The following is a 56469-nucleotide window of genomic DNA, read 5'->3' as shown; positions in this document are numbered from 1 at the left end:
TCGACGCCCCAACTAGCGGCGACGTGCCACCCACACCGCTCACGCGGAGCGGGCTGCAGCGACTGCGCTCCGGTCTCCATGTCCCCCGCGACGCCGCCGGCACCAGCTGCCTCGGGACCTCCCTCCAGGCCGCTGCGGAAATGGCGGACCACTACGCGAACTACGAAGCCATGCTGATCGTGCTCAGCGACTTCGAGTTGTTCGACGACAACGTCTCCCAGGTGCTCGACGATCTGGCCAACTTCCCCGGCGACGTCCACGCCGTGATCCTCGGCGGCACGCCGGTAGACGGCGTTCTCCACGATCGAATCCGGGTCACCCCGGCGAACTACGACGACCCGCCGGGAACCGTCGCACGGGCCGTTTTCGGCGGTCTGACGGCACGCCGTCCCGGTAGTTGGGTGGCCGACCAATGACCGACGATCCCGGTCCCAGCCGCGACCCGTTCCGCTGGATCTGGCGCGCCAGCTTGTTCATCTTCGGCTCCGTCGTGCTGCTCAACCTCGCGATCGCCTACCTCCAGCCGATCTTGCCGTGGCTCGTCGGCGCGGCGGGCATCGCGCTGGTGCTGTGGGTCGTGATCACGGTCATCCGGTGGCGACGGAATCGTTGGTAAATAGACAACTAAATATTGCCCATAAACAAGAGGGCAAGCGCCAGGGAACGCTCTGTTCTTATCGGTGTTGTGGAATCTTGAAAAACTATTGGCCGTTGCGTGCGTGCACCATATAACTAATACAGAACGTTGCACGCACGCAACGGAAAGGAGGGTATATATGAGCAAGAAAAGAAAGGGTAAGAACCCGAGAGATACACGCGAGTACAGGCTGTCAGTACGTGCCGTGCGACGCGAAACCCCAGATATCAACAAGTTGGCTCGCGCCATCATCGACTTGGCGATGGCGCAGGCCGAACGCGAAGCACAAGCCGAGCAGGAAGCTCAAACAGCGAGCGAAGTCGCCGACGACGACAAATCGAGGAACGCTAGTGAATAGACACCTCGATGAACTGGTCTGGCTGCAACTGCACTTTCAACGGCCAGTTGCGCCGCTCCGTGTGCTGGAACTTCTCCAGCTCTGGAGCGGTGACCCGCGCAACCCGCGGCTCGTGCTGGAGGCGCGATCCGGACGGACGTTGCAACTCCTTCTCGGCGTCCCCCGTCGGGCCGAGAGCAACATCAAGGCCAGTATTCAGGCCCTGATCTCCGGCACGCGCTTCACGACCGACGACGTGCACCGGCCGTCCGTGTCGCATGCGGCGTCGGTTCGGCTGACCAGCCATAGCCGAGCACTGCGCACGGACGATCCCGAACCGTCGACGCGCGCCGTCCTGGCCGCACTCGGACGCGTGGCCGGGACGGAAGAAGTGGTGCTGCAGCTCGTCCTCGGCCCTCGCAAAGCGGCCCGAGCTGTCCCAGCGCGACCGACACCGCTATCGGTGCTCGGTCCGCGGCCGGCGGATCGGACCGACAGCGAAGCCCGCAGCGCTCTGCGCGCCAAGCAGAAGCTGTCCGGGTTCGACTGCACCATCCGACTAGGCGTCACCGCCCCTAGTCCACAGCGCCGACAGACCCTGATCGCCGGCATCTTGAGCGCGCTGCGCACCACGGAGATGCCGGGCGTCCGCATCCGCCTCGTCCGCGAAGCGTCTCGCAAGATCAATGGCGCGCTCAGCCCGTGGTGGTGGCCGCTCGCCCTCAATAGCGCCGAAGTCCTCGGCCTCATCGGTTGGCCGATCGGTGACTCAGACTTTCCCGGCGTTCACGGACTTCACCCCCGCCTACTTCCACCGTCCGATCAGCTGTCCGCGACACCGGATCGAGTCGTGGCCACCGCGACCGCCCCCGGTCACAGCGCGGCCATCGGTCTCGACGTGGGCGGCTCCCTCCGCCACACCTGGGTCCTCGGCCCGAACGGCACCGGCAAGTCCACATTGCTCGCCAACCTAGCCGTGCAGGACATCGCCAGCGGGCGCGGCGTCGTGATCATCGAGCCGAAAGGCGATCTGGTCACCGACATCCTCGAGCGAATGCCAGCACACCGCCTGGACGATGTCGTCATCCTCGATCCGACCGACAACTCCCCTGTCGGACTCAATCCGCTCAGTGGAAGCGGCCGCGAAGAAACCCGGGTCGAAGGGCTACTCAGCGTCTTCCGCTCGCTCTACGCCGACTCCTGGGGGCCACGCACCCAAGACGTCGTGCACTCGTCACTTCTGACGCTGGCCCGGCGCGGTGACGCCTCGATCGCTATGGTGCCGCTGCTACTGACCAACACCGGCTTTCGCCGCTCCGTCGTGCGTCGAGTTGCCGCTGCCGATCCCGTCGCCCTTGGGCCATTCTGGGCCTGGTACGACGCGCTATCGGACGGCGAGCGGGCCACCGTCATCGCCCCGATTATGAACAAGCTCCGCCCGTTCCTGCTAAACCCTGGCCTGCGCGCCATGGTCGGGCAACGCGCACCGCGGATCACCATGAACCAGATCCTGCGCGAAGGGAAGATCCTGCTCATCCCGCTCCGCAAGCAGATCGTCGGGGCCGAGGCGTCCCGCCTCGTTGGGTCGCTCGCCGTCGCGGAGCTGTGGCAGGCCATTCAGGGCCGGCTTGCGCTTCCTGCGGGAGCACGGCGACCCGTCATGGTCTACATCGACGAGGTACAGGACTACCTGCACTTGCCGACCGACCTGGCCGACGCCCTCGCCCAAGCTCGCGGACTGGGCGCCGGGTTCACGCTCGCTCACCAGTACGCCTCGCAGCTGTCCCCTGCGATGCGCGCCGGCTTCGTCGGCAACATCCGCTCCCGCATCGCCTTCCAGCTCGCCCACGACGACGCCACGCTCCTCGCCAAGGGGCACCCAGAGATCACGGCCGACGACTTCACCGCGCTCCCCGCGTTCAACGTCTACGCCAGCCTCGCCACCAGCAACGGCCAGGTGACCCCGTACGCGTCCGGCCGCACCTCGGCACTTCCGCCACCGTCCAGCGATCCCGACGCCCTGCGCCGTCTCAGTCAGACCCAGTATGGCCAGGCTCTCGATCAGGTCGAGCGCGAGCTTGCCGAACTGGTCGAAGTGGAAGCCACTAGCACCGACACGACAGGCGGCAGCGGCCGGAAACGGAGGACGTCATGACCGACTTCCCCCACAACCCGGAGCTTCGCATCGCTCGTCCTGTCGCGTCGAGCAACGATCCGCATACCCGCAGGTCAGACGCTAGAGCCCCCCGATTAAGTGTCCGGAATAGTTCTCCCATCTCCGATGCTCAACTACGCGCCACCCACCCCAGCAAGCAGCGAACCGGCCACCTCGACCTCGCCAGTCTCCGCCACAACCTCAGTCCCCGAGATCTCGCGATTTTGCGCTCGATTTCGGCTCACCGGTTCCTGACTACCCGACACGTCCGGGTCTTGCACTTCAGCGACCACGCCTCCGAGCTGAGCGCCACCCGCAGCAGCAACCGCGTCCTTCGCCGACTCAGTCGAGACAAGCTGATCGCCGCTCTCGATCGACGCGTCGGCGGTGTCCGCGCCGGATCGGCTGGGTATGTCTGGCGCGTCACCGCTGCCGCGTACCGACTGCTCCAGACCGAAGACGGCGAAGGCATCTCGCGCCGCTACCGGGAACCATCCCAACGACTCCTCGCCCACACACTGGCTATCGCCGACACCCACGTTGCGCTCAATCGAGCCGCAAGCAGCGACAGCCTCGAACTCGTCACTGTCCAGGTTGAACCGGGAAGCTGGCGACGCTTCCTCGGCATCGGCGGCGAATCCCGACTCCTGCGCCCAGACCTGGCCGTCGTCACCGCGCAGGCCGAGTACGAAGACCACTGGTTCATCGAGGTCGACCTCGGCACTGAGCACCCACCAACCGTCATCCGCAAGTGCCACCTGTACGAGGACTACCGGCGAAGCGGCAACGAGCAAGACGCCCACGGGCTGTTCCCCCGCGTGCTCTGGGTCGTCCCGAACCAGCAGCGGGCCGACAAGCTCACAACCGCGATCACCGAGGCCAAGCTCGACCCCGCCCTGTTCCGCGTCGTCACCACCGATCAGCTCATACCGGCCGTGATCGGAGGGGCGGCATGACCCAAGCACTCCGAAACACCATCCTTGTCGGTGACGCCCTCGACCAGCTCCGCCGTCTTCCCAGCGAGTCGGTCGACATGGTGCTGACCAGCCCGCCGTACTACAACCTGCGCAACTACCAGATCGGTGGGCAGCTCGGCCAGGAATCGAACATCCACGAGTGGGTCAGCAATCTGACCGCGGTGGCCGGCGAAGTCCGGCGAGTCCTGACGCCAACCGGCACCTTCTGGCTGAACGTGGCGGATCGGTACTCGATCCACGACCGCGAGGGCTCACCACGCAAGAGCCTGCTGCTGGGGCCGGCGCGACTGTCAGCAGCGCTCGCGGCAGACGGCTGGTTGGTCAGAAACCAGATCATCTGGAGCAAGACCAACCCCATGCCGTCGAGCGTCCCCGATCGGCTGACCACCACCTACGAAGTCGTCTACCTGCTCACCAAGCAGCGGAGCTACTTCTTCGACCTCGACGCCATCCGCGTCCCGCACACCAGCAAGGCCACCACGCCGCAGGCTTCGGCCAAGGACGCCATCCCTAGGCAGTGGCGCGCTCGCTCGACGGACAACATTCGCGGCTTGGTCTCCCTCAAACAGCGCGGCATCGTCGGGCACCCACTCGGCAAGAACCCCGGCGACGTCTGGCGACTGCCGACCTCGACCTACCGAGGAGCGCACTTCGCCACCTTCCCGGAGCGCCTAGCCGAACGAGCGATTCTTGCCGGCAGTCCGGAAGCTCGTTGCTCGAACTGCTTCAAGCCACACCAGCGAGTGACACGACGCCTTGGGGCTACGGCGATCCGCGGCACGCTCCTAGCGACCTGCGCCTGTGAGGCACCAAGTGAACCCGCCATCGTGCTTGATCCCTTCATGGGCGCGGGCACCACCGCCGTCGCCGCAGAGAAGCACGGCCGGGACTGGCTCGGCATCGAGCTCAATCCAGACTTCGCCGCCCTGGCAAGCGACCGGATCACCACCGCCAGGGCATCCCCGGAGAGCACTGCCGCATGACGGCCGACTCTCTCCCGAACCAACCAACACGAAAGGAGGTGACATGAGTGAACATCTACCCCGACCACAACCAAACCCCGAAGCCGTCAACAGCTACGGCACCGACGACCCCGAGAAGCAAGCCGAGATCGAAGCTGCCCGGACCGCGGCAGCCGAGGAGCGCCGAGCCAACCGAGAGAAGCTGGAACGGTACGTCAGCTACGGCCTCAACGAAGAGGACGCCCAAGGTCTCATCGAGCACGAAGAAATGCTGGCCGCTCGCCGGGAAGCTCTCGCGACCAGCAATCCCGAAGAGGGCGAAGCGGACAAGCGCATCCGACCGCGGATCTACGTCCGTTCCCTGGTCGATTACACCGAAGGCCACGACATCGGGGACTGGATCGACGCCAGCCAAGACCTCGAGGACATCCAGCGCGACGTGCACTCGATCCTGTCCCGCTCGCTGCACGCCCACTGGACCGGCGAGCCAGCCGAGGAGTGGGCCATCCACGACCAAGACGGCTTCGGCTCGCTCACGTTGCACGAGTACGAATCACTCGACGTGGTCTGTGCCTTGGGCAAGGGCATACATGAGCACGGCTTGCCCTTCGCCGCGTGGGCGGAGATCAACGACGTGCGCGACACCTACACGCTCAACCGGTTCGAGGCTGCCTACTTCGGCGCCTACGACAGCCGGGAAGCCTACGCGGAGCACGTCTTCGAGGAGATGGAGGGCGAGAAGGAGCTTGAGGCCCTGCCGGACTGGGTGCGCGACGTCGTCCGCGTCGACTACGAACGCATGACCCACGAGATGGAGACCAGCGGCGAAGTCCGCTTCGTCGACCACCCCGGCGGTGTCTGGGCCTTCAACGGCCGGGTCTGATCCGACCACCTGCACTTTGACAACTCAAACGGAAACCGACCACTCGTCGGTGCCGTGCAGCCGCCACCGTCATCCCGCCCAGGGATGGCCGGCTGCACCAACACCGAGGAGGTCTCGCTCATGAGCGAGGAAGAGAACCCGACCAGGCCGCAGAGCTACAAGACAATCGGGGTGAAGCTCCAACACCCGATCCACGCTCAGCTGAGCGCCGTCACCGAGATCGACGACATCCCACTTCAGGTGGCGTTGGTCCGGGGCGCAAAGCTTCTGATCGAGTCCAGGCGGACCGATCCGAAGTTCCAGGCCAAGGTCGCCGCGAGGTCCGAGAGGATCAAGCGCGAGGCCGAAGAGCAGGTACTCGCCATCACGGCACTGCTCGACGCCGGTACACCGGACGCTGTCCCCACTCCCGAAGAGGGGGCCAGCCTCGAGCAGCTTGAGGCGGCGATCAGCCTGGGCGAACAGGCGGCCGAGCTGGCGGCAGAGGTTTCCACTCCGGAAGCCAATACCGACCACAGCGACACCGCTGCGAGCGAGGACGCTCCGTCTGACGACGGGGCAACCGAGCCGCCGGCCGAATCGGAAGCCAAGAAGACGACCCGGCGACGGGCGTCCACTCCGAAGAGCTGAGGCTCCTCGGTAACCAACGTCCCACTCCCCTGACGGGTTGAGCGGGACACCACCCGCGGGTGGGAGGCGAGGGCGCTAACACGCCCGCCTCCCACCCAATAATCCCAGAATGCAAACACAAGGACAGGCTTTCCTATTATCGTCAATGTTCGTTGTAGAATCTGTCATTTTCGTTGCGTGGGCGCAACGGTAGGCGGATAATTGAATGGAAAGGAAATCACGAATAGGAGCAATAAAATGGGCACGGAGTCACTTCAACAATTAGCTGAGATCATCAAGGATGCGCGCACATCTAAGGGCTACTCCGCAAGCGCACTGGCTCGGCACGCAGGCGTGCAGACAAGCACCATCACACGACTCGAAGCAGCCCAGTTCCAGCATCCATCCCCGGAAACCTTAGTGTCGGTGGCGCGAGTCCTCGAAATCTCAGCCTCAGACTTGTTCGCCTGCCTCAACTGGATGCCAAGGGAGCAGTTACCTAGCTTTACTCCATACCTACGGGCCAAGTACGGCGCGCTCCCTCCGCAGGTCCAAGAGAAGCTAGAAAACCACTTCACCAAAGTAGTTCGACGCTACGGATACGAATGCAACGGCCCAGAGCCGGGACAGGATGAATTCTGAGCATTTCGCATCAAGCAATAACCCCGAGAGGAGGGACAACCATGAACGACAAACCAACCACGAGCATCCTTGCCGACCTCCGCTCGGCCATACCGCCCCATAAGGTCACTTTTGCTCAAGCCAAGCGCATCGCTGAGCGACAGGCCAACCGGCTCCTTGCCCTCAGCGGCATCACGACAGGACCAATTCCAAGCGGCACTATCATCCGCAAGCTTCCTCGGATTCGTATTGTGACTGACGAACTGCCAGCGAGCGTCAGCGGGACCACCCACTGGAGCGGCACTCATTGGATCATCGTGCTCAACCAAACCGAGCCCGCCGTACGCCAGCGCTTCACCCTGATGCACGAGTTCAAGCACATCATCGACCACGGTCAAATCGAGCAGCTGTACACGGGCAACTCCCGATACACAGCGATCGAACAGGCCGAACGAGCGGCCGACTACTTCGCCGCGTGCTACCTCATGCCGAAGAGACTTCTCAAAGCCGCATGGTCTCGCGGCCTCCAGACATCAGCGCGGCTCGCCCGTGAGTTCGACGTCTCGACACTGGCAATGGAAGTTCGTCTCAGTCAGACCCGGATCAACGCAGTTCGAGACACCGGTCTGAGGCTGCCTTCCTACGCGATGACTCATGCTCGGCACGCCATGACGGTTCGTCCACTCACCGCAGAAGGAGTGTAGACACCATGTCACTCGCTCAAGAAGCCGTCAGTAGCGCTCCGCTCGAAAGGCGCAAACGATTCGTTCTCTACCTTCGAGTGTCAACACCTTCGCAGGTGAACACCGACTACGACCCAGAGGGTATCTCGATTCCTGCTCAACGAGAGGCCGGCTTGCGGAAGGGAGCAGCGCTAGAGGCCGACCTCGTCCGCGAGTTCATCGAGCCTGGGCGAAGTGGAACATCTGTCGACAAGCGTCCCGTCTTCCAAGAGATGCTGGCGTGGCTCAAGGAACAGGGAGACATCGACTACGTCATCGTCTACACCTTTTCTCGGGCGTTCCGAAACGCCGTTGACGCTGGGATCACCAAGCGCACGCTCCGCAAGTACGGCACTCGCGTCGTCTCGACAACGCTCGACCTCGGCGAGAGCCCCGAGAGCTCCATGATCGAGACCATCATGCACGCCGTCGACCAGTATCAGTCAGAGCAGAGCGGGGCTGACATTCGGTACAAGATGAGTCAGAAGGCGATCAAAGGGGGAACCCTCGGGCGTGCCCGCATCGGTTACCTGAACAGAACCGAAGAGTTCGACGGGCGAACCGTCCGAACAGTTGTTCTTGACCCGCAGCGCGCCCCGCTCGTCCGCCGCGTGTTCAAGCTGTTCGCCAGCGATGAGTACAGCATCCCCGATCTCCACGCCGAGGCTGAGCGCCTAGGTCTCACGACTCGTCCGACCAAGCGGTGGCCCGAACGAACCCCGTCCGAGAATCAGCTCCGCGCGATCCTTGCCGATCCGTACTACATAGGGCTCGTCACGTACGAGGGCCAGCAGTACCCGGGACGTCATGAAGCCATCATCGACGCTGCGACCTTTCAGAAGGTCCAAGACATACTTGCCGTCCGTGCACGTCGCGGCAGTCGCAACCGTGTAACGACGCACTACCTCCGCGGCCAGTTGTTCTGCGAGCGCTGCTACCAGAGTGGCCGACCTGAGACTCGCCTCATCTTCACTGAGTCGAAGGGAAACGGTGGCTACTACAGCTACTACGTCTGTCGGATGAAACAAGAAGGTATCTGCGACCTTCCTGTCCTGCCGGTCGAAAGCGTCGAGCAGGTCATCATCAACCACTACGCCACCGAACGGATGCCGCCCGGCTTCTCGGCCACGGTCAGCGACCAGGCACGGGAAGCGATACTGGAGGATCGCAAGGACTTCGACGTACGCCGGCGGAACGCCACGAAGCGCCTTCGCGAACTCGACACCCAAGAGGAGCGTCTGATCGATCTTGCGGCCGACGGCACCCTTCAGTCGGGGAAGCTCCGCGAGCGTCTCAAGAAGCTCGCCGTGGAACGAGTACGACTGACCGATGATCAGCAGGCGTCGACCGAGGTGCTTACTCAGGGGCTTGAGGTCCTCAACGCCGTGCTTCACCTTCTCGAAGATCCCCAAGCCATGTACAAGGCGGCCGCCGATGCGACCCGCCGACGGATCAACAGTGCCTTCTACGATGCTCTCTACATCTCAAGAGATGCGGTCGGGCACGTCGAACGGACCACGGTCTTCGCGGAGGTCATCAGCTCGTACCAGGAGCACCGAGCCGACGGATCGCGTACTCCCCACCCCGGACACGAACAAACGCCCTGATCCGAAGATCAAGGCGTCTGGTCAATCTACCCTGAGAGACGCACTGGCCACCTCTGGTGGTCTTTCCGTGGATCACGGTTTGAGTACGTCCATCATGGTGGAGCTTAGGGGATTCGAACCCCTGACCTCTTCCATGCCATGGAAGCGCGCTACCAACTGCGCCAAAGCCCCGCGGTGTCTTGCGGACTCCGGAAGTTTAGCGGATGGAGGGCTGCAAAGAAAAATCGGGTGGGGTGGGGGTGAAGGTGAGGAAGAGCACGTCTGAGATTGGTGGGTTGGAGGCTGGTGGGGGTGGCCTCGGGTGGTAGTTCCGGGGCGGCGTGAAGGCCGCCCGGAGAGGTGATCCGGGCGGCCTTTGGGCGCTCAGTTGAGTGGACGGCCTGGCCGGTGGACGACGGTAAAACAGCCCGACCAACCAGTCGGCAGGAGGCAAGCTGCACCCGGGCACCCAGCGCGACGGAGGAGCGCCCAAACGGGTGGGTGGGAGCGGTCGGAGCTGCGAGCGACGTAGGAGCGAGGGGCGGAGATCGCGTGGGGGTACGCCGGTGGTCAGCGTTGGGGGTCGTCGCTCATTACTGGTTCTGGGAGGGAGCCGGCGTTCCATTCTTCGATGCGCCAACCCTGGCGGCCGGGGAGCAACGAGACCCAGTTGCAGTTGGAGATGCCGCCGAAGGCGGGCCAGTTGGGCTTGGGGATGCCTAGGAAGAGGCAGATGCCTACTCGGGCTGCCAGGCCGTGAGTTGCCACTACGACGGTGTCTTCGGGTTCGCCGTGTTCTACCGCTCTTGCCAGGGCGGGCGCGAAGCGTTCGGCTACCTCTTCGACCGTTTCGCCGGCGGTGCCTCGGCGTTGGGGTTCGCCGGCTCGGATGCGGGCGGCCGCCTCCGGGTGGATGGCGGCCAGTTCGTCCATCGTCATGCCGGCCCAGTCGTCCACGTTGATCTCGCGCAGTGCTTCGTCGTACTCGATCTTGAGGCCGGTGACCGCGGCGAGTTCACCCGCTGTCGCCGCGGCGCGCTGGAGGTCGCTGGAGAACAGGCGGGTGGGGGCCAGCGACGCCAGCCTGAGGGCGGCGGCGCGGGCCTGGGCGACGCCGACGGAGTCGAGCGGGATGTCGGCCTGGCCCTGGATCTTGTCCTGCAGGTTCCACTCGGTCCGGCCGTGACGCCAGACGATCAGCCGGCCCGCGGTCATTCGGCCGAGGAGGAGGGCTTGGCAGCGGCTTCGGCGGCTTCGGGTGCCGACGCAGCTTCGGGTGCCGACGCAGCCTCAGGAGCCGGCGCGGCCTCGGAAGCCGCCGCAGCTTCGGGAGCCGACGCGGCAGGCGTCGGGTCGATGTCGGCGGAGCGGTCGGCGACCGGAGTCTGTACTGCGATGGTGCCGTCCGCGCCCGGGAGCGGGATCATCGGGCAGTCGCGCCAGAGCCGCTCGAGGGAGTAGAAGTTGCGCTCCTCGTCGTGCTGCACGTGGACCACGATCTCCAGGTAGTCGAGCAGCACCCAGCGGCCCTCGCGCGCGCCTTCGCGGCGTACCGGCTTGGCGTCGAAGTCGACCCGGAGCTTCTCCTCGATCGCGTCCACGATCGCGCGGACCTGGCGGTCGTTGGAGGCGGAGGCGACCAGGAACGCGTCGGTGATGGCCAGCTGCTCGGAGACGTCGAACGCGAGAACGTTCTCGGCCTTCTTGTCGTGGGCCGCCTCGGCGGCCGCGGTGAGCAGCTCGATGGCGCGTTCGGTGGCAGGCATTGCGGTCCTTTGCTCGTGGTGCAGGTTCTAGTGGTTGGTGTAGAGGTCGCGCTTGGCGATGTACTGGACGATCCCGTCGGGTACCAGGTACCAGGTCGGGTTGCCTTTGGCGACGCGTTGGCGGCACTCGGTCGACGAGATCGCCAGCGCCGGTACTTCGAGCAACGTGATCCGTTCCATCGGGAGCCGGTCTACGGGCAGTTCCTGGGAGGAGTACCCCGGCCTGGTACAGCCGACGAACTGGGCCAGTTTGAACATCTCGTCGACGTCGCGCCAGGTCAGGATCTGGGCCAGCGCGTCCGCACCGGTGATGAAGAACAGCTCCGCGTCCGGGTAGAGGCCGGCCAGGTCGCGCAGGGTGTCGATCGTGTACGTCGGCCCGGGCCGGTCGATGTCGACCCGGCTGACCGAGAACCGTGGGTTCGAGGCGGTCGCGATGACCGTCATCAGGTAGCGGTCCTCGGGCGGCGACACCGCCCGTTCGATCTTCTGCCAGGGCTGCCCGGTGGGCACGAAGATCACCTCGTCGAGGTCGAAGTACGACTGTACTTCGCTGGCCGCGACGAGGTGGCCGTGGTGGATCGGGTCGAAGGTACCGCCCATCACACCGAGGCGGCGGCCAGGTCGCACCCTCTCCGGGGAATCCACGTCAGCTCGATCCGCCGCTCAGCTGTGCGGCCGGCCCTTGCCGAAGACCATCGTGATGACCAGCAGCCCGACCAGGACGAACAGGGAGAACCCGCCGTACCACCAGGGCGAGATGTGCGCGGCCTCACCGGCGGCGTCGGCGACCGCGAAGTGCGGCAGAAGGAGGGAAACCATGCCTGAAGCCTATCTCTTGCCGGCCCACGCGAGCGCGACCGGTGGGCCCGGAGCCCTGCCGGTCGCGCGGGAGGTGGGTCAGCTGTGCCGGATGTAGCGGGTCAGCAGCCGGCGCCAGGCGGACGGGCCACTGTGGTCGCGCTGGTGGATCGCGGCGACACGGCGCAGTTCGTCGATGTGGGCACGGGCGACGTCGGGGGTGATCATGATTCCTTTACGAGGGTTGTAGCGGCTGGTGGAGCGGGTGGCTCCGACAGTTGAAATTGTAGCGGGAAATCTGCTACGACTCAAACGAATTGAAGGCAGATCAGCTGATCTCCCTATGAATCTGCGGTAGATGGAGGATTGCATGGACGCGATCGATCGGCAGCTGGTCGAGGCGCTGCGCGCCAACGGGCGGTCGAGCTGGGCCGAGCTCGGGCGAGTGGTGGGGCTGTCGGGTCCGAGCGTCCAGGAGCGGGTGAAGCGGCTGGAGGAGCGTGGCGTGCTGCTCGGCTACCGGGCGGTGGTCGCCCCGGACCAGGTCGGGCTGGGGACGAGCGCACTGGTGGGGCTGTTCCAGCGCGACGACGTGGAGACGGACGACGTCGTCGCCGGGGTGCGGGAGATCCCGGCGGTGGAGGACTGCTGGTTCGTGGCGGGCGACCAGGAGCTGGTGGTGAAGGTGCGGGTGGCCGACGTGACCCAGCTGGAGGCAGTGGTGGGCAGCCTGCGACGGGTCAACGGCGTGGTGCGCACCCGGACCACGGTCGTCCTGTCGACCCGCTGGGAGGCCCGGCCTGCGCCTCTACCGGAGTAGTTGCCCGTACTACGAGCCGACGGGTGCGGCTGTGCGGGCGGGCTGGGTTACATAGATGACGGCGGCTGCGGTGAGAGCTAGGGCGGCTGCGGCTGGGTAGAGGAGGTTGGGGTGGTGTTGGTAGGTGACTCCTCCCAGCGCGGGCGCCAGGAACATGCCGGAGATGGAGGCGGCGGCGTACAGGCTGGAGAAGCGGCCGGTCATGCCTTCTGGAGCCGCGTCGGCCACATGCGCAGTAGCAGTCGGCTTGTAGAGCATTTCGCCGGCAGTGATGACCGCTACCGCGACAGCGGCTCCCGCTAGCGCCGGCCACACGCCCAAGACCGCTAGACCGATGCCGACCAAGGCGAAGCCGGTGGCGATCACGCGGGACGACAGGTGATTGCGGAGGCGGATGGCCAGTGGGGCTTCGAGTAGGACGATGACTACCGAGCTGGCGCCTATCAGTAGGCCGTACGCGACCGCAGGTGAGCCGGCATCGCGCAGCAGCAGCGGCAGGGTCGCGAAGAGTTGGCGGTAGACGGTGTCGACCACCACGATCGCCAGCAGCAGGACCAGGATCGACTTGTCTCGCCGCATCGCCCGCCACACTCCAGTGGCCTGCGCGGCGACCACTCGCGTCGCAGGCGGGACCCAGCGCCAGACAACCACTGCCAGCACCACGCTGCTCACCGCGTCGACGATGAAGACCAGGGAGAAGTTGTAGGCGGCGAGCAGGCCGCCCAGCGGCGGGCCGATGGTGAAGCCGGCGTTGCTCGCTGAGCGGGACAGCGCGATGCCTTCGCGGCGACGGTCGGCGGGGAGGGCGGTGGCAACCAGTGCACTCAGGTTTGGGCGGGTGGCGCCGCCGCAAAGGCCGGCGACCGCGGCAAGGACTGCGAGACCGGCTACGGGCACTGCTGGCATCGCCAGGCAGGCGGCTGCCCAGGTGAGCTGACTGGCGACCGCAGCCCGTCGCAGGCCGAAGCGGTCGCCGAACCAGCCCCCGCTGAGGTTCCCGAGCAACAGGCCCACCCCGTACGCCGCGGCCGCGAACCCGGCCTCCTGCGGGGACATCCCGCGATCCTCGACCAGGTAGAGCGTGAGGTAGATCCAGGCGAGGGAACCGGCCGCGCTGACCAGTTGGCCGAGCATCACGGCTTTGAGCCAGCCGGGCAGTTCCGCCACGCGACGCCAGTACATTCGTCCACCCCGTCATCCTGGTAAGTTCCCAAGAGGAACTTACAGAGCCGGATAGCGTAGCTGCAAGTGGAGGGAGGCAGTCGTGCGGCGTAGCAGCTTCTCCCCCGAGCCCGACTGTGCGATCGCCCAGTCGCTCGGGGTGGTCGGTGACGGGTGGGAGTTCCTGATCATCCGTGACCTCGCGCGCGGGCTGGACCGGTTCGAGCTGCTGGCCGAGTCCCTGCACATCTCCCGCAAGGTGCTGACCGAGCGGCTGAACGGGCTGCTCGACAACGGGATCGCCGAGCGTACGGCGTACCAGAACCGCCCGGCCCGCTACTCCTACCAGCTCACCCCTCGCGGCCGCGCGCTCCTCCCCGTGCTGGTCGCCTTGCAGGACTGGGGCGACCGCTGGCTGCTCGGCGACGGAGACCTGACCGGCACCAACGCTCCCGAGGAGCCCACTGCCCACCGCATCCATCAGCTCGTCGGCCGCCGCATCCCGGACGGGCTGACCCTGCCCGCAGGCGCAGTACTGCGGGACGTGGTCGATGTCGGCGCGCACGCGACCGTGCTGTTCGGATACCCAGCCACCGGGCGGCCGACCAGGCTCCCGGACGGGTGGGCCGACATCGCCGGCGCATCGGGCTGCACCCTGGAGAACAAGCTCTTCGCCGAGAAGGCCGCGGAGTTCACGGCGGCCGGCATCGCCGTCCACGGCGTGAGCACGCAGCGGCCCGACGAGCAGAGCGCGTTCGCCGAACTCGAGGGCATCCAGCACGTGCTGCTCTCAGATACCGACCTGACCTTGACCGCCGCGCTCCGACTACCCACGTTCCGGGCCGGCGGGTACGAGCGCCTCAAGCGGCTGATCCTGATCGTGGCGCCGACCCGCGAGATCAAGGCGGTCCTCTACCCGATCATCGACATCCCGGCAGCCATCGACTGGGCCTACCAGACGGCTCGCGAACTGTGACAGCGGTCGAAGTCTGGTGGGCCCGTACTACGGACGCGCGGCCGGGCCTGGTCGGTGAACTGAACGCGGTCGAGCGCGAGCGACTGGCCGCCTACGCGCGCGACGAGGACAAGAACCGCTTCCTGGTCGGGTGCGCGATCGTCAGGCGAGTGATCGCGACGAAGCTGGAGTTGTCACCGGCAGACGTCGTCCTCGACCGGACCTGCCCCGACTGCGGTCGCCACCATGGGAAGGTCAGCGCCGAAGGAGTGCAGCTCTCGGTGTCGCATTCGGGTGATCGCATCGTGGTTGCCTTCCACCCGTCGGCGGCCGTCGGCGTCGATGTCGAGCTGATCAACCCCGCGATCGACGCCGACTCGCTCGCCTCGGTGAGCCTGTCCGACCTGGAGGCCGCCGAACTCGCCGGCTTCGCACCGACGGCTCGCGCGCGGGCGTTCACGCAGTACTGGACTCGTAAGGAAGCTGTGGTGAAGGCGACCGGCGACGGGATCCGCGCGGACCTGCGCAAGGTGATCGTCAGCGCACCCGACCGGCCGCCGGCGCTGCGGGAATGGGCCGGGCACGATGGGCCGGTTCAGCTCATGGATCTGCCGGCCGGAGTCGAGTACGCCGCCGCGCTCGCGATCCTCTCGGATCAGGTGCCGGAAGTTCGCTCTTTCGATGCCGGGCCGCTGCTCAGGTCCTGAGCTGGCCTTCCCCGATGACGACGTACTTCGTCGAGGTCATCTCCGGCAGCCCCATCGGGCCGCGCGCGTGCAGCTTCTGCGTCGAGATCCCGATCTCCGCGCCGAACCCGTACTCACCACCGTCGGTGAACCGCGTGCTCGCGTTCACCACCACCGCTGCGGAGTCGACCGCCTGCACGAACCGCCGGGCCGCGGCCTGCGAGCGGGTGATGATCGCGTCGGTATGCGCCGAGCTGTACTTGCGAATGTGCTCGACCGCGCCCTCCAGATCGGGCACCACAGCGGCCGACAGATCCAGCGAGCTGTACTCCGTGCCGTAGTCCTCGTCGGTTGCCGCGACAACATTCTTGCCAGCGGCAACTACCGTCGGGTCGCCATGCACGGTGACACCCGCCTCTGCCAGTGCGGGCAGCGCCTTGCCGAGGAACTCATCAGCCACGTCGGCGTGCACGAGCAGCGACTCTGCCGCGTTGCAGACGCTCGGGCGCTGGGTCTTGGAGTTGAGCAGAATCGTCAACGCGAGATCCAGGTCGGCCTCGGCGTCGACGTAGACGTGGCAGTTGCCGACGCCGGTCTCGATCACGGGCACAGTCGACTCGGACACCACGGTCTGGATCAGGCCGGCGCCACCGCGCGGGATCAGGACGTCGACCAGGCCGCGCGCCTGCATGAGTTCCTTGACGGCTGCGCGGTCGCCGGGCACACCCTGGATCACGTCCGCGGGCAGACCGGCCTCGACCACGGCGGAGCGCAGTACCTCGATGATCGCCGCGTTGGAGGAGGCGGCCGACGATGAACCGCGAAGGAGCACCGCGTTGCCGGACTTCAGGCAGATGCCGGCCGCGTCGGCGGTCACGTTCGGGCGGGCCTCGTAGATGATGCCGACGACGCCGAACGGCACGCGCACCTGGCGCAGCTCGAGACCGTTCGGGAGGGTATAGCCGCGGACCACCTCACCGACCGGGTCGACCAGCCCGGCGAGCTGCTCGAGCCCGGCGGCCATCGCATCCACCCGCGACGGGTTCAGCGCAAGGCGATCGACCGTCGACTCCGGCGTACCGGCTTCTCGCGCGGCCGCGACATCCTTCGCGTTCGCCTCGACGATCTGGTCGGTGTTGCCACGCAGCGCGGCCGCCATGGCCTTCAGCGCCGCATCCTTGGTCCCCCGGGACGCCGCGGCCAACGCATAGGAAGCCTCGCGGGCCTGCCGGCACAACTCGATGATCTCGCTCACAACTCCATCGTAGGACGATCCGCCGCGGCTCTGCGTAGTCGTCTCAGCCGGGCGACAGCGTGGGCTGCAGGCACCACTGCGGCAAGCAGAAGGTTCAGGCGAGCGTCGCTCGGGTGGATCGGTACGCCGCTGCGCTTGAGGCGGCGCCGGGCCCAGACGGAGTACGGGATGACCACCAGTGGAGTGGTGACGAGACCTGGGGTGTAGCGGCGCAGTACTGCGGACTGGGCGAGGTGTGTGCCCGCGTGGAGCCCGAAACCGGCCAGGGATGCCTGGAAGAACTTGCTGCGCCCACCCGTCCGTGCCCCGGAGGCCGCTGCAGCAGCCATCACCAGGCCCGTCAGACCGATCGCTGTGGTGGCCTCTGCCCGAGACATCGGCAGCTGGTCAAGGACGGCCGCTGGCGCGTGCGGTAGCACTGCGCGGACCTGCTCCGGCGCCTCCTGCGACCAGGACGGCATCGTCAGCAACTCCTCCAGGTCGTGCACGATCCAAGCCGCCAACAGGCCCCAAGTAATCCCTCGCACCCGCCCAACATTAGGCGACCCAGTAGGTCCTGGTGTTGGTGAATTCGCGGATGCCGGCGACGGACAGTTCCCGGCCGTAGCCGCTGTGTTTGGTACCGCCGAACGGCACCCGAGGATCGGAAGCGACGACGGCGTTGACGAAGGCGGCACCTGAGGTGATCCGGCGGGCCACCTCAACGCCACGCTCCAGCGACCAGACGCTCAGCCCCAGCCCGTACTGCGTGGCGCCGGCCAAGGTGACCGCTTCCTCCACATCCGCCGCGACGGCAACCGCGGCGACCGGACCGAAGGTCTCCTCGTCGAACGCGGGCATCCCCGGACCGGTGCCGGTCAGAATCGTCGGCTCGAAGTAGTAGCCGGGTCCGTCGACGGCGCTTCCGCCGGTGACGAGCTTCGCGCCGGCGGCGACCGACTCCTCCACCTGCCGTTGCAAAACCGTGCGGAGATCGTCGCGGGCCAGCGGCCCGAGAGTCACCGCGCGATCTGCCGGATCGCCGAGTTTCAGTGCTTCCACACCGGCAATGAAGCGGTCCAGGAACTCGTCGGCGACAGCAGCTTCGACGATGAAGCGTTTGGCGCAGACACAACTCTGACCGGAGTTCGTGAAGCGGGCTCGGACGGCAGCGGCCGCGGCGGCCTCGACGTCCGCATCCGCCAGTACGACGAAGGCGTCCGAGCCGCCGAGCTCCAGCACCGACCGCTTCGCTGCACGCCCGGCGGCCGCACCCACGGCGGCGCCTGCTCGGTTGCTTCCGGTGAGCGTGACCGCGGCGATCCGGTCGTCGGCGATCAGCCCTTCGATCGTCGACGGCACGTCCGCCTCGTCGACCACCAACGTCGTGACCAGCCCGGCCGGGAAACCCGCGTCGACGAAGAGCTGTTGCAGGGCGAGCGCCGACCCGGTCACGTTCGGCGAGTGTTTGAGCAGGACTCCGTTGCCGGCGGCAAGCGTCGGTACGGCGAACCGGAGCACCTGCCAGACCGGGAAGTTCCAGGGCATCACGGCCAGCACCAGGCCGATCGGTTCGTAGCTGATCCAGGCCCGGGCGGATCCGACGTCGACCGGCTCGTCGGCGAGGATGGCCGGCGCCTGCGCCGCGTAGTACTCGGCGGTGACGGCGGACTTCTCGATCTCGCCTTCGGCCTCGGCGATCGGCTTGCCCATCTCGGCGGTGATGAGCGCCGCCAGGCTGGGCGATCTGCTGCGCAGGAACTCAGCCAGCGTCGTCAGCGCATGAAGGCGGGTTTCCAGGGGCGCTTGTCCCCAGGTCGCCGCGGTGGTGAAGCCGCGGTTGACCGCCTCCTCGAGGGCTGCGGGAGTCATCGGCTCGTACGACGCCGGCGGCTGCCCGGTGGCTGGGTTCGTCGTCGTGATCATGTGGTCAGCCCGCCTCGGTCGCTTTCGGACAGGTGCTCGAAGGTCTCGCCGGTTGCGGTGATGGTGCGGGTCACGTCGCGGCCGCCGTACACCCAGTAGATGCGCAGCGGGCCTTCGCCGCGGTTGAGGAAGCGGTGTGGGATGCCGGCTGGGACCCAGGTCGCCTCGCCTGCGACCAGATCGAACCGCTCGCCGTCGATTTCGGCGATCGCTTCGCCTTCGAGGATCAGGACGGACTCCTCGACGTTGTGGCTGTGCACGGGCAGCCCGGTGCCGGGCGCGAAGATGGTCTGGCCGGTGGTGATCAGGTTGTCGTCGGCGTTCCAGCGGCCGACGTACGGGATCGTGACGACGCCGTTGCCGCGGTCGAACGGGGTGACGCGGTCGGGGTTGATCAGCAGGCTCATCGGTCGGCCTCCGGGCTGTGGTGGTGGAAGAGACGGCGGGCCAGGGTGTTCGCCTGACTGCCCGGTACTACGTGCTCCGCGACGGCGGCGCGCCATTGCTTGAAGTGCGGTGCCGATCGGTGGGCGTCGACCGCTGCTTCGTCGGTGTAGGTCTCGTGGAGGACGAAATGGTGGTCGTCGGCAAGGTCCTGGCTGACGTCGAACGACAAGCAGCCGGGCTCATCGGTGAACGAGCGCTCGGCGTTGGTACGGATCGCTTCGACGAACGGGCCGAGATGGCCGGGGAGGACTTGGAGCGAGACGGTCAGGGTGATCATGCTTCCTCCAGTACGACGTGAGTCTCGGCGGCGAGGGCTTTGAGGGTTTGCCAGGTCGTCTCGGTGAGGTCGATGCCGTCGGCATTGAGTTGGGCGGCGCGGTCCTCGAGTTCGCCGGGGACGAGGATCTCGTCGGCCCAGGCGGCTTGGGGGCCTGACTTCGTTGCCTCGATCAACGCTTCGATGCGCGCGTCGTACTCGGCCGGGTCGGTCATCGCGGCGACGTCGATCGTGAGCAGGAGATGGCCCGCGCCGCTTCGGCGGTCAGGCTCGTACGGGCCCGCGACCTGGTTGCCGAACGCGCTGCCGGTCAGCACGCCGGCCAGGATGTCGAACATGAAGGAGATGACGTATCCCTTGGGGCCTGCCATCGGGAGCAGCAGGCCCTCGATCGCGGCGCGCGGATCGGTGGTCGGGTTGCCGTCGGCATCGGCTGCCCAGTCGGGCGGGATCGGCGTACCGCGTTCGGCGGCGAGATAGATCTTGCCTCGGGCAACGGCTGTGTTCGCGAGGTCCATCACCACAACGCCACGTCGGCCGGCGGGTGCCGCGATGGACCAGGGGTTGGTACCGATGCTCTTCTGCTTGCCACCCCAAGGCGCCATCGCGGGGCTCGCGTTCGTACAGAGGATGGCGACGCAGCCTTGCTCGGCGGCTTGCCGGGTGAAGTAGGCGGCGGTGCCGAAGTGCCCGGAGTTGCGGATGCCGACGGCGCTCACGCCATGGGCCTTGGCTCGCTCGACACCTCTCGCGACCGCGTAATCGGTGACGACCTGCCCAATGCCGTTGCCACCGTCGAGGAGCAGCAGGGCGCCGGTGTCTCGCGCGGTGGTGACCCGGGTGACTCGCTGGGTCGCGCCGCTGCGAAGGCGAGCGACATACCAAGGCAACCGGAGCATGCCGTGCGACGCGTGACCCCACAGCTCGGCCATGACGAGCGTGTCGGCCAGCAACTCGGCATCGGGGCCGGGGACGCCTTCGGACCGGAGTACGGCGGAAGCAAACGCACGGAGCGCGCCGGGCCGGGAACGATGAGCCATCCTTGCTCCGATCTTCATGGAACACTGGTGACCAGAGAAGCATACTTGTATACAAGTACGCAAAGGAGAGGTTGAATGACGGACAGAGTGCGACGCGCCTCCGGCGGTCAGGTCGTGTACGCCGAGCTGAAACAGCGCATCTTGTCGCTCGACCTCCCGCCGGGGCGCCGACTCTTCGAGCCGGAGCTCTCCCAGCAGTTGCAGGTGAGCCGCACGCCGCTGCGCGAGGCGCTCCGCCTACTCCTCGCGGAGGATCTGCTGGAGCAACTCCCGACGGGCGGCATGGTGGTGCGCTCGCTGTCGGCGGAGGAGATCGAGGAGCTGTACTCCGTCCGCGCGGTCCTGGAGGGCTTGCTGACAGCCGAAGCCGCGACCCGCATCACGGACGAGTCGGCCGAGGCCCTGAAACGCCTGGTCGCGCGCAACCAACGCCTGGTCGAATTCGCCGACGACGCCATGAACGCCGGCCACGACTTCCACCTGAAGATCGCCGAAATCGCCGACCACACCTGGGCCGCCCGCCTCCACCACCAGATCGACGGCCAAATGGCCCGCTACCGAGCCTTCACCAACCAAACCCAATCCCGAAGAACAGCAGCCTTCCAAGAACACGAAGCCATCCTCGAAGCCCTACTAACCGGCAACCCCACCCAAGCCCGCGCCCTAGCCGAAGCCCACGTCCTAGCAGCCCGAACCACAGCGTTGAACACCATCGCGGACCGCCTCCCGTAAACCACAGGCGGAAGGCTGACCAGCAACTCGCTGCCGCAAGTGCCACGGCACCTCTGGACCGCCCCCACTCACAAACCTCACCCGGCCGACGCCGGTCAGGCGTGGGCGGGTGAGCCCTGCACTGCACGGAGCGGGTTTGTGAGTGGGGGCGGTCCGCGGCTTCCCTTGCGATTACTTGGTCAGTAGGCGGTAGCGGCGTTCTGGGCGGCCGGCTACGCCATAGCGGGGGCGCATTTCGGCTTTGCCTATGGTTACCAGGTGTTCTAGGTAGCGGCGGGTGCTGCTGCGGGACAAGCCTGTTACCTCGGCGCATTCTGTGGCTGAGAGGTCGGGTTGGGGTGCTTCGCCTAAGGCGCGGAGTACCAGATCGGTGGTTTCTGGGCTGATGCCTTTCGGGGGTGGGGTGCGGCCGCTGCTGGTGCGGAAGACTCGGTCGACTTCGTCCTGGTGGGCTTCGGTGAGGTCGTGGAGTTCGGCTTGGTGGCCGGCGTAGTCCCTCAGGCGGGCTCTGAGTGACTCGATCTCGAAGGGCTTGACCAAGTACTGGAAGACGCCGCCGCGGAGCGCGGTCCGGAGGGTGTCGAGGTCGCGGGCGGCGCTGATGACGATCACGTCGACCGGGTAGTCGGACGATGATTCGCGGAAGCGGCGCAAAACCTCCAGGCCGCTCATGTCGGGCAAATAGATGTCCAGCAACACCAGGTCAGGACGCAGGGTCCGTACTGCGGCGAGCGCGTCCGCCCCCGTCCGCGCCGCGCCGATGACCTCGAAGCCTGGTTGGGAGGCGACCACGCTCGAGTGCAGCCGTGCCACCATGAAGTCGTCGTCGACGACGAGGACCTGGATCATGCCCGTGCCTGCGCCAGCACCGGCAGCGTCGCCACGAACACCGCGCCGTTCTCGTTGTGTACCGTCACATCCCCACCCCGCTTCCGGCAGATCACCTGGACCAGCGCCAGCCCGATCCCGCGGTCCTCGGCGCCGTCCTTCGTGCTGAACCCTCGGGTGAACACCCGCTGCTGCATCGCGCCGTCCACCCCAGGCCCGGAATCCCGAACCTCGATCCGTACTGCGCCCGCCGCCTCCAGCACCTCAACGGCGACGAACGGATCCCGGGCACCCGTCGCGGCGTCCAGCGCGTTGTCCACCAGGTTGCCGAGCACGGTCGACACGTCCGTCGCGAGCCGCTCCTCCAGCCGGGGCAACCAAGTGGCTTGGTCGACGACGAAGCTGACTCCGCGCTCGGCCGCTTGACTCGACTTCGCGATCAACAACGCAGCCACCGCCGGGTCGGCCACCCGAGCGGTGATCCCGGCGGTCAACTCAGTCTGGTCGGCCGCGACGCGCTGGATGTAGCGGCGGACGTCGTCGTACTCCCCCAACTCGATCAACCCGCTGACGATGTGCATCCGGTTGCTGAACTCGTGTGCCTGCGCCCGCAGCGTGTCGGTGGTGTTCCGGGTCAGGTCGAGCTCGCGTTGCAGTTCGAGCAATTCGGTCCGGTCGCGGAAGGTCGCGACCCAGCCGATGTGCCGGCCGTGGCTGCGGACCGGCATCCGGTTCAGCGTCAGCACCCGTCCGTGCAGCGGCAGGATCCGGTCGGTCGCCGTGTCGGTCCCCTCGAAGATCTCCACCAGCCGGCCCGTCTCGTCCACCTCGGCCAACCCCAGACCAGCAGAAGCCAGCGGTACGCCGAGCAGAATCGCCGCCTCGTCGTTGACCATCGTGATCCGCCGATCCAGGTCGACCGCGAGCACACCCTCCTTGATCCCGTGCAGCAACGCCTCGCGCTGCTCGACCAGACCGGTGATCTCGCGCGGCTCCAGCCCGAGCGTCTGCCGTTTCACGGTCCTTGCCAACAGCAACGAGCCGATCACTCCCAGCAAGCTCGCGATACCCAGGTAGGTGAGCAGGTTGGGCAAGGCCGCCGTCAGGTTGTCCAGCACGGACGGGTACTGCCGACCGACGGCGACCACACCTTCGGTCTCCCCCGACTGCGCGTTGAGGATCGGAGCCATCGCGAGCGCGGCCCCGGTGACGTCGTCGCGCCCGACCCAGGACCGGCCGAGGAACGCATCGGTCTCCTGCATCAAAGGCTTTCCGGTGATCGGCAACGGGTCGGTCGAGGCAACGATCTGGCGATTCGTCAAAGCGACCATGACGTACGTCGAACCGGAGAAGGTCCGCCCGGACTCGACCACGGACTGGGCCTGACCGTAGAAGGCGGGTCCGCGGCCGGCCGCCTCGCGGACCCCGGCCGTCACCGCAAGGCGCTCGGCCACCGCCAGCGCCCTGTCGCCCTCGGTCTGGTGGTAGCGCACACTCAGCTGCGCCACCGAGACCGCCGCGACGCCGATCAGCACGACCAGCACGATCAGGAGTTGGACAGCGAGCATCCGCCCGGCCAGCGTCCAGCGCCGCCGTCGTAGTACCACTCGCCGTCTGGTCTTCACGCCCTGATTGTGCGCGGAAGGGCCCGATCACGCCAACGTCCGCGTGAGCACAATGAACACAACTGAGTTTGCGGTAGTAACGATGACACCGACTGAACCCCACGCCACGCTGACGGCAACAGCACCACCGAAAGCAAGGAGACTGCCGTGCGAGCACGGACGTGGTTCACCACAATCAGCGCTGTCGCGGCGTTCGCCGTCGTGGCGAGCGGCTGCGGCGTCAGCGCCGACGACAACGCCTCGGGCGGGGCCACCACCGGCCCGCTGAAGGGCCTGCGCATCCTCGTCCCCAACTCCCCCGGCAGCGGGTACGACACCACCGCCCGGGCCGCGGCGAAGGCGATGCAGGACGCCAAGCTGACCGACACGGTCGAGGTGTTCAACACCGCCGGCGCCGGTGGCACGGTCGGTCTGCAGCGGCTGGCCAACGAGAAGGGCAAAGAGGACATCCTGATGCAGATGGGTCTCGGTGTCGTCGGGGCCGTCTTCACCAACAAGTCCAAGGCGACCCTGCAGGACACCGTCCCGATCGCGAAGCTGATCGAGGAGGCCGAGGCGATCGTCGTACCGAAGGGCTCGCCGTACACGACTCTGGACCAGCTGGTGGCGGCCTGGAAGGCGGACCCGCGCAAGCTGCCGGTCGGCGGCGCGTCCAACAACGGTGGCCCCGACCACCTGACCCCGATGCTGCTGGCCAAGGCGGTCGGCATCCAGCCGAAGGAAGTTAACTACGTCCCGTACGACGGCGGCGGTGAGTTGCTGACCGCGATCCTCGGCAAGAAGGTCGCCTTCGCCGCCACCGGGATCGGCGAGGTCGCCGAGCAGGCCAAAGCGGGTGACGTGAAGATCCTCGCGGTCACCAGCGAGAAGCCGGTGGAAGGCGTCGACGCGCCCACGCTGAAGAGCCTGAACGTCGACCTGGTCTTCACCAACTGGCGGGGCATCGTCGCGCCGCCCGGACTCCCCGACGAGAAGAAGAAGCAGTTCGTCGACCTGCTCACCAAGATGCACGAGTCGGAGCAGTGGAAGGCGACGCTGACCAAGCAGGGCTGGACGGACGCGTTCCAGACCGGTGACGAGTTCAAGAACTTCCTCAGCTCGGAGAACGACCGGGTCGCCGGCGTGCTGCGAGAGCTGGGTCTCGTCGCCTGATGAACGCCGTAAAGCAGGGCCGCTCCGAACTCGGAGTGGCCCTCCTCCTCCTGGTCCTGGGCGCCTGGGCGCTGATCGACGCGTCGCAGCTCTCCGTGGTGGAGGGCGGCCGTGGACCGGTCGGGCCCAAGACGGTGCCGATGGCGGTCGGCATCCTGCTCATCCTCACCGCGGTCCTGCTCGCGATCGACATTCTCCGCGGCGGTCGGGGCGAGCAGGAAGCCGGTGAGGACGTCGATCTCGGCCACGGCAGCGACTGGAAGACCCTCGGTCTGCTGGTGGCCGCCTTCGTCGCCAACATCCTGCTGATCGACCGGCTCGGCTGGCCGGTCTCCGGCGCCGTGCTGTTCTTCGGTACGACGTTCGCGCTCGGCAGCCGGCACCTGATCCGCAACGCGCTCATCTCGATCGCCTTGTCGGTCGGCACCTGGTACCTGTTCAACGTCGGCCTCGGCATCGCCCTGCCGGTCGGGATCCTCAAGGGAATCCTCTGATGGACGCGCTCAACGAACTGCTGAACGGCTTCGCCACCGCCGCCCATCCGACCAACCTGATGTACGCCTTCATCGGCGTCCTGCTCGGTACTGCGATCGGCGTGCTGCCCGGGATCGGCCCGGCCATGACGATCGCGCTGCTCCTACCGCTCACCTACGCGCTCGAACCGACCCAGGCGTTCATCATGTTCGCCGGCATCTACTACGGCGGCATGTACGGCGGCTCGACCACCTCGATCCTGCTCAACACGCCAGGTGAGAGCGCCTCGGTGGTGACCGCGATCGAAGGCAACAAGATGGCCCGCAAGGGCAGAGCGGCCGCGGCGCTGGCCACCGCCGCGATCGGGTCGTTCATCGCCGGAACACTCGGCACGCTCGCGCTGGCGCTGGTCGCCCCCGCGGTCGTCAAGGTGGCGATCAAGATGGGCTCACCGGACTACTTCGCCGTGATGATCCTGGCCTTCGTCGCCGTCACCACCGTGCTCGGCTCGTCCAAGATCCGTGGTCTGGCCGCACTCGCGATCGGGCTGCTGATCGGCACCATCGGGATCGACCCGACGTCGGGCCAGCAGCGACTCACGCTCGGCCTGCCGGAACTTGCCGACGGCATCGATGTCGTCGTGGTCGCGGTCGGGCTTTTCGCGGTCGGCGAGGCGTTGTGGATCGCGGCGCACCTGCGTCGTACGCCGGCCGACATCATCGACGTCGGGGCGGCCCGGATGAGCCGCGAGGACTGGCGCCGCTCGTGGAAACCGTGGCTGCGCGGTACGGCGATCGGCTTCCCGTTCGGCGCGATCCCGGCCGGTGGCGCCGAGATCCCGACCTTCCTGTCCTACGTCACCGAGAAGAAGCTGAGCAAGCACCCCGAGGAGTTCGGTCAGGGTGCGATCGAGGGCGTCGCCGGTCCCGAGGCGACGAACAACGCGTCGGCCGCCGGTGGTCTGGTTCCCCTGCTCACGTTGGGTATCCCGACCACCGCGACCGCCGCGGTGATGCTCGGCGCCTTCCAGGGGTACGGCATCCAGCCGGGTCCCCGGCTGCTGCAGACCCAGCCCGAGCTGGTCTGGGGCCTGGTGGCCAGCCTCTTCATCGGCAACGTGATCCTGCTCGCGCTGAACCTGCCACTGGCGCCACTCTGGGCCAAGCTGCTGCGGATCCCCCGCCCCTACCTGTACGCCGGAATCCTGTTCTTCGCCAGCATCGGGGCGTACGCGGCCAACCTGTCCACCTTCGACCTGTGGCTGCTGCTCATCCTGGGTGCGCTCGGCTTCGGGATGCGCCGGTTCGGGTTGCCCGTCGTACCGGCGATCATCGGCATCATCCTCGGTCCCACCGCCGAGGAGCAGTTGCGGCGCGCGCTCCAGATCAGCGACGGGCACGTCAGCGGGCTGGTCGACACCTGGTTCGCGAAGATCGTGTACGTCGTGATCCTGCTGGTCCTCATCGTCCCACCCATCGTGTCGCGGCTGCGGACTCGCGAGCCCGCCGAGCCCGTCAAAACAGGAGACTGACATGGCGATCATCGTCGGCTACGTGCCGACCCCGGAAGGCGTTGCCGCTCTGGAGGGCGCGATCGAGGAGGCCAGGCTGCGCGGTCAGCGGCTGGTCGTGGTGAACTCCTCGCGGGGCGAGTCGCTGGTGGACAAGCGTTTCGCGTCCGGGGCCCAGTGGGAGTCGGTCGAGCAACGGCTCGCCGAGTCGGGCGTGGATCACGAACTGACCCAACTGGTGGCGAGCAAGGACGCGGCCGACCAGATCCTCCGCCTCGCCGACGAACTGAACGCCGAACTCATCGTCATCGGCCTCCGCCGCCGTACTCCGGTCGGCAAGCTGATCCTCGGCAGCCAGGCCCAAACCATCCTGCTGGAAGCCGAATGCCCAGTGCTGGCAGTCAAGTCGCCGCACGCCTGACAAAGGCTTAGAGCAGCACCAGGTCGTCGCGATGGACTACTTCGCGTTCGTACGTCGGGCCGAGGTCGCGGGCGAGGTCCCGGGTGGAGCGACCCAAGAGGTCGGGGAGCTCGGTGGCGTCGTAGTTGACCAGGCCACGGGCGATCACCACGCCTGCCGGTGAAAGCAGGTCGACTGGGTCGCCGGCGGAGAAGTTGCCTTCGACGGCCGTGATGCCGGCGGGGAGGAGTGAGGAGCGGCGATCGGTGAGAGCTCGGACGGCGCCCTCGTCCAGGATGAGGCGGCCTTGGCCGGAGGTGGCGTGGGCGAGCCAGAGCAGGCGGGTCTTGCGGCGGCGGCCGGTCGGGTGGAAGAGCGTGCCGACCGGGTCGCCGCGCAGTGCTTCGCCGACGCGGGCCGCCGAGGTGAGGACGACCGGAATCCCTGCCTCGGTAGCGATTCCGGCTGCTTCGACCTTGGTCTGCATGCCGCCGGTGCCGACACCGGAGCTCCCGGTCCGGCCAATCTTCAGCGGCTCCAGGTCGACGGGTCCGCGGACGTCGGTGATCATCGTCGTACCGGGTTTGCGCGGGTCGCCGTCGTACAGGCCGTCGACGTCGGACAGCAGAACCAGCAGGTCGGTGTGGACGAGATGACTGGTCAATGCGGCCAGACGGTCGTTGTCGCCGAAGCGGATCTCGGTCGTCGCGACCGTGTCGTTCTCGTTGACGATCGGGACCACGCCGAGCTCGAGGAGCCGGGCGAAGGTCCGGTAGGCGTTGCGGTAGTGGCTTCGCCGGGTGACGTCGTCGACGGTCAGCAGCACCTGGCCGACACGGAGACCGTGGGCGGCGAAAGCGTCGCTGTAGCGGGCCATCAGCAGGCCCTGGCCGACCGACGCGGCCGCCTGCTGGGTGGCGAGGTCGCGGGGGCGCGAGCGCAATCCCATCGGTGCAAGGCCGGCCGCGATCGCGCCGGAGGAGACCAGCACGACCTCGCTGCCCTCGACCCGCCGCGCGGCGATCGCATCGACCAGCAGCCGCAGCCGTTCGAGGTCGATCCGGCCGCGCTGGGTGAGCGACGACGAACCGACCTTCACCACGATCCGCCCGGCCTTGACGACCTCGGCCCGTTGCTTCATGTCCCGCATCAGTTTTCCTGACTCAGTGGAGCATCAGCCCGGCCGGCGTCGTCGGCGGCCTCGGGTCATGCGTCCTTGTTGTTGCTCTCAGCATCGATGTCGATGTCGATACCCGCAGCATAAGCGCGTTCGGCTTCCAGCTCCTCGGCGGCGGCCAGCTCGCGGGCTTGTTTGCGCGCGGCCTTCTCGGCGGCCTTCTGAGCCGCCTTCGCCTCCGCCGGGGTCAGGTCGACCTCGTCCTCGACCCAGCCCTTGCCGTACTCCGACAGGTCGGCCGGCCGCTCGCGCTCACCGGACCGGAACGCGTGGTACTCCTCGTCCTTGTCCTTGCGGCGCTGCGCGGCCGGGCGGTCCTCGTCCAGCCGCTGGTCCTCACCACGCCGCGACAACAGCTCCGCGCCGGCCTGGATCTCGGGAGCGAAGTCGAAGACGACAGCGTTCGGGCCGTCGCCGATCTGTACGCCGTCGCCGGCCTGCGCGCCCAGCTCGAGCAGCTGACGCTCGACGCCGAGCCGGTTCAGCCGGTCGGCCAGGTAGCCGGTCGCCTCGGCGTTGGTGAAGTCGGTCTGCCGGATCCAGCGCTCGGGCTTCTCGCCCTGCACCAGCCACAGGCCGTCCGGGGTCTTCTTGACCTTGAACTCCGGGCCGCCGGACGCGCGCGGCCGCAGGATGATCCGGGTGTTGTCCGGCTTCTCCTCCTCGGCGCGACGCTTGGCGACGATCTCGGCCATCGCGAACTTCAGGCCGTCCAGGCCTTCGTGGCTCGCGGTCGAGATCGAGAACACCTTGTAGCCGCGCTGCTCGAGCTCGGCCGTCACCATCTCGGCGATCTCCTTGGCGTCCGGGACGTCGATCTTGTTCAGGGCGATCAACCGGGGCCGGTCCTCCAGGCCGCCATGGGCCTTCAGCTCCGCCTCGATCGTGTCCAGATCGCTCAGCGGGTCACGGCCCGGCTCGTACGTCGCGCAGTCGATCACGTGGACCAGTGCGGCGCACCGCTCGACGTGGCGCAGGAAGTCGTGACCGAGACCGCGACCCTCGCTGGCACCCTCGATCAGGCCCGGAACATCGGCCACGGTGAAGACGTGCTCACCGGCGACGACGACGCCCAGGTTGGGGATCAAGGTGGTGAAGGGGTAGTCAGCGATCTTCGGGCGGGCCCGGCTGATGGAGGCGATCAGCGAGGACTTGCCGGCGCTGGGGAAACCGACCAGGCCGATATCCGCGACGACCTTGAGCTCGAGCACGATCGTGCGCGCTTCGCCCTCTTCGCCGAGCAGCGCGAAACCGGGCGCCTTGCGGCTGGAGCTGGCGAGGGCCGCGTTGCCGAGGCCGCCCTTACCACCGGCGGCCGCGACGTACTCGGAACCGTGGCCGACCAGGTCGGCGAGCACTTCGCCTTCCGGCGTACTGACGACTGTGCCGTCTGGGACGGGCAGGATGATGTCCGCGCCTTTGCTGCCGGCCTGGTGATCGCCCCGGCCCTGCTGGCCGTTCGTCGCAGAGCGGTGGGAAGAGCGGTGGTAGTCGACCAGGGTGGTCTGGTCGAGGTCGACGCGCAGGATGATGCTGCCGCCGTCACCGCCGTTGCCACCGTCGGGACCGCCGAGCGGCTTGAACTTCTCGCTGTGCACCGAGGCGCAGCCGTTTCCGCCGTTGCCACCGGCGACGTGCACCGTGACCCGGTCGACAAAGCTGGGGATCGCCATCGGTGGTTCTCTACTTCCTGCTGGGGAAAAGTACTTCTCTGGGTACATAGCCGAAGGGCGGGCCGCGCTATTCCGCGGACCCGCCCTTCGATAAGGCTTTGTGACTCGAACCGGGTGGCGGTGTTACTCCGCCGGGGCCGGGACGATGTTGACGACGCGACGCCCGCGACGGGTGCCGAACTCGACCTTGCCCTCGGCCAGCGCGAACAGCGTGTCGTCGCCACCCCGGCCGACGAGCGTGCCCGGGTGGAAGTGGGTTCCCCGCTGGCGGACGATGATCTCGCCGGCGTTGACCAGCTGGCCACCGAAGCGCTTCACGCCGAGCCGCTGCGCGTTGGAGTCGCGACCGTTACGGGTCGACGCTGCTCCCTTTTTGTGTGCCATTTTTGAATCAGCTCACTTCTTCTTGGCGTCGATCGCGGTGACCTTGACCTGGGTGTAGTGCTGGCGGTGCCCCTGGCGCTTGCGGTAACCGGTCTTGTTCTTGTACTTGAGGATGTGGATCTTCGGGCCCTTGGTACGGCCGAGGACCTCGGCCGAGACGGCCACCTTGGACAAAGCGGCGGCATCGGTCGTCACGGTGTCGCCATCGACGACGAGGACTGCGGACAGCGAAACCGTGTCGCCGACCTGGTCCGTCAGGCTGTCGATCTCGATGACATCGCCGACGGCGACCTTCTGCTGGGTGCCGCCACTGCGCACGATCGCGTACACCGTGGATCTCACTCTCTGTTTGTTCGGAAGTCTTACCGGGCTGCGGTCTCACACACGTACACGCGGCCCACATAAAGGAGGCACGCGAGACGCGCGCCGAATGACAAGAATACGGCGCGCGTCACGAGTGGGTCAAACCGGGGTGGATGCCAGCTCCGGAGCGGTCGCTCCGGCGTCGGATCCGTTGTTACCTGCATCACTGTCGTTACCGTCGCCGGCCTTGCCCCGCCCACGGCTGCTCCGCCGGCGCCGGGCACTGCCGTTCCGCCCAGAACCGTTGCTCTGAGCCTTCTCACCGTCATCAGAGCCAGACTCGTCCTGAGCCTGCTCAGCCTGCCCCTGGTCGCCCTGAGAGCCGCCCTGGACCTGCTCGCCCTGGGAGCCACCCTGCGACTGCTCGCCACCGGCCTGCTCCTGCTCAGCCGCCTGGTCGCCCTGCGAACGACTCCCCTGCGACCGCCGCCCACGAGACCGCCGACGGCTGGTGCCCTCGGTGTTGTCCTCGTTCTGGGTGTCACTCTCTGTGTGAGTGACCTCCGAGGACTCCGTGGCCACGTCTGCGGGCGCAGGAACCGGCTGCTCGGTGTGCGGAGCAGCGTGCTCTTCGTCGCGGGCTCCTGCGGCGCTGGCTGCTGCTATCTGGGCCAGGCGCTGGGCAGCGTCGCCGTTGGTGGTCGGCTCCGGCTGCTCGTCGTCACCTCGGCCGCGTCCCTTGCCACGGGTGCGGCTGCGGGAGGTCTTCTTGGCGGCTTCGCCGTCGGACTTCTGGTCGTGCGAGTGCTGCTGCTGGCCGCGACCGCGTCCGTCGTCCTGCCGGCGGCGGGACTCCTTCGGCTCGTCGTGCAGGATCAGCCCGCGCCCACCACAGTGGTCGCAGTTCTCGCTGAACGCCTCCAGCAGGCCCGTGCCGATCCGCTTCCGGGTCATCTGGACCAGCCCGAGCGAGGTGACCTCGGCGACCTGGTGCTTGGTCCGGTCGCGGCCCAGGCACTCGACCAGCCGGCGCAGTACCAGGTCGCGGTTGAGCTCCAGCACCATGTCGATGAAGTCGATCACGATGATGCCGCCGATGTCGCGCAGCCGGAGCTGGCGGACGATCTCCTCGGCCGCTTCCAGGTTGTTCTTGGTGACCGTCTCCTCGAGGTTGCCCCCGGAGCCGGTGAACTTGCCGGTGTTGACGTCGACGACGGTCATCGCCTCGGTCCGGTCGATGATCAGCGAACCACCCGACGGCAGCCAGACCTTGCGGTCCAGCGCCTTCTTGATCTGCTCGTCGATCCGGTAGTTGGAGAAGACGTCACCGGAGGTCGCGTTGTCCCACTGCTCCACCCGGTCGGCCAGGTGCGGAGCGACGGTGGAGACGTACTCCTTGACCTGGTCGTAGGCGTCGTCGCCGGAGATGACCAGCTTGGAGAAGTCCTCGGTGAACAGGTCGCGGACGACCCGGATCAGCAGGTCCGGCTCGCCGTGCAGCAGCTGCGGCGCCTGGCCCGACTTCGACAGCTTGTCGATCTCGGTCCAGTACGACTGCAGGCGGCTGACGTCGGCGGTCAGCTCCTCCTCGGTCGCGCCCTCGGCCGCGGTGCGCACGATCACGCCCGCCTCGTCCGGGACGATGTCCTTCAGGATGCCCTTGAGCCGGTTCCGCTCGGTGTCGGGCAGCTTGCGGCTGATCCCGCCGTTGCCGCCGCGCGGGACGTAGACGACGTACCGGCCGGGCAGGCTGATCTGGTTGGTGAGCCGGGCGCCCTTGTGGCCGATCGGGTCCTTGGTCACCTGGACCAGGACCGCCTGGCCGGACTTGAGCACCGACTCGATCTTGCGCGGGCCGTTGCCGCCGCCGAGGGTCGCCCAGTCCACCTCACCGGCGTACAGGACGGCGTTGCGGCCCTTGCCGATGTCGATGAACGCGGCCTCCATGCTGGGCAGCACGTTCTGCACCCGGCCGAGGTACACGTTGCCGATCAGCGAGACCTGCTCCTCCTGGGCGACGTAGTGCTCGACCAGGACGTTGTCCTCGGAGACGGCGATCTGGGTCAGGTCGCCGCGGGTGCGGATCACCATCGTCCGCTCGACCGACTCCCGGCGGGCCAGGAACTCGGCCTCGGTGACGATCGGCGCCCGGCGGCGGCCGGCGGCGCGGCCCTCGCGGCGGCGCTGCTTCTTCGCCTCCAGGCGGGTCGAGCCCTCGACCGCGGTGATCTCGTTGTTCACGGTCTTGCTGCGCGGCTCGCGAACGCGGACGACGATCTCGTCCGGGTCGTCGGGTGCCGTACCGGGGTCCTCGCCCTTGCGGCGGCGACGGCGGCGACGGCGGCGCGACGACGTACCGGAGCCGTCCGTCTCGTCGTCGGACTCGGCCGACTGGTCGTTGTCGTCGGAGTCGTCGTCCTGCTGGTCGTCGTCGGAGTCGTCCTCGTCGGCGCTGTCCTCGGCGCCGTCGGCGTCACCGGCCTTGCGGCGGCGACGGCCCCCGCGGCGACGGCGGCGCCGGCGGCTGCCCTCGCCACCTTCCTCGCCGTCGTTCTCGTCGGACTCGGCCGACTGGTCGGTGTCGTCCTCGTCGTCTTCGGCCTCGGTCTCGCGGGCCTGCTCGAGCACGGGCTCGGCGCGGTCGGCGGCGACCTCTTCGGGGTCGCGGCCGCGGCGGCTGCGCCGGCGGCGCGTGGTGGGCTGCTCGTCGGCAGCCTCGGTGGTGTCTTCGGCCTCGACAGCCTCGGGCTCGGTGGTCGCGGCGGCCTCGGCTGCCCGCTCGGCAGCGGTCGAACGGCGGCGGGTACGACGTCCGGCGGGCGCCTTCTCCTCCGGTGCGCTCTCGACCGGGGTGCTCTCGTCAGGCGTCGCCTCGACCGGGCTGGTCGCTGCTGCCTGGGCGGGGACCTCTACGGGCGCCTGGAAGAGGACGGCTGCGGCGGCGGGTGCGCGGCGGCGCGTACGGCGTACCGGGGCCTCGGCGGCGGCTTCAGCTGCTGCAGCCTCGGCTGCGGCCGCTTCGGCTTCGGCGGCTGCGGCCTCGGCGGCTGCCAGCTCTTCCTCGGTCAGCTGCTCTTCGGGGAGCTCCGCGGCGGCCAGGCGGCCGTCCGTGGTCGGGGCGTCCTCAGACAGGAGGTTCGGCTGGGCCGCGGCCTTCTTGGTGGTGCGCTTGCGGGTGGTGGTCTTCTTCGCGGCGCGTGCCGGGGCCTCCACCGGCTCCTCGGCGGGAGCGGCGGCAGGCGTGTCGTCGTCGCCCAGGAGGCTGTCCTGGCCGGCGGCGCGGCTCGCGGCGGTCTTCTTGGCGGGGCGCTTGGCCGCTGCCTTCTTGACCGTGCGCTTGGCCGTGGCCTTCTTCGCAGCGGCCGGGGCGGGCGCCGGGTCCGCGGCTTCGGCGTCGGACTGGGTGCTGACCGCCTCCGCCTCGGCGGGAACGGGCGCGGCGGACTTCTTGGTGGTGCGTTTGCGGGTCGCCGTCTTCTTGGCGGCCGGCTGTTTGGCAGCGCGCTTGGCTGCGGGGGCGGTGGCGGCCTGGTCGGCTGCTTCGGTGGTGTTCGGCTCGTTGTCGAGCATGCGGTGCGGGTCTCCTCAGGCCTTCCGGCGCACCCTGTGACCCCTGTCACGGGTCCGGTGCCGCCAGAAAGCGGTCACGGTTCGCCACTCCCGGGGTGCAAATCCGGCGCGGCGGAAGCCTTCTGGATCCGCCCCGGACCATGCCGTCAGGGCACAGTTGGAGCGGCGGCGTCGCTCTCCGCTACTTGCGTCTGGTGGTCGACCGCCTGGCCGGTCGCGGTCGCCTGGGTGGCGTCGCGGTCACGAGCGAGCGGATCGTCCACAGTGCCGGTGGCCGCGATGAGCGGGCCCTGGGCGAGCCTGGTCAGAAGAGCCGGGCCCGTCACCGGAAGCGTCGCTACTTCGAGCACGCCGGCGAGAACGTCGTCGGGTCTCACGGCCGGGGTTCCGTGCCGTAACACCACTTGCAGTATCGCACACGTCTCAACCCGCGCCGGCTCACTCCCGACGGTGAGTCGGAGAACGGCGTCCCGACAGTCGAACGAGCGAAGGCCCCGTTTGGTCATGCGCTCGACCAGAATTTCCTCCCGGGCCAGGAACGCCGCGACGGCCTGCTCGGCGTCGGCGGGATCCACTCCAGGCAACGCGATCAGCCACTCGCTGGCCTCCAGCTGGTCGGCCAGCGAGCCAGGCGTGGCCACGACCACCTCGAGGACGTCCAGACCGGTCGGCAGCGCCTCGTCGAGGTCTGCTCGCACCTTCTCCGGGTCCCGCTCGTGTGTGAGCGAAATCTCCAGGTACTCCGCCTCCGAGGCTGCCCCGGTCGGCGCGGCGCCGGCGTACGAGATCTTGGGGTGGGGGCTGAAGCCGTGCGAGAACGCCACCGGGAGCTCGGCCCGCCGGACGGCCCGCTCGAACGCGCGCTGGAAGTCGCGGTGCGAGGTGAACCTCAGCCGCCCGCGCTTGGCGAAGCGGATCCGCAGCTTCTGGACCGCGGGAAGCTGCTGGGACGGCGGAGCCTGTACTGGTGCCACGGCGCCATTCTCGCAGCTTCCGGGCCGCCCGCCGACATCAGCACTCCCCGGCGCTCAGGCGGAGGCGGCCTTCCCGGTGAGGACGAGCGCCCAGGTCAGCAGCCCGAAGGCGACCGTGTTGAGCACCACCCGGACCAGGTTGAACGCGCGCCACTTCGACTCGTCGAAGGCGGCCCTCACCGCGGCGACGTCGATCGTGTCCGGATCGCCGGCCGCCTTGATCGCGTCGTTCTTCGGCACGTTCACGCTGACGGTGATGATCACGACGGCCAGGTACAGCACGAAGGCGGCCGCGATCCACGGCAGCGACTCCTCCTGCAGGCTGAGCGCGCCGGCCAGCGCGGTGGAGATCAGCGCCCCGAAGAACCCGAGCCCGAGGAAGACCGGGTTGATGATCGCCCGGTCGACCGCCTGGAACGCGCCCACGAAGGTCTTGTCGTCGGTCTTGGCCAGGCCGGGCATGAAGGCGTTCGCGTAGATCCCGAACACCCCCGCGACCAGGCCGGTCAGCATCGTGGCCGCCATCAGCGCCGCAATTCGCAGTCCGTTCATGGCGGCAAGTTATCCGACCGGCCGGTCGGCTGCCGTTGTCAAAGGGCTTGTCAAAGGGCTCGGCACTGGCCGGAGCGGGGGCCGGCGACGTGGTTGGGGGCTTGGAGGTTGGTCGGGGTGGCCGCGTTCGAGGTGCAGGCGAGCGGGCCGTTGATGGTGTTGCCCGCCAGTACTACGGGCTCGGTGGTCTGGGCGTAGAGCACGGTGAGTGGGCCGGCGATGGTGCTTCCGACCAGTACTGCGCTTCGGGTGATGCCGGTGAGGCTGACGGGGCCGTTGACCGTAGTACGGAGGAGGTGGACGTCTGCTGCTCTGGAGGCGTTGAGTGGTCCTTGGATCTTGGTGTCGGTGGCGACTAGGGCTGCACCTGGGCGGATGGTGACCGGTCCGTTGACTGTGGCGTTGGTGAGGCAGGTGACGCCGGAGATCAGCGTGAGTGGGCGGTTCTGGACGCCGGTGATGGTCGTGGTGCAGGTCGGTGCCGGGCGCAACAAGGTGACGGCGAAGCTCTTCGGTGCCGCGATGTTGCCGGGAGCATCGATGGCGCGGTACTCGATCCGGTGCCGGCCGTAGCCGGACGGGACGTCGTCCCACGGGACCACGCGCGGGACGCCGAGCTTGCCGTAGACGAGCTGGTCGATCTCGGTGCCTTCTGCGGTGAACCTGAACGGCAGCTCGGCGTCGGTGGGCCAGCCGTAGTAGTTGTACCAACCGTCCCCGTTCACCCGGAACTCCGGTACGACGTACCCGGCGCTGTCGTCCGTCGCCTTGAGCGCCATCGTGAAGGCATCGTTGTAGATGTACTCCGGTCCGGTGGGTTTGGTGATCTTGAGGAGCGGCTTGGAGAGGGTGGCGGTGGTCGTCGGGCTGGTCCCATCGATCTGCCAGGTCCGCGTGTCGGAGCCGACGGACGCGGTGAGCGTGTGCGAGCCAGTCAGGTTGAGCGGCCCGAGCGGCAGGTCCCGGTCATTCCCTGGGTTGGGCACCTGGTTGCCGTCCAGCCGCCAAGTGACCGCGGGCTGCTCGGTGTCGGACTGAGTCGTCTCCACATACACAACCTCACCTGCGTTGACCGGCTGCTCAGTAGCCGTCGACGCGGTAAACGTCGCCTCGCCGTCGGACTGGGCTGTGTCGAGCGTCGGGTGGACGGTCCAGGTGCGGGTTGTGGTGATGGCGGCTCGGACGGCTGGGTCTCGGATGAAGGGGGTGGGATCGGTGATGGTGGCGGTGAGGGTGTGGGGGGTGGGTGGGAGGGAGAGGGTGGTCAGGTCAACGTGGCGTTGGTTGTTGGTGGGGAGGGGGGTGCCGTTCAGGGTCCAGGTGACGGTTAGTTCGTGGCTGGCGGGGTGGAGGGTTTGGAGCCAGACGACCTGGGTGGGGGCTACTGGACCGGCTGGGGTGCTGGCTTGGATGAGGTTGGCTCGGGAGGAGATTCGCTGGGTCATCCGTTCGCGGGAGACCTGGTCGAAGTAGTAGCCGAGGGTCTTCATCATCGAGTGCTTGCTGGGTCGCCAGACGCCGGAGCCGGCGTACATGCCTGCCTCGTACCGACCGATGGTGCCGCCGGATTCCGACTGCTCACCCAGCCAGCGGAACCACTTCTTCTGTTCGGCGAGCATCTGCTGCTCGGTCAGCAGCGTGTGGTGGATCGAGCTCGGCTCTCCACCCTCGTACGCCGCTCCGCGCGCGCCGCGGGCGTAGTAGTCGTACTCGTCCTGCAGCCCGCCCAGGGAATGCCCGAGCTCGTGGGGTGTGATCAGGGCGGACAGCGCGTTGCCGCCCGACGCGGTCGCGTACGTGCCGCCGGCGCCGCCGTACGTGTCGCTGTTGCCGATAGCAAGAATCTGGCGGTTCGACGGGGTGGTGCCGGGCACCAGGTCGGCGTACTGCGCGGCGGCGGTTGCGCTGACCGTGAGGAGCCGCTGGACCGACGCGGGGTTGCAGCCGCCCCAGAAGCCCATCTGGAGTGGGGTGTCGACCTTGGGGGAGGTCAGGTTGGGGTCGCAGTCGACGCCGCTCTCGGGTGAGGGGATCTCGACGGCGTACACGTTGATGTAGTTGCGGTAGCTCTTGAACGGCTCGATGCTCCAGAGCACGTTCAAGTGCTTGTCCACCTGCTGCCGGAACTTCGGCAGGTCGGCCGCTGTGTACCCGTCCCCCATCACCACCAAGTTGAACCGCGACGATGCTGGCCCTGTCACCTGCAAAGGCACCACAGTCCCAACTGGCGCCGCCTGCATCGCGGCGGGCACTACCGCGGTGGCGGACCGCCGCTGCGCCGCAGGTTCGTACAAGGAGGTGCCGCCCCCGGGCCGACCGCTCGCTTCGCTCGCGGCGGCTGCTGGCCTCGCGTCGCTCGCAGCGCTCGCAGCGGTTGCTGAGGTCTCGTCGCTCGCGGCGGCTGCTAAGGGGAGGCCGATCAGGGCTGCTGTGGTTACTGCCAGGGTTGCGGTTAGGCGGGTTGTTCTGGGTTTCACCGGGCGGTCCTCCCCCATGTCTGGCGCCCCGGTTTGGCTCTGGTGAGCCCGCCGGGGAAAGCCTACGAAGGTGGGCCGGGAGTTGTCAGCGGTTGACGGCGCGGCGACTTGCTAGCTGGCGGGGGCGGGTACGGGCGTCGTACGGCATCATGAGGGCTCGGGGAAACGTGAGGAAAGGACATCGATGACGGAACCGGCTCAGTCGCCGCGGCCCGAACCGGACCGGGAGGTCCCGGTCGGGGACGTGGGTGACGGCGACGGCAAGGGCATCTACTGGATGCTGAAGCATGTCGTGGTCGGCCCGCCGGTCAAACGCATCTTCCGGCCGAAGGTGGAGGGCGCCGAGCACATCCCGGACGTCGGGCCGGCGATCATCGCGAGCAACCACCTGTCCTACGCGGACTGGATCTTCATGCCGCTGGTACTGCGCCGCCGGGTCACCTTCGTCGCCAAGTCGGACTACTTCACCGGTGCCGGGATCAAGGGCCGGTTCCAGCGCGGCTTCTTCAAGGGCACCGGCCAGGTGCCGATCGACCGCTCCGGCGGCTCGGCCTCCGAGGGCGCGATCAAGGCCGGCCTGAAGGTGCTGGAGCGCGGCGACCTGTTCGGCATCTACCCCGAGGGCACCCGCTCGCACGACGGCCGGCTGTACAAGGGCCGGACCGGTGTCGCCCGGCTCGCGCTCGAGGCCAAGGTCCCGGTCATCCCGTGCGGCGTGATCGGTACCGACGTGGTCGCGCCGCCCGGCAAGGTGGTCGCCTCGTTCGCGTCCCCGACGGTCAGGTTCGGCGAGCCGCTGGACTTCTCGCGGTACGAGGGAATGGAAGGCGACCGGCTGATCCTGCGCGCGGTCACCGACGAGATCATGTACAAGATCATGGAGTTGTCCGGCCAGGAGTACACCGACATGTACGCCACCAAGGCCAAACTCCTCGAAGGCCGGGCGCCCACCGGCGCACCCAAGAAAGTCCGCAAGACGGACACCTGATCCAGAGGGTGAGATGGCATGGCGCTAGGCTGGGAAACCGTGGACGGACCGATCGCATACCAGGGTGAGCCAGGAGCCAATTCGGCGATGGCGTGCACCGAGATGTTCCCGGACCGTGAACAGCTGCCCTGTACGACGTTCGAGGACGCCCTCGAGGCGGTCAGCACCGGCCGCGCCGGGCTCGCGATGATCCCGGTGGACAACTCGATCGCCGGCCGGGTGGCGGACATCCACCACCTGCTGCCGGACTCCGGGCTGCACATCATCGGTGAGTTCTTCCTGCCGATCCACTTCCAGCTGATGGCGGTGCCGGGCGCCTCGATCGAGTCGATCCGGACCGTGCGCAGTCACGTGCACGCGCTCGGCCAGTGCCGCAAGATCATCCGCGAGCACGGCTGGTCGACCGTCGTCGCCGACGACACGGCCGGGTCGGCCCGCGAGGTCTCCGAGCTCGCCGACCCTACCGTCGCCGCGCTCTCGCCGGTCGCCGCGGCCGAGCTCTACGGCCTGGAGATCCTGGCCGAGGATGTCGAGGACGAGCACCACAACACCACCCGCTTCCTGGTGCTGTCGCGCGAACCGCACGTCCCCGCGGTCGGCTCGGGCCCGACGATCACGAGTTTCGTGTACCGCGTCCGCAACGTTCCCGCCGCGCTGTACAAGGCGATGGGCGGTTTCGCGACCAACGGCGTCAACATGACGAAACTGGAGAGCTACCAGCTCGGCGGTTCCTTCTTCGCGACCCAGTTCTACGCCGACGTCGAAGGTCACCCCGAGGACCCGCACGTCGCCCTGGCGCTGGAGGAGCTCGCCTTCTTCTCGGTCGAGGTCCGCCTGCTCGGCGTCTACCCGGCCCACCCCTTCCGCGCCCAGATCGCCGAACCAGCCGCCAACCGGGCCCTCCGCCCCCACCACTAACCCCCCCCCCGCCCCCGCCCCGCGCGCCCCAGCGCGCCCCCGCGCCCCCGCGCGCCCGCTCGCCCCGGGCGTCCTGGCGTCCGGGCGACTTTGTGCACGACGTGAGCGGATCGGACGGGCGGATCCGCTCAGGCGGTGCACAAAGTCGGGATTTTGGCGTCAGCGATGTCGGAGGGCGGCTGCGATGGGTGCGATCGAGAGGTCGGTCAGGTAGCCGTCGGCGGGCGCGTCGAGAGCCAGCAGCACGTACTGCGCCACGGTCGCCGGCTCGATGCAGTCCGCGGGGTCGAAGGGCCCGCCGAACTGGCTCCTGACCTCCTTCAGCAGCTCGGTCGCAGTACCACCGGGATAGACAGACGTCACCCGTACGCCGGTGCGCAACTCCTCGGCCCGGAGCGCATCAGCCAACTCGGTCAACGCCGCCTTGCTCCCGACGTACGCCGACCAGCGGGGCACCACGCCCATCCGCGGAGCCAGGTTGACGAACACCACTCCGCCCCGGCGGGCCCGAAGCGATGGCAGCAGCACCCTGGTCAGCTCTGCGGCCGAGGTGAGGTTGGTCGTCAGAGTGCGCTGCCAGAGGTCGGGCCCGGTCTCCTGAACCGACGCCACCTCGGCAATCCCCGCACAGTGCACCAACGCGTCCAGCTCACCGAGTCCCTCGAAGTGCTCCGTGAGGTCCGCCGCCTCAGCCAGGTCGATGACCAAAGGCACCAGCTCCCCCGGCGAACGCGGCGCCGACGTGGCTGCCGGCGAACGCGGCGCCGACGTGGCTGCCGGCGGACGCGGCGCTGGCGCGGTTGCCGGCGGGTGCGGCGCCGGCGTGGTGGCCGGCGGGCGCGCTGCCGGCGCGGTTGCCGGCGGGCGCGCTGCGGGCGGGTGCGGCGCCGGCGTGGCGGCCGGCGCCGCGACGCTGTCGCTCAGGGCGGCGAGCTTCTCGGCGGAGCGGCCGATTGCGAGCACCCGGTCGCCTCGCTGGAGCAGGAGCTGGACGATTGCTGTTCCGATGCCGCCGGTCGCGCCACTCACCACCACTGTCTTCATTCCTGCAACCTATCGAGGGCAGCGGTGCTACCTGAGATTTATGGCGTCGAGGGTTGTTTGGGTTGTGGTGTTGCCGGTCTTGTCGGTGACGGTTGCCCGCAGGGAGATCTGGATGACGGTTGGCGGAGTGGGGAAGATTGCTCGGGCTCCGACGATTGAGGCGCGCTTCCAGGTTTTGCCGTCCGGTGAGTACTCGATGACGAGGTTCTTGACCGGTGGGGTGCCGCGCTGGGCTTCGTACGTGAAAGGCAGGAGGGTGGTGGGTTTGCGGGGTAGCTGATTGCGCGTGTCGACGGCTGGGTGGAAGCGCACGAAGCGCAGCGGGAGCGGGCCGTCGGTGGTCGAGCGGAAGGTGGCGTCAACGGAGGTGGTCCCCGCCAGCGAGGTCTCCAGCCGGTACTGCGCCGGCGGCTGGCCAGTCACCTCCAGCTTGCCGAACTCGTCCGACTCGGCGACCACCTTGCCGTCGCGCGACAACTTGGTCACCGCCACGCCCTCCGACGTACCAGCGTGACCGTCGGAATCGTTGTGCGAGAAGAACTGCACCTTGAGTGCATCACCAGCCCGTACTGCGCTGCCTCGGCCGGCGAATCCGGGAGTGTGCACGGCCGCGTTCCAGCGCTCGTAGGTCGTCCCGGCGCGGAAACGCCGGGCAGGTGCCGTCAGGTTGATCGACTCGTCCTGGCAGATCCGGGTCCATTCGGTCGCGCCCGGTTCGTAGTACTGGTCGACCTTGGCCGGGAGCGTCATGCGGAAGCCGACGCCGAGTGGCGGGCGGACGTTCGGCTGGGATGCGACCTGGATCGCGGCGGCATCCGGCGTCGCCAGGCTGCCGTGGAAGGTCGACGCGACGTGCGCCAGCGAGCGATCGGAGACCTTTCTCGTCAGCCCGTCGAACGGCGATCCGCGCCGGGTGTCGAGCAGGTTGTAGGTGTACGGCGAATTGACGAACTCGCCGTCCCGACCGGGCGCCCCGATGCTCGTCATCACAAACGAGGTCAGCTGATCGTCCGGGACCGGATCGCCGAGACGACCGAGGAAGAGCGCGTTGCCGGGGAGGAAGAGCTGGCCGAGACTAAGCCAAGGGCCTTCGGGAGTACTGCGGTGGAAGCCGGATTGGGTCAGGTACGGCTTCGCGTCCTTCCGGGGCACGGTGATGTCGACCGGCTTGGCCTGACGCGCGTCGGCGACCAGGGACCGGTGGCCATCGATCTCCAGCTTCGGTTGGACGAGTTGGCTCGTTGCCGCAGCGCCACTGATCGTTGCCTGCAGCAAGTAGGAGCCGCGCGGCAGCCGGACGATTTCTTTGCCGTCGGCATCGACTGGACCTTCGTGGAACTCTTCGGTGGTGAGGTTCCAGAGCCAGGATCCGCTGGATGGTGTGGGCTTTCCGTCGCGACCGAGGTGCGCGATCGTGAGGTTGTAGCTCTCGACCTCTTTGTCCGCGACGATGGGCGTGATGAGCTGCTGCTGTCCGGCGGTGGCGATGATCCTGCCGTCGTACAGGCCGTCCGGGCCGCTGTGAGAGGTGTCCGACGTGACTTGAAGGGACGCCTTGCCGCCCGCGGGGATGATGAGCTTGTTGGTGCTCAGCGTCAAGGCTTGTGCTGGTGCCGGCTGGCCGGTCGTGGCGAATTCGGTGCGGAGGTCGAGGGTGACGGGGCTGGTGCCGAGGTTGCGGTAGACGAGTTGCTTGGCGACGGGCTTGTCGTCGGCGTGCGGCCAGAGCGCAGTACCGAAGGAGATGCTCGGCGTCTCGGCGATGACGGATTGAGTGACCGCGCGGCCTGCGTATACCCGCCCGGCACCTTGCTTGTACGCCGTTAGATCGGCGGCTGGCTTGGCTGCTGCCATCAGTGCGCCTTTGAGCTCCGGGGCCTTCCAGTCAGCGTGTTGCTGGACGAGGAGTGCCGCGGTGCCGGTGACGTGTGGGGTGGCCATCGACGTACCGGACATGCGGGTGTATTTGTCGCCGACCGGATCCTCGGGGTGGGCGGCGGCGGAGCGAGCGGCGACGATGCCGACTCCGGGAGCCGTGATCTCGGGTTTGATCGCGTCACCGGGGCCGGGGCCCTGGCTGGAGAAGTCGGCCAATTGTTCTTGCGCGTTGACGGCGCCGACGGTGAGTGCCGAGTCGGCTGAGCCGGGGCTGTTGATTCTCGCCTTGCCGGGCTCGTTGCCAGCGGCAACCACGAAGAGGGTGCCGGTCTGGCGGGTGAGGCGGTCGACGGCTTCCTCGAGCGGGTCGAGGGCGTCCGAACCGGGACCGCCGAGGCTGAGGTTGACGACGTTTGCGTGCTGGGCGACGGCCCACTCGAGGCCGGCCAGGATGGCTGACTCCGGGCAGTAGCCGTGGGCGTCGCAGACCTTGCCGTTCAGGAGCTTCGCGTCGGGGGCGACGCCGCGGTAGCCGGTGACGCCCTTGCCTGCGATGGTCGACGCGACGTGGGTGCCGTGGCCGGCGGTGTCGTCGAGGGGTTCGTCGGTGAAGTTGGCGGAGGCGGTGACCTGGCCGGCCAGGTCGGGGTGGGTGGAGTCGATGCCGCTGTCGAGGACGGCGATCTTCACGCCTTTGCCGGTGTAGCCGGATTGCCAGGCGGTGGGGGCGCCGATCTGCGGGACGCTGTGGTCGAGCGTGGTGCGGAGCTTGCCGTCCAGCCAGATCTTCTGGTTCGAGTTGGCTTTGAGGAAGGCGGTCGCCTTGGACTTGGGGACGCGGAGGGCTAGGCCGTTGATGGCCGGGAGGGTTGCGGTGACGGTCGCGTGAGTTGGTTTGGCGCGGGTGGTGCGGTGGGTGATGAGGAGCGGGATGTCGGCGCGCGTGGTGTCGTCGTAGCCGTCGCGGAGGAGCCCGTTGAGCTCGAACAGGCGGGGGTCGAGGGTGCCGCGGTTGATGGCGTCGCGGACGTCTGAGGGGATGACCGTCCACTTGTCGGTTGTGCGGCGGGACTCGAAGTTGATGGTCGTTCTGCCTGGAGCGGGGCGGATGATTGCGTGTTCTGGGTTTGCGTTCAGAAGTACTACTTGATCTCCGGTGATGAGCGTGACTACTCGGTCTTTGGGTGGCGTGGCTGAGGTGGCGGGGATCGCGGCGGCCACCACCGCGCTGGCTGAGGCACGCTGCGCCGCGGAATTTGGCGGAGAGGCCGGCTGCGTATCAGAACCCGTTGCGTTGGAGGGGGCGGGGGCGGATGCCGCCGCGGAGTCTGCGAGAGGTGCGCTCTTTTCAGTTGAACCCGCAGCAGTGGTGGCGGACGCGGTGAGGGCGGTGGTGAGCAGTAGGAGTGGTAGCAAGCTGGGTTTTCTCACGTAGTGCTCCTGAGATGGCGGGTGGTCACGCTCCTTTATTTCCGGGTGGAGGCTGAGCATTTCGCCTAGGGTCAGCGGGTGGACATTGTGAGTGTGGATGGGCGGGATCGGGCGGTTTTTGAGCGGTTCTTCGCAGTTCGGGATGGGGTGCGGCGGGAGGAGGAGTTTCCGGTTGGGCTTGGGCTGGAGGAGGCTCGGGTGTTGATGGCCGGTGAGCACTCGGATCTGCGGGCCGAGGGGATCGGGCTGGTGGATGGTGACGAGTGGCTCGGGATTGCCTGGCTTGACTGGTATTTGCAGGAGAACACGCATCTTGTCGAGGTTGAGCTTGCTGTTGCCGCGCCGTACCGGCGTACGGGGGTGGGCAGCAAGTTGCTGGAGGTTGTCATCGACCGGGCGCGGCAGGACGGACGGCGGTTGCTGTCCAGCACGTTGCTGGGTGATGCGGAGACCGGGGAGAGCGCCGGTACTGCGTTCGCTGCCGCGCGCGGGTTTATCCGCAAGCATGTCGAGCTGCACCAGGTGCTCGAGCTGCCGCTGTCGGAGGCGCGGCTCGCCGAACTGGAGCAACTGGCTCCCGGGTACACGATCGTCCAGTGGCGCGGCCCGCACCCCGAGGAGTGGATCGAGCAGTTCGCCGAGGCGCTGACCGCGATGGCTGAGGACGTGCCGATCGGTGAGCTGGACCATGAGCCGTCCCGCTGGACGCCCGAGCGGATCCGCGAGGCCGACGCCCGTCTCGCCAAGCAAGGTCGCTTCTGCTACACCACGGTCGCGATCGACGCCGACGGACAGCTGGCGGCGTACACGGAGATGGGTGGCGCCGCCGCCAATCCGGAGCGTCTGTATCAGTGGGGCACGTTCGTCCGTCGCGAGCACCGCGGCCGGCGGCTCGGGCTGGCTGTAAAGGTCCCGAACCTCCGCGCACTGCAGGCCGACCTCGACCACCCGGCCGTCGTGCACACCTGGAACGCCACCACCAACGCGCCGATGATCGCCGTCAACGACCACCTCGGCTTCCGCCGCGTCGCGCTCCGCACCAACTGGGAGCTCGAGCTCTAGACGAACACCCAATCCGGGTACGTCGTTGTCAGGAGCGCGCGGTGGTCGCTCCAGTCCGCGCTGCGGCGGGCTGGGTCGAGTGGATCGGCGTAGCCGCCCATCAGGCGGTAGCCCCAGGTGAAGGCGGCGACCGGTTCGAGGACGCGGGTGTGGATCACGTCCGGCACGATCACCAGGAAGGTGTCCGCGCGCCACACCCCGTCCGGATGGCCGGGGTTCGCGGGTGCGTCGAAGAAGGTCGGCAGGTACCCGTACGCGTACAGCGGCCCGCCGTCGGCCAGGAACGGCAACGTATCCACAAGAGCCTCGCCGTCAAACGAACGGGTGATCACCTGCACCCAGCCCATCACCGCGTTGAGGCCCTGCCCGTGGTACCGCAACGTGGCGGTACAGATCGGGAAACCCCGGAACGACTCCGCATCCAGCTCCGGTACGACGAGCTGATGCCCGGACGCCCACGGGTCGTCGTTGGCCAGCACCCGGATGTTGATCAGCCCGCGATGACCGCGAACCTCGAACGGTACGGACAGCTCTCTTCTCATCCACCCCTCCTGAGGCCATTCTCCAACCTGCGCACAGGAAACGGCGAAACCGACTGCCCGGGTCCACGGTCTTGCGCACCGGTGGGGACGAGAGGAGGGTGGAAGCGAGCAGCGTCTTGGGGGCAGCCTGTTCAGGTGGGGGAAGACGGCCGGCGCCGTCTTCGGCCGGTGAGGTCTGGGGGATCTGGCAACGGTCCGGAGCCAGTACTACGTGGTGCGTTCCGTCCTTCTTTTGTCGCCCCCGCCTGCAAGGGGGAGAAATGCCGAGGAAGGCGAACGGAAGAGCGGACAAGACCGGGCGCGGAGCCGGGCACGAGATGCCCGGCGGAGCGATGCCGGCCGGCACGGGTCGATCGGCCAACGGGTCGCCGGGAATGAACGGCGGATCCACCGGTGGGATGACCGGCAGCGGATCGGCAGCCGCGGGAATGACCGGCGGCGGCAGCCCTGCGCCGGGGATGTCAGGTGGCGGCGGTCCCGCACCGGGAATGTCCGGTGGCGGCAAGGGCGCGGGGATGGGCGGCGGCGAGCAGACCCCGTCGCGGCGGCAGTGCGGTGTGATGGACGTGCATCGACGGCTGCTGTCCACCTCGCCGGAGTACGTCGCGGCCCGGTCCGCCCTGGAGAACGCGACCACGCAGTACGTCGCCGGTGAGCAGCGGTTCAGTGGTGTCGCGCGGATCCCGGTCGTGGTGCACGTGGTCTGGAACACCGCCGCGCAGAACATCTCGCAGGCTCAGATCGACAGCCAGCTCGAGGTCCTGAACCGCGACTTCCGCGCCACCAACTCCGATCTCGGCATCGTGCCCGCTCCGTTCGCCGGCCTGGTCGCCGACTCGCGGATCGAGTTCCAGCTGGCCACGACCGACCCGGACGGCAACCCGACGACCGGCGTCACCCGGACCCAGACGACGCGAACGTCGTTCAGCACCGACGACGCGATCAAGTCGTCCGCGACGGGTGGCATCGATCCCTGGCCGGCCAACCGGTACCTGAACATCTGGGTGGGGCAGCTCGGTGGCGGCCTGCTCGGCTATGCGCAGTTCCCCGGTGGCCCGGCGGAGACCGACGGCGTGGTCGTCCTGCACAGCGGGTTCGGTACGAACGGGACGGCCGCGGCGCCGTTCGATCTCGGCCGGACCACGACCCACGAGATCGGGCACTACCTGAACCTGTTCCACATCTGGGGCGACGACGGCACCGGGTGCAGCGGCAGCGACGAGGTCGCGGACACCCCGAACCAGGGCGGACCCAACTTCGGCGTACCGACGTTCCCGAAGCTGTCCTGCAGCAACGGGCCGCACGGCGACCTGTGGGTGAACTACATGGACTACACCGACGACCGCGGCATGGTGATGTTCACCGCCGGTCAGGTCGCGCGGATGGAGGCCTGCCTGGACACCGTGCGCACGGAGCTCAACCAGGGCTCGGACCCCGGTACTGCGCTCCCGGTGCCGGCCGGCCCGGTGGTCTCGTGGGACGAGAACCGGATCGACGCGTTCGTGCTCGGCACCGACCGCGCGATGTACCACAAATGGTGGGACGGCTCCTGGGGACCGTCCGTCAGCGGCTACGAATACCTGGGTGGTGTTTGCATGAGTGCTCCTGAAGTCGCGTCCTGGGCACCGAACCGGCTCGACGCGTTCGTCCTCGGCACCGATCACGCGCTCTACCACAAGTGGTGGGACGGCACGGCGTGGAACGGGTACGAGAACCTCGGCGGCATCTGCATGAGCCCACCGCGAGTGGCGACGTGGGCCTCGGATCGGCTCGATGTTTTCGTCCTTGGCACCGACCGCGCGCTCTACCACAAGTGGTGGGACGGCACGGCGTGGAACGGCTTCGAGTATCTCGGCGGCATCTGCATGAGCCCGCCCGAAGTAGTTGCCTGGGGCCCCGATCGACTGGACGTCTTCGTCCTCGGCACGGACAACGCTGTCTACCACAAGTGGTGGGACGGCTCGGCCTGGAACGATTTCGAGTACCTCGGCGGCGTCTGCGCCAGTCCCCCGGCCGCCGTGGCCTGGGGCCCGAACCGGCTCGACCTCTTCGTCATCGGCACCGACTCCGCGCTCTACCACAAGTGGTACGACGGTACGTCGTGGTCGGCCGACTGGGAGAACCTCGGCGGCATCTGCTCCAGCGCGCCGACGGTGGTGTCGTGGGCGGAGAACCGGCTGGACGTCTTCGTCGTCGGCACGGACTCCGCGCTGTACCACCAGTGGTGGGACGGCACGTCGTGGTCCGGGTTCGAGTCGCTCGGCGGCATCTGTGTCGACGAGCCGCGGGTGACCTCGTGGGGCTCCGACCGGTTGGACGTCTTCGTCGTCGGGACTGACGGCGGGCTGTACCACAAGTGGTGGGACGGAACCGCCTGGGGACCGTCGATCACCGGCTACGAAGCCCTCGGCGGGGTGGTCAGCGATTTCCGCCTGGACCAGCCGGCGCCCGACCGGCCGGCGCCCGATCAGATGCCGATGACGACCAGCGAACAGGCGGTCCTGAACTGAACAACGCGCAGGGGCGGTGGACGCACTCCTTCGAGGAGGACCACGACGGCGTGACCGTCTACCGCCGCGACGACTTCGCCTTCCCGCCGGCCCGTGGCCGGCGGGGGGTGGAGTTGCGCGCCGACGGCACCTTCGTCGACTGGCTGATCGGGCGGGGTGACGCACCCGAGGCCCTGACCGGGCGTTGGTCCGCTGCCGGTCAGTTGAGTCGCGGGTCGGGCTCCACCGGGGCGATCGTCTCGGTGGAGCCGGATCGGCTGGAGATTCGCTGGGAGGAGTGAGATGTCCGTTCGCTACTTGGTGGCGCCGACCGCGGATGCCGCCGACGGCGCCAGGTCGGCGCGATTCGGCGACAAGACGATCCTGTGGGTGCCCGCTGACCAGAAGCTGGGGCGGGCGTCCCGTACGGCGCCCGGGCTGCTGCTGGTGACGCAGGTCGGGCGGAGCTTCCAGGACGAGTACCCCGACGTCACGCCGCTGCTCGATCACGGCCGGCATCTGGTGATCTCGGCTGCGGACAAACCCCCACGGCGGTCCAAGCATTGCTGGCGGGTCGAGACCTTGAAACCAGGCTCCACCGTCGTCGACGTACCGGCGCGGGTGGCCCGGCGTACCGATCCGGCGGTCAGCCACTGGCTCAGCGGGTTGACGCAGGCGTCGTACCAGGCTGATCTGACCTGGTTCGCGAGTCTGCCGACGCGGCATTCGCTCAGTCCGTCGTTCACCACCGCGGTGGACTTCGCCGCCGCCCGGATGGTTGCCCTCGGTTACAACGTCACCCGGATGCCGATCACCGTCGGGGCCGGCCGGTCGGAGAACCTGATCGGCGACCGTCCGGGCAGCGGCCCGGGTGCACGCGGACTCGTGGTGATCACCGCGCATCTCGACTCCATCAACCTCGCGGGCGGTGCCGGCGGCAGTTCACCTGGTGCTGACGACAACGCGAGCGGGGCGGCCGGAGTACTGGAGCTCGGTCGGCTGATCGCGAGCCGGCGGTGGCAGCACGACGTACGGCTGATCCTCTTCGGTGGCGAGGAGCAGGGGTTGTTCGGGAGCAAGCAGTACGTCGCGGCGCTGCCGGCAGCGGAGCGGGCGCGGATCCGCGCGGTGCTCAACATGGACATGATCGCTGCGAAGAACACGGCCGTGCCGACCGTGATGCTGGAAGGCGCTCCGGTGTCGTCGGGACAGATCGACGACCTCGCCGCGGCGGCCGCGTCGTACACGGGGCTGAAGGTCGAGACCTCGTTGCATCCCTTCGCCAGCGACCATGTGCCGTTCATCAACGCGGGGATGCCGGCGGTCCTCTCGATCGAGGGTGCCGACAGCGCGAACGGGAACATCCACTCGGCCAACGACAAGCTCGAGTTCCTCGACTGGCCGTTGGCCACTGAAATCCTGCGGATGAACGCCGCGGCGCTGGCCGGCTGGTTGGGAGCCATCAGCGCGCCTGCTCGTCCACAGCCTGCGGGCTCGGTGGTCTCCTGGGGTCCCGGACGCCTAGACATCTTCGTCGTCGGCACCGATTCCGCCCTGCACCACAAGTACTGGGACGGCAGCAACTGGCACGACTACGAGTCGCTCGGAGGTGTCATAGGCTAAGCGGGGTGAGGGATCTGGACTGGAGTGGTTGCCTGAACACCCGCGAGCTCGGCGGCTTCCTGACCCGGTACGGCGGGGTGACGCGGGCGGGCACGATGATCCGGACCGACTCCCCCGATCAGTTGGATGCCGACGGGCTGGCCAGGTTGGCTGAACTCGACGCCGGGCTGGTCCTCGACCTGCGCTCCGACTGGGAGCTGGCGCGACCACATCCGCTGCAGGACGCAGCGGCGTACCGGCGGATTCCGTGGATCGACCCGGTTCGGGACCAGGACCGGGTACCGGCCGACGAACCGCTGATGGCCGACATCTATCGCGGCAGTCTCGATCGCAACCAGGGGCAGATCGCGCAGGCTCTGCGCGCCATCGTCGGTGCACCGGATGACCGGCCCGTCGTCGTGCACTGCCGGTCGGGCAAGGACCGGACCGGCCTGCTCGTCGCGCTGCTGCTCGAGCTGGTCGGCGTACCGCGGAAAGAGATCGCGGTCGATTACGCGATCAGTGAGCAGCGGTTGGGGGTTCTCGCCCGTCTGGCCGAGCTCCCGGCCGAGGAACGCGCCGCTGCCGAGCGGCTGTCCCGGACTTTGCCCGAGACGATTCTCGACTCGTTGCGGCACATCGATACGCAGTACGGCGGAGTCCGGGCCTACCTGACCGGCTGCGGGCTGACGCCGCTCGAGATCCACCGGCTGGCGACGCGCTTGGTCGAGGTCCCGATCGAGGCGGTGGTCTTCGATTTCGACGGTCTGCTGATGGACACCGAGACGACGATGGTGGAGAGCTGGCGGGCCGAATGGGCCCATCACGGTCTCGAGCTAGACCTGGAGGACGACTTCTGGCCGGGACATGGCGGCGATACCAAGGAACTCCGCTACGGGCGGCTCGCGGCGCTGGTGCCGGACTTCGATCGCGATGCCAGCCATGCGCGGCGGACGGCGCACCGGGAGCGGCTGCACGAGTCGCTGGACTTCCGGCCGGGGATCCGCAATTGGTTGCGGGAGGCACGCGAACTGGGGATGAAGGTCGCGATCGCGAGCAGTTCGGAGCGCTCGTGGGTGGTCGGCCATCTGGAACGGGTCCGGGCCCTCGACCTCTTCGACCTCGTCGTGACCGGCGACGAGGTCGCGATGCACAAACCCGATCCCGCGGTCTATCTGCTCGCCCTGGAGCGCCTGGGACTCCCCGGTACTGCGGCCGCGGCGGTCGAGGACACCCCGCACGGCGTCGCGGCGGCGGCCGCGGCGGGTATGGCCACCGTGGCGATCCCCAACCCGTACGTCGAGCCGGCGGCGGTCGGCGCGGCCGACCTGGTTCTGAGCAGTGCTGAGCAGCTCCCGCTCAGCGAGGCTCTGCTGGCGCTTTCGCCTCCGGCCGCGCTCAACCATAGGCCTTAGTGCCGTGAGTCGGTTACGGTGAGCTGAAGTGGGACCGCCGGGGGGCGGCGCGGGGCTGGGGAGAGGATCCTGCGATGACACTGTTCGTGTTCGCTGCCGCGGCCGGATTCAGTCTGGCCGGGGTGCTCACCGACAACATGGCGATGCTCGAGGTCGGGCTGGGACTCTGGGTGCTCTGCGTGCTGACCGCGATCTGGACCTGGTTCCGGTCCAGCCGCCGCGACTTCCGTACGCCGGAAGCCGCCCGCGCGGCCGCCGAGGCGGGCGATCCCCGCGGGCTGCTGGCCCTCGCCCTGATCGCGAAGGACGCCGACGACCCCCACGAGGCCGAACGGCTGCTGCTGCTCGCGATCGACCGTGGTGACGTCGACTCGATGTGGGAACTGGCCGGCCTGGTCGAGGAACGCGATGGAATCGATGCCGCCGAACCGTGGTACCGGATGGCCGCCGACAACAACCACGTCGCGGCCCGGCGCCTGCTGAGGCGCCGCGACCACGTCAACGGCGACCCGACGTCCTGACTCGGACCACCCTGGCTCAGACGACAGAGAGCGGCAGCAGCTTCTTACCGGTCGGGCCGATCTGGATCTCGGTCCCCATCTGCGGGCAGACGCCGCAGTCGAAGCACGGCGTCCAGCGGCAGTCCTCGACCTCGATCGCGCCGTCCTCCTCGAGCGCGTCCTGCCAGTCCTCCCACAGCCACTCGCGGTCCAGCCCCGAATCCAGGTGGTCCCACGGCAGCACCTCGGCGTACTCGCGCTCGCGCGTCGTGTACCAGGCGAGGTCGACCGGCTCGCCGGCCAGCGCCTTCTCGGCGGACGCGATCCAGCGCTCGTAGGAGAAGTGCTCGCTCCAGCCGTCGAACCGGCCCCCGTCGCGCCAGACCTGCTCGATGATCCGGCCGACCCGGCGGTCGCCGCGGGACAGCAGACCTTCGATGATGCCCGGCTTGCCGTCGTGGTACCGGAAGCCGATCGCCTTCGCGTACTTCTTGTCCGACCGGATCGCCGCGTTCAGCTTGGCCAGCCGGGCGTCGGTCTCCTCGACCCCGAGCTGCGAGGCCCACTGGAACGGCGTGTGCGGCTTCGGCACGAACCCGCCGATCGACACCGTGCAGCGGATGTCGTTGCGGCCGGACACCTCGCGGCCGGTCGCGATCACCCGCTTGGCCAGGTCCGCGATCGCCAGCACGTCCTCGTCGGTCTCGGTCGGCAGACCGCACATGAAGTACAGCTTCACCTGCCGCCAGCCATGGCTGTACGCCGCGGCGACGGTGCGGATCAGGTCCTCCTCGCTGACCATCTTGTTGATCACCTTGCGCATCCGGTCCGACCCGCCCTCCGGGGCGAACGTCAGACCACTGCGCCGGCCGTTGCGGGAGAACTCGTTGGCCAGCGTGATGTTGAACGCGTCGACCCTTGTCGAAGGCAACGACAGTGAGACGTTGCTGCCCTCGTACCGGTCGCCGAGACCCTTCGCGACCTCGGCGATCTCACTGTGGTCGGCGGACGACAGGCTGAGCAGCCCGACCTCCTCGAACCCGGACTGCTTCAGCCCGTTCTCGACCATGTCGCCGATCGTGGTGATGCTGCGCTCCCGGACCGGGCGGGTGATCATCCCGGCCTGGCAGAACCGGCAGCCCCGGGTGCAGCCGCGGAAGATCTCCACGGAGTACCGCTCGTGCACGGTCTCGGCCAGCGGTACCAGCGGCTTCTTCGGGTACGGCCAGGCGTCCAGGTCCATCACGGTGTGCTTGGCCGTCCGCCACGGTACGCCGGGCCGGTTCGGCGCGACCCGCTTGATCCGGCCGTCGTCGAGGTAGTCGACGGTGAAGAACTTGGGGATGTAGACACCGCCGGTCGAGGCGAGCCGGTGCAGCACCTCGTCGCGGCCGCCCGGGCTGCCCTCGTCCTTCCACTCCCGGATCAGCTCGGAGATCGCCAGCACGATCTCCTCGCCGTCACCGAGCACCGCCGCGTCGATGAAGTCCGCGATCGGCTCGGGGTTGAACGCGGCGTGGCCGCCGGCCAGCACGATCGGGTCCTCGTCGGTGCGGTCGACGGCGTACAGCGGGATACCGGCCAGGTCGAGCGCGGTCAGCATGTTGGTGTAGCCGAGCTCGGTGGAGAACGACAGCCCGAAGACGTCGAAGGCCCGCACCGGCCGGTGGCTGTCCAGCGTGAACTGCGGGATCTGGTGCTCCCGCATCACCTTCTCCATGTCCGGCCAGACCGAGTAGGTCCGCTCCGCCAGGGTGTGCTCGCGCTCGTTCAGCACCTCGTACAGGATCTGCACGCCCTGGTTGGGCAGGGCCACCTCGTAGGCGTCCGGGTACATCAGTGCCCAGCGCACGCTCACCGAGTCCCAGTCCTTGCTGACCGAGTTGAGCTCACCGCCCACATACTGGATCGGCTTCTGCACAGTCGGCAGCAGCGCTTCCAGCCGCGGAAACAACGATTCAACAGTCATCACAGAACTTCCCACTCGACGCAAACCAGGCCGCCACCAGCCTAACGCCGCCGACCACTTGCGCCCGCATCGCGCCGTCTCAGTGCAGGGGTGACCTGTCCAGGAACGCGGCCGTGAGGGTGGCGTCGACGCCTTCGCCCCGGACGACGTTCACGACTTCGGGGTCGGCGAAGAGCGGGCGGAGATCGGCGGGGACGGCGGCGGGCGGGTCCGCGGCGCCGACGTACTGCAGGTGTTCGGGGTAACGGCCGAGGTGACCGGCGAGCTTGGGCCAGCGCAGCATCAGGATGGTCCAGAGAGCGGTTTCCTGCTCGTTCTGGTGGTCGACTGCCAGGTTCAGGCCGTGGAGGGTCTCGATCCCGCGGGCGATGCCATAGGCGTTGACCAGGCGTTTCATCGCGCGAGGATTCGGGTCGCGAACCCAGCAGGTCGCGAAACGGTGCCAGCGTGTGCTTGAACTGTTGCTGTGCGCGTTCGCTCACCATCTCGACCGCGACCGCCTCGAACCGCGCCTGGACCTCGGCCACCGTACTGCCCGGGTTTGCGATCACCTCGTCGCGGAGTGCTTTTCCGGTCTTGCCCTGCAGCAGACGGTCGGTCGCGGCGCGGACCTCCTTGAACTCTCGGGTGTCCGGCAGGCTCGACGACTGGAGAAGTCGCGTCCAGTACGTGTCGGCCAGGTCCCCGGAGCGTGGCAGGCCGGTCGAGATCTGGAAAGTCTTCTCCAGGAACAGGTAGCCGACCGGCCGCCCGGCGTCACCGGCGGCACTGACGAATCCCGAGTACTCCGCCGCGTAGCTGTCCGCCAGCCAGTCGCGATCCGCGGCGATCACGTACGTCACCGGTACGTCGCGGAACAGCGTCTGGATGCCCTCCAGCAACTCCACGACGAACGGGCCCTTGCAACGGTCCAGGTCGTCGATCATCACCACGATGTCGTAGTGGATCCAGTCGGTCAGGTCGACCAAGTGTTTCTGCACCGACCGCATCGGGTCGCTGGTGTTCGCCATGAACCTCTTGGCGCCTCTGGCCGACGTACTGAAGACCCAACGGCCCATCGCGTGCAGCAGGCCCCAGATGGTGAGCACGGGCGTGATGACGGCCGCGGCGGTGACCAAACCGCCCTTGACCGTGTCGGGCGAGAACAGCTCCTTGCCGACGGCGTCGAACCAGCCCGCCTGCCAGCCCGAGAGGGCAGCCACGACGACGAGCAGCAGCGCGACATAGCCGGGCCAGCCGGGTTTGTGGCGCCACAGTCCCTCGCGGAACCAGAGCCGGAGGGCGCGCGGCTTGTCGTGGGACCAGAGGTCGCGGAACGCATCGCCGTACAGGACAGTCAGCAGCCACCACCACGGCGGCGCGATGCGCTGGTGCTGCCAGGCATTGAACTCCACCACGACCGACCTCTTCACGCCCGAGGTCTCATCGGTTTCGCGCAATTCGTCGCGGAGGAAGTTGAGAACAGAGGTCTTGCCGGCACCCCAGGGCGCATGCAGATGCATGATGAAGGCGCCACCGCGCGGGGCCCGCGGATCGGGAAACCGTTGGCTGCTGGCGGTCTCTTCCTTCCGAGCGTCCCGAATCCGCTGAGCCAACACCCGAGCGAACCCCAGGCGCCCCAACTCATCGACCCGAGCCGGCCCATCGGTATGAGTAGGCACAGCCTGCTGCTCGATGCCATCAGCTTGGGTGGGCTCAGCTTGGGTGGACTCAGCGGAGGAGCCGGGATCGGCGGCGGAGGAGCTTTTCGAGGAGGGAGACGACGGTCGGGTCGAGGCGCGTTGAGTGCGCGTGCCGGCTTGCTTGGCGCGTGTGCCCGTCTGCCTGCCTGCGAAGTCGATCAGGCTCTCGAAGACGTGCCGGTCGAGAACGTGAATGCTGAGTGGGCCAGGCTGGTAGCCAGTGACCATCGCTGTCAGTGAGACCTCCGGCGCCAGCCGGTCGGTGGGGCCTGTGCCGAGGAGCGGGAACGCGACGACTCTGCCGTCGCCAGTCACCAGGTCGCCAACCCTGCGCGCGGCAGTCCGCACGTCTTGTTCGGCAGACTCCGGCGACGTCACTACCGCCGCCAGCATGATGCCCTGCCCCCTGTCAGCGCTCGGGCTGATCAGCGTGACCCCGCCGGGCTCCATGCGAGTGGTCGACACCTCGATCCCGCGCTCGGCCAGGCTCTCCGTGAACCCCGGCGACGAGCGACC

Annotated in this window: 52 protein-coding genes, 1 tRNA gene and 1 pseudogene (2 of these 54 only partly in view); 26 read left to right on the top strand and 28 right to left on the bottom strand. The window is 67.9% G+C overall.

Translation table 11 applies throughout. The annotated features are described in order from the left end of the window. The 10 genes from ACQPYM_RS14210 to ACQPYM_RS14165 form a co-directional block, all read left to right on the top strand. Positions 1-416, top strand: the 3' portion of a protein-coding gene (locus tag ACQPYM_RS14210; RefSeq protein ID WP_433020528.1) for a hypothetical protein. The gene continues 286 nt to the left of window position 1, outside the view; 416 of the gene's 702 nt are visible here — the last part of the coding sequence; its start codon lies beyond the left edge, outside the window; it ends in the stop codon at positions 414-416. Next, positions 413-616, top strand: a complete 204-nt coding sequence (locus ACQPYM_RS14205; RefSeq protein WP_433020526.1) for a hypothetical protein — start codon at positions 413-415, stop codon at positions 614-616. Before ACQPYM_RS14210 ends, ACQPYM_RS14205 begins: the two co-directional genes overlap by 4 nt. A gap of 221 nt (positions 617-837) precedes the next feature. Beyond that, positions 838-3129 (top strand): type IV secretory system conjugative DNA transfer family protein, encoded by a 2292-nt coding sequence (locus ACQPYM_RS14200; RefSeq protein ID WP_433020524.1) that lies wholly within the window; start codon positions 838-840, stop codon positions 3127-3129. Continuing rightward, complete coding sequence (locus tag ACQPYM_RS14195; RefSeq protein ID WP_433020522.1) at positions 3126-4085, top strand: replication-relaxation family protein; 960 nt, start codon at positions 3126-3128, stop codon at positions 4083-4085. The genes ACQPYM_RS14200 and ACQPYM_RS14195 overlap by 4 nt, the downstream gene beginning before the upstream one ends. After that, positions 4082-5089, top strand: a complete 1008-nt coding sequence (locus ACQPYM_RS14190) for a DNA-methyltransferase (protein ID WP_433020519.1) — start codon at positions 4082-4084, stop codon at positions 5087-5089. The genes ACQPYM_RS14195 and ACQPYM_RS14190 overlap by 4 nt, the downstream gene beginning before the upstream one ends. A 43-nt stretch (positions 5090-5132) precedes the next feature. Further along, complete coding sequence (locus tag ACQPYM_RS14185; protein ID WP_433020517.1) at positions 5133-5951, top strand: antirestriction protein ArdA; 819 nt, start codon at positions 5133-5135, stop codon at positions 5949-5951. Between the two features lie 120 nt (positions 5952-6071). After that, positions 6072-6581: a hypothetical protein gene (locus ACQPYM_RS14180; protein WP_433020515.1), complete on the top strand. Its 510-nt coding sequence runs from the start codon at positions 6072-6074 to the stop codon at positions 6579-6581. 237 nt (positions 6582-6818) lie between these two features. After that, positions 6819-7202 carry a helix-turn-helix domain-containing protein gene (locus ACQPYM_RS14175; RefSeq protein ID WP_433020512.1) on the top strand — a complete coding sequence of 128 codons (384 nt, stop codon included), beginning with the start codon at positions 6819-6821 and terminating at the stop codon, positions 7200-7202. Between the two features lie 41 nt (positions 7203-7243). Beyond that, positions 7244-7885 carry an ImmA/IrrE family metallo-endopeptidase gene (locus ACQPYM_RS14170; protein WP_433020509.1) on the top strand — a complete coding sequence of 214 codons (642 nt, stop codon included), beginning with the start codon at positions 7244-7246 and terminating at the stop codon, positions 7883-7885. Between the two features lie 95 nt (positions 7886-7980). Then, entirely contained in the window at positions 7981-9510 is a 1530-nt protein-coding gene (locus tag ACQPYM_RS14165) for a recombinase family protein (RefSeq protein ID WP_433020506.1), read from the top strand. Between the two features lie 95 nt (positions 9511-9605). Here ACQPYM_RS14165 and ACQPYM_RS14160 read toward each other — a convergent pair. The 6 genes and pseudogenes from ACQPYM_RS14160 to ACQPYM_RS14135 form a co-directional block, all read right to left on the bottom strand. Further along, positions 9606-9681, bottom strand: a tRNA-Ala gene (locus ACQPYM_RS14160). Positions 9682-10059: 378 nt separating this feature from the next. After that, positions 10060-10704, bottom strand: coding sequence for a histidine phosphatase family protein (locus ACQPYM_RS14155; protein ID WP_433020503.1), 645 nt, complete (start codon positions 10702-10704; stop codon positions 10060-10062). A gap of 200 nt (positions 10705-10904) precedes the next feature. Beyond that, positions 10905-11255: pseudogene (gene rsfS, locus ACQPYM_RS14150) on the bottom strand (ribosome silencing factor); the annotation flags it as partial. Between the two features lie 27 nt (positions 11256-11282). After that, entirely contained in the window at positions 11283-11858 is a 576-nt protein-coding gene (gene nadD, locus ACQPYM_RS14145; RefSeq protein ID WP_433023271.1) for a nicotinate-nucleotide adenylyltransferase, read from the bottom strand. Positions 11859-11921: 63 nt separating this feature from the next. Further along, on the bottom strand, positions 11922-12077 hold the full coding sequence (locus ACQPYM_RS14140; RefSeq protein WP_433020500.1) for a hypothetical protein: 156 nt from the start codon (positions 12075-12077) through the stop codon (positions 11922-11924). Positions 12078-12155: 78 nt separating this feature from the next. Beyond that, positions 12156-12284 carry a hypothetical protein gene (locus ACQPYM_RS14135; protein WP_433020497.1) on the bottom strand — a complete coding sequence of 43 codons (129 nt, stop codon included), beginning with the start codon at positions 12282-12284 and terminating at the stop codon, positions 12156-12158. 142 nt (positions 12285-12426) lie between these two features. Here ACQPYM_RS14135 and ACQPYM_RS14130 point away from each other — a divergent pair, with 142 nt between their 5' ends. Then, positions 12427-12876 (top strand): Lrp/AsnC family transcriptional regulator, encoded by a 450-nt coding sequence (locus tag ACQPYM_RS14130; protein ID WP_360281946.1) that lies wholly within the window; start codon positions 12427-12429, stop codon positions 12874-12876. A 9-nt stretch (positions 12877-12885) separates the two neighbouring features. Here ACQPYM_RS14130 and ACQPYM_RS14125 read toward each other — a convergent pair whose 3' ends face one another. After that, complete coding sequence (locus tag ACQPYM_RS14125) at positions 12886-14058, bottom strand: MFS transporter (RefSeq protein WP_433020493.1); 1173 nt, start codon at positions 14056-14058, stop codon at positions 12886-12888. A gap of 82 nt (positions 14059-14140) precedes the next feature. On the opposite strand from ACQPYM_RS14125, the gene ACQPYM_RS14120 reads away from it, so the two are divergent. Together ACQPYM_RS14120 and ACQPYM_RS14115 are read left to right on the top strand one after the other, a co-directional pair. After that, positions 14141-15013 carry a winged helix-turn-helix transcriptional regulator gene (locus tag ACQPYM_RS14120; RefSeq protein WP_433020490.1) on the top strand — a complete coding sequence of 291 codons (873 nt, stop codon included), beginning with the start codon at positions 14141-14143 and terminating at the stop codon, positions 15011-15013. After that, entirely contained in the window at positions 15010-15699 is a 690-nt protein-coding gene (locus tag ACQPYM_RS14115; RefSeq protein WP_433020487.1) for a 4'-phosphopantetheinyl transferase family protein, read from the top strand. Before ACQPYM_RS14120 ends, ACQPYM_RS14115 begins: the two co-directional genes overlap by 4 nt. On the opposite strand, the gene ACQPYM_RS14110 is transcribed toward ACQPYM_RS14115, so the two are convergent. Genes ACQPYM_RS14110 through ACQPYM_RS14085 form a run of 6 tightly spaced genes read right to left on the bottom strand, consistent with a single transcriptional unit; the run spans position 15689 to position 20602 of the window. Then, positions 15689-16933: a glutamate-5-semialdehyde dehydrogenase gene (locus ACQPYM_RS14110; RefSeq protein ID WP_433020484.1), complete on the bottom strand. Its 1245-nt coding sequence runs from the start codon at positions 16931-16933 to the stop codon at positions 15689-15691. The genes ACQPYM_RS14115 and ACQPYM_RS14110 overlap by 11 nt on opposite strands. Further along, positions 16930-17460 (bottom strand): HXXEE domain-containing protein, encoded by a 531-nt coding sequence (locus ACQPYM_RS14105; protein ID WP_433020481.1) that lies wholly within the window; start codon positions 17458-17460, stop codon positions 16930-16932. Before ACQPYM_RS14105 ends, ACQPYM_RS14110 begins: the two co-directional genes overlap by 4 nt. A 10-nt stretch (positions 17461-17470) precedes the next feature. Beyond that, positions 17471-18838, bottom strand: a complete 1368-nt coding sequence (locus tag ACQPYM_RS14100; protein WP_433020478.1) for an aldehyde dehydrogenase family protein — start codon at positions 18836-18838, stop codon at positions 17471-17473. After that, complete coding sequence (locus tag ACQPYM_RS14095; RefSeq protein WP_433020475.1) at positions 18835-19245, bottom strand: cupin domain-containing protein; 411 nt, start codon at positions 19243-19245, stop codon at positions 18835-18837. The genes ACQPYM_RS14100 and ACQPYM_RS14095 overlap by 4 nt, the downstream gene beginning before the upstream one ends. Next, positions 19242-19562, bottom strand: a complete 321-nt coding sequence (locus ACQPYM_RS14090; protein WP_433020472.1) for a putative quinol monooxygenase — start codon at positions 19560-19562, stop codon at positions 19242-19244. Before ACQPYM_RS14090 ends, ACQPYM_RS14095 begins: the two co-directional genes overlap by 4 nt. Then, a complete protein-coding gene (locus ACQPYM_RS14085; RefSeq protein ID WP_433020469.1) occupies positions 19559-20602 on the bottom strand; it encodes an Ldh family oxidoreductase in 1044 nt (347 codons plus the stop codon). The genes ACQPYM_RS14090 and ACQPYM_RS14085 overlap by 4 nt, the downstream gene beginning before the upstream one ends. A 75-nt stretch (positions 20603-20677) precedes the next feature. On the opposite strand from ACQPYM_RS14085, the gene ACQPYM_RS14080 reads away from it, so the two are divergent. After that, the gene (locus tag ACQPYM_RS14080; RefSeq protein ID WP_433020466.1) at positions 20678-21334 is read left to right on the top strand and encodes a GntR family transcriptional regulator; all 657 of its coding nucleotides are present in this window, start codon (positions 20678-20680) and stop codon (positions 21332-21334) included. Positions 21335-21505: 171 nt separating this feature from the next. Here the strand turns inward: ACQPYM_RS14080 and ACQPYM_RS14075 are convergent, their stop codons facing one another. Beyond that, on the bottom strand, positions 21506-22183 hold the full coding sequence (locus tag ACQPYM_RS14075; RefSeq protein WP_433020463.1) for a response regulator transcription factor: 678 nt from the start codon (positions 22181-22183) through the stop codon (positions 21506-21508). Then, positions 22180-23787: an ATP-binding protein gene (locus ACQPYM_RS14070; RefSeq protein ID WP_433020460.1), complete on the bottom strand. Its 1608-nt coding sequence runs from the start codon at positions 23785-23787 to the stop codon at positions 22180-22182. Before ACQPYM_RS14070 ends, ACQPYM_RS14075 begins: the two co-directional genes overlap by 4 nt. 147 nt (positions 23788-23934) lie before the next feature. Between ACQPYM_RS14070 and ACQPYM_RS14065 the strand changes: the two genes are divergently transcribed. Genes ACQPYM_RS14065 through ACQPYM_RS14050 form a run of 4 tightly spaced genes read left to right on the top strand, consistent with a single transcriptional unit; the run spans position 23935 to position 27344 of the window. Continuing rightward, positions 23935-24939, top strand: a complete 1005-nt coding sequence (locus ACQPYM_RS14065) for a Bug family tripartite tricarboxylate transporter substrate binding protein (RefSeq protein WP_433020457.1) — start codon at positions 23935-23937, stop codon at positions 24937-24939. Next, positions 24939-25433 (top strand): tripartite tricarboxylate transporter TctB family protein, encoded by a 495-nt coding sequence (locus ACQPYM_RS14060; RefSeq protein ID WP_433020454.1) that lies wholly within the window; start codon positions 24939-24941, stop codon positions 25431-25433. The genes ACQPYM_RS14065 and ACQPYM_RS14060 overlap by 1 nt, the downstream gene beginning before the upstream one ends. Continuing rightward, positions 25433-26944, top strand: coding sequence for a tripartite tricarboxylate transporter permease (locus ACQPYM_RS14055; RefSeq protein ID WP_433020451.1), 1512 nt, complete (start codon positions 25433-25435; stop codon positions 26942-26944). The genes ACQPYM_RS14060 and ACQPYM_RS14055 overlap by 1 nt, the downstream gene beginning before the upstream one ends. Before the next feature lies 1 nt (position 26945). Beyond that, positions 26946-27344, top strand: a complete 399-nt coding sequence (locus tag ACQPYM_RS14050; RefSeq protein ID WP_433020448.1) for a universal stress protein — start codon at positions 26946-26948, stop codon at positions 27342-27344. A 7-nt stretch (positions 27345-27351) separates the two neighbouring features. Here the strand turns inward: ACQPYM_RS14050 and proB are convergent, their stop codons facing one another. The 8 genes from proB to ACQPYM_RS14010 all read right to left on the bottom strand — a co-directional run bounded on the left by proB (position 27352) and on the right by ACQPYM_RS14010 (position 38157). Next, positions 27352-28464, bottom strand: coding sequence for a glutamate 5-kinase (gene proB / locus ACQPYM_RS14045; RefSeq protein ID WP_433023269.1), 1113 nt, complete (start codon positions 28462-28464; stop codon positions 27352-27354). 65 nt (positions 28465-28529) lie between these two features. Continuing rightward, positions 28530-30173, bottom strand: coding sequence for a GTPase ObgE (obgE, locus tag ACQPYM_RS14040; RefSeq protein WP_433020445.1), 1644 nt, complete (start codon positions 30171-30173; stop codon positions 28530-28532). Between the two features lie 123 nt (positions 30174-30296). Beyond that, on the bottom strand, positions 30297-30557 hold the full coding sequence (gene rpmA / locus ACQPYM_RS14035; RefSeq protein WP_360281908.1) for a 50S ribosomal protein L27: 261 nt from the start codon (positions 30555-30557) through the stop codon (positions 30297-30299). Between the two features lie 12 nt (positions 30558-30569). Then, positions 30570-30887, bottom strand: coding sequence for a 50S ribosomal protein L21 (gene rplU / locus ACQPYM_RS14030; RefSeq protein WP_012919954.1), 318 nt, complete (start codon positions 30885-30887; stop codon positions 30570-30572). A gap of 132 nt (positions 30888-31019) precedes the next feature. Then, on the bottom strand, positions 31020-34430 hold the full coding sequence (locus ACQPYM_RS14025) for an Rne/Rng family ribonuclease (protein ID WP_433020442.1): 3411 nt from the start codon (positions 34428-34430) through the stop codon (positions 31020-31022). 146 nt (positions 34431-34576) lie between these two features. Then, positions 34577-35404 carry a TIGR03936 family radical SAM-associated protein gene (locus ACQPYM_RS14020; RefSeq protein ID WP_433020439.1) on the bottom strand — a complete coding sequence of 276 codons (828 nt, stop codon included), beginning with the start codon at positions 35402-35404 and terminating at the stop codon, positions 34577-34579. Between the two features lie 54 nt (positions 35405-35458). After that, positions 35459-35956 carry a DUF1772 domain-containing protein gene (locus tag ACQPYM_RS14015; RefSeq protein ID WP_433020436.1) on the bottom strand — a complete coding sequence of 166 codons (498 nt, stop codon included), beginning with the start codon at positions 35954-35956 and terminating at the stop codon, positions 35459-35461. A 50-nt stretch (positions 35957-36006) separates the two neighbouring features. Further along, positions 36007-38157 (bottom strand): M64 family metallopeptidase, encoded by a 2151-nt coding sequence (locus ACQPYM_RS14010; protein ID WP_433020433.1) that lies wholly within the window; start codon positions 38155-38157, stop codon positions 36007-36009. A gap of 460 nt (positions 38158-38617) precedes the next feature. Here ACQPYM_RS14010 and ACQPYM_RS14005 point away from each other — a divergent pair, with 460 nt between their 5' ends. Together ACQPYM_RS14005 and ACQPYM_RS14000 are read left to right on the top strand one after the other, a co-directional pair. Next, complete coding sequence (locus ACQPYM_RS14005; protein ID WP_433020430.1) at positions 38618-39421, top strand: lysophospholipid acyltransferase family protein; 804 nt, start codon at positions 38618-38620, stop codon at positions 39419-39421. Between the two features lie 39 nt (positions 39422-39460). Beyond that, the gene (locus ACQPYM_RS14000) at positions 39461-40339 is read left to right on the top strand and encodes a prephenate dehydratase (protein WP_433020427.1); all 879 of its coding nucleotides are present in this window, start codon (positions 39461-39463) and stop codon (positions 40337-40339) included. Positions 40340-40498: 159 nt separating this feature from the next. Here ACQPYM_RS14000 and ACQPYM_RS13995 read toward each other — a convergent pair whose 3' ends face one another. Together ACQPYM_RS13995 and ACQPYM_RS13990 are read right to left on the bottom strand one after the other, a co-directional pair. Continuing rightward, positions 40499-41383 (bottom strand): SDR family NAD(P)-dependent oxidoreductase, encoded by an 885-nt coding sequence (locus ACQPYM_RS13995; protein ID WP_433020424.1) that lies wholly within the window; start codon positions 41381-41383, stop codon positions 40499-40501. Between the two features lie 27 nt (positions 41384-41410). Continuing rightward, a complete protein-coding gene (locus tag ACQPYM_RS13990) occupies positions 41411-44482 on the bottom strand; it encodes a S8 family peptidase (protein WP_433020421.1) in 3072 nt (1023 codons plus the stop codon). A gap of 288 nt (positions 44483-44770) precedes the next feature. Here ACQPYM_RS13990 and ACQPYM_RS13985 point away from each other — a divergent pair, with 288 nt between their 5' ends. After that, complete coding sequence (locus ACQPYM_RS13985; protein WP_433020418.1) at positions 44771-45754, top strand: GNAT family N-acetyltransferase; 984 nt, start codon at positions 44771-44773, stop codon at positions 45752-45754. Here ACQPYM_RS13985 and ACQPYM_RS13980 read toward each other — a convergent pair. Beyond that, positions 45751-46296 carry a hypothetical protein gene (locus ACQPYM_RS13980; RefSeq protein ID WP_433020415.1) on the bottom strand — a complete coding sequence of 182 codons (546 nt, stop codon included), beginning with the start codon at positions 46294-46296 and terminating at the stop codon, positions 45751-45753. The genes ACQPYM_RS13985 and ACQPYM_RS13980 overlap by 4 nt on opposite strands. Before the next feature lie 260 nt (positions 46297-46556). Here ACQPYM_RS13980 and ACQPYM_RS13975 point away from each other — a divergent pair, with 260 nt between their 5' ends. The 5 genes from ACQPYM_RS13975 to ACQPYM_RS13955 all read left to right on the top strand — a co-directional run bounded on the left by ACQPYM_RS13975 (position 46557) and on the right by ACQPYM_RS13955 (position 52323). Further along, positions 46557-48806 (top strand): M43 family zinc metalloprotease, encoded by a 2250-nt coding sequence (locus ACQPYM_RS13975; RefSeq protein WP_433020412.1) that lies wholly within the window; start codon positions 46557-46559, stop codon positions 48804-48806. A 50-nt stretch (positions 48807-48856) separates the two neighbouring features. Then, positions 48857-49087 (top strand): hypothetical protein, encoded by a 231-nt coding sequence (locus ACQPYM_RS13970; RefSeq protein WP_433020409.1) that lies wholly within the window; start codon positions 48857-48859, stop codon positions 49085-49087. Between the two features lies 1 nt (position 49088). Then, entirely contained in the window at positions 49089-50408 is a 1320-nt protein-coding gene (locus ACQPYM_RS13965; RefSeq protein ID WP_433020406.1) for a M20/M25/M40 family metallo-hydrolase, read from the top strand. Between the two features lie 5 nt (positions 50409-50413). Beyond that, positions 50414-51802, top strand: a complete 1389-nt coding sequence (locus tag ACQPYM_RS13960; protein WP_433020403.1) for an HAD-IA family hydrolase — start codon at positions 50414-50416, stop codon at positions 51800-51802. A gap of 74 nt (positions 51803-51876) precedes the next feature. Then, entirely contained in the window at positions 51877-52323 is a 447-nt protein-coding gene (locus tag ACQPYM_RS13955; protein ID WP_433020400.1) for a hypothetical protein, read from the top strand. Positions 52324-52339: 16 nt separating this feature from the next. Here the strand turns inward: ACQPYM_RS13955 and ACQPYM_RS13950 are convergent, their stop codons facing one another. Both ACQPYM_RS13950 and ACQPYM_RS13945 read right to left on the bottom strand, forming a co-directional pair. Further along, positions 52340-54271 (bottom strand): TIGR03960 family B12-binding radical SAM protein, encoded by a 1932-nt coding sequence (locus ACQPYM_RS13950; RefSeq protein WP_433020397.1) that lies wholly within the window; start codon positions 54269-54271, stop codon positions 52340-52342. 41 nt (positions 54272-54312) lie between these two features. Then, on the bottom strand, positions 54313-56469 hold the 3' portion of the coding sequence (locus ACQPYM_RS13945; protein ID WP_433020394.1) for a P-loop NTPase fold protein. The gene runs 114 nt beyond the window's last position; the window shows 2157 of its 2271 coding nt (coding positions 115-2271); its start codon lies off the right edge, out of view — the gene reads right to left on this strand; the stop codon is at positions 54313-54315.

Origin of the sequence: Kribbella sp. CA-294648 (genome assembly GCF_050943845.1) — a bacterium.
In the GTDB taxonomy this organism is placed as follows: Bacteria; Actinomycetota; Actinomycetes; order Propionibacteriales; family Kribbellaceae; genus Kribbella.
The sequence above is the reverse complement of the archived record's forward strand: the minus strand, read 5'-3'. Positions and strand labels throughout refer to the sequence as shown.

Bases quoted from the DNA above. Each gene is read 5' to 3' on its own strand.
- ACQPYM_RS14205 (WP_433020526.1), top strand. From the start codon at position 413: ATGACCGACGATCCCGGTCCCAGCCGCGACCCGTTCCGCTGGATCTGG.
- ACQPYM_RS14195 (WP_433020522.1), top strand. From the start codon at position 3,126: ATGACCGACTTCCCCCACAACCCGGAGCTTCGCATCGCTCGTCCTGTC.
- ACQPYM_RS14190 (WP_433020519.1), top strand. From the start codon at position 4,082: ATGACCCAAGCACTCCGAAACACCATCCTTGTCGGTGACGCCCTCGAC.
- ACQPYM_RS14185 (WP_433020517.1), top strand. From the start codon at position 5,133: ATGAGTGAACATCTACCCCGACCACAACCAAACCCCGAAGCCGTCAAC.
- ACQPYM_RS14180 (WP_433020515.1), top strand. From the start codon at position 6,072: ATGAGCGAGGAAGAGAACCCGACCAGGCCGCAGAGCTACAAGACAATC.
- ACQPYM_RS14175 (WP_433020512.1), top strand. From the start codon at position 6,819: ATGGGCACGGAGTCACTTCAACAATTAGCTGAGATCATCAAGGATGCG.
- ACQPYM_RS14170 (WP_433020509.1), top strand. From the start codon at position 7,244: ATGAACGACAAACCAACCACGAGCATCCTTGCCGACCTCCGCTCGGCC.
- ACQPYM_RS14155 (WP_433020503.1), bottom strand. From the start codon at position 10,704: ATGACCGCGGGCCGGCTGATCGTCTGGCGTCACGGCCGGACCGAGTGG.
- nadD (WP_433023271.1), bottom strand. From the start codon at position 11,858: ATGGGCGGTACCTTCGACCCGATCCACCACGGCCACCTCGTCGCGGCC.
- ACQPYM_RS14140 (WP_433020500.1), bottom strand. From the start codon at position 12,077: ATGGTTTCCCTCCTTCTGCCGCACTTCGCGGTCGCCGACGCCGCCGGT.
- ACQPYM_RS14135 (WP_433020497.1), bottom strand. From the start codon at position 12,284: ATGATCACCCCCGACGTCGCCCGTGCCCACATCGACGAACTGCGCCGT.
- ACQPYM_RS14130 (WP_360281946.1), top strand. From the start codon at position 12,427: ATGGACGCGATCGATCGGCAGCTGGTCGAGGCGCTGCGCGCCAACGGG.
- ACQPYM_RS14125 (WP_433020493.1), bottom strand. From the start codon at position 14,058: ATGTACTGGCGTCGCGTGGCGGAACTGCCCGGCTGGCTCAAAGCCGTG.
- ACQPYM_RS14100 (WP_433020478.1), bottom strand. From the start codon at position 18,838: ATGATCACGACGACGAACCCAGCCACCGGGCAGCCGCCGGCGTCGTAC.
- ACQPYM_RS14095 (WP_433020475.1), bottom strand. From the start codon at position 19,245: ATGAGCCTGCTGATCAACCCCGACCGCGTCACCCCGTTCGACCGCGGC.
- ACQPYM_RS14090 (WP_433020472.1), bottom strand. From the start codon at position 19,562: ATGATCACCCTGACCGTCTCGCTCCAAGTCCTCCCCGGCCATCTCGGC.
- ACQPYM_RS14085 (WP_433020469.1), bottom strand. From the start codon at position 20,602: ATGGCTCATCGTTCCCGGCCCGGCGCGCTCCGTGCGTTTGCTTCCGCC.
- ACQPYM_RS14080 (WP_433020466.1), top strand. From the start codon at position 20,678: ATGACGGACAGAGTGCGACGCGCCTCCGGCGGTCAGGTCGTGTACGCC.
- ACQPYM_RS14075 (WP_433020463.1), bottom strand. From the start codon at position 22,183: ATGATCCAGGTCCTCGTCGTCGACGACGACTTCATGGTGGCACGGCTG.
- ACQPYM_RS14060 (WP_433020454.1), top strand. From the start codon at position 24,939: ATGAACGCCGTAAAGCAGGGCCGCTCCGAACTCGGAGTGGCCCTCCTC.
- ACQPYM_RS14055 (WP_433020451.1), top strand. From the start codon at position 25,433: ATGGACGCGCTCAACGAACTGCTGAACGGCTTCGCCACCGCCGCCCAT.
- ACQPYM_RS14050 (WP_433020448.1), top strand. From the start codon at position 26,946: ATGGCGATCATCGTCGGCTACGTGCCGACCCCGGAAGGCGTTGCCGCT.
- proB (WP_433023269.1), bottom strand. From the start codon at position 28,464: ATGAAGCAACGGGCCGAGGTCGTCAAGGCCGGGCGGATCGTGGTGAAG.
- obgE (WP_433020445.1), bottom strand. From the start codon at position 30,173: ATGGCGATCCCCAGCTTTGTCGACCGGGTCACGGTGCACGTCGCCGGT.
- rpmA (WP_360281908.1), bottom strand. From the start codon at position 30,557: ATGGCACACAAAAAGGGAGCAGCGTCGACCCGTAACGGTCGCGACTCC.
- ACQPYM_RS14025 (WP_433020442.1), bottom strand. From the start codon at position 34,430: ATGCTCGACAACGAGCCGAACACCACCGAAGCAGCCGACCAGGCCGCC.
- ACQPYM_RS14015 (WP_433020436.1), bottom strand. From the start codon at position 35,956: ATGAACGGACTGCGAATTGCGGCGCTGATGGCGGCCACGATGCTGACC.
- ACQPYM_RS14005 (WP_433020430.1), top strand. From the start codon at position 38,618: ATGACGGAACCGGCTCAGTCGCCGCGGCCCGAACCGGACCGGGAGGTC.
- ACQPYM_RS13995 (WP_433020424.1), bottom strand. From the start codon at position 41,383: ATGAAGACAGTGGTGGTGAGTGGCGCGACCGGCGGCATCGGAACAGCA.
- ACQPYM_RS13980 (WP_433020415.1), bottom strand. From the start codon at position 46,296: ATGAGAAGAGAGCTGTCCGTACCGTTCGAGGTTCGCGGTCATCGCGGG.
- ACQPYM_RS13975 (WP_433020412.1), top strand. From the start codon at position 46,557: ATGCCGAGGAAGGCGAACGGAAGAGCGGACAAGACCGGGCGCGGAGCC.
- ACQPYM_RS13965 (WP_433020406.1), top strand. From the start codon at position 49,089: ATGTCCGTTCGCTACTTGGTGGCGCCGACCGCGGATGCCGCCGACGGC.
- ACQPYM_RS13955 (WP_433020400.1), top strand. From the start codon at position 51,877: ATGACACTGTTCGTGTTCGCTGCCGCGGCCGGATTCAGTCTGGCCGGG.
- ACQPYM_RS13950 (WP_433020397.1), bottom strand. From the start codon at position 54,271: ATGACTGTTGAATCGTTGTTTCCGCGGCTGGAAGCGCTGCTGCCGACT.